Consider the following 56583-nt stretch of genomic DNA (forward strand, 5'->3'; position numbering starts at 1 on the left):
GGTCTCTTCATACAGCTGCGAGGCATCGGTAGCGGGGCGACGTTGCTCGGTTATGGCCAGAACTTTGACGGTTTTCTCGTCATTCCCCTGGCGTAATGTCAGCATCGCGTTTAGCTCAACGAGCTTACTCGGTTTGCTGCGTTGCCCGTTGTAATGCACCTTGCCGCCTTCAACCATTTCCCGGGCGATGGCTCGTGTTTTATAAAAACGCGCTGCCCACAGCCATTTGTCGAGACGCACACCTTCAGACGCTTTCTCTTTCATCACGACTTCTTAAACATCAACTTCGGGAGTAGATGGCGGTAGTCATTCAATGCCGGATGGCGGTGATAGATTTTGTCTTCCTGGCCGGAATCTGGATTGGTGACGCCCAGGCAATAACGAATGCCAAACTTCGCAGCAGAATCAAGAATCGGTTCGCTATCATCTATAAATAGCGTTCTGGCAGGTTCCAGCCCAGTATGCTCGGCAACACCTTGCCACAACCGCTGATCTTCTTTCGGATAACCAAATGTGTGGGTGGAAAGTAATAAATCAAGGTGCTGGGCTAAACCGGTGTGCTCCAGTTTGACCGCCAGATTATGTGGATGCGCGTTCGTGAGTAATATCCGCCGCTTACCGCAGGCTTTCAGGGCATCCAGGAACGGGACGGTGTCTTCACGTAGCACCGCGTTTGCCCCAACCGCTGTGGTCATCGCACAAATATCCAAACCCAGACGCTCACTCCAGTAATCCAGACAGTACCAGTTTAGCGTATGTTGCACGGCGTGATATTCGTGGGCGATCAGCTGGTGCGCCTCATCCAGTGGAATATTTCTTCGCTCACTGACTGTTTGCGGCACCAGTTTTTGCCAGAAGTGATTATCGAACGCGAGATCCAACAACGTGCCGTCCATATCGAGCAATACGGTATCGACATCTTGCCAGGCAATATCAATATGCATAGGTTCGGGCCTGATTAGAGGAAACTGCGCGACAGGTTAGCACAACCTGCCGCGTGAAGTTTAGAACAGCGGGCGGACGGCGGAGATCGTCGTTAACGAGGGATTCATGCAGTTGTCGTAGTACTGCTGGATTTGCGCCAGGCGGCTGCGGCTGCGGCGGAAGCGGCGAATCGCCAGCACTCCATTGATCAACAGGCAAGCAATCATACAGATGAGCAGCAATGTAGTGCTGATGTAGCGCCACAGACTGCTGCTGTCCGGGATTTTGTGCAGCGTGATATGTTGTGTGCCGTTCGCATCTTGTTTAATACCGGTAATAATTCCTTCGGCGCTAAATGGCGTTTTAAGTAGCATTTCGGCCAGACGCTGGAACTCCCCCCATTGTTCTTGTGCCGGAATGTCATATAACGGAACCGGCGGGAGCGGCTGGTCTACCATGTCGCTGCCTTCATCGTTGATAATTACGTACCCGGCAGGGGCGGGGCTGTTCAACGCTTGTGCCGCGCGAGCCGTTTCACGGATAAAGAAGGGAGCCGTAGACGTGGTGACCAGGTTATCAAGCGACTCAGCACTGACCGGGCGCAGCAAGACATTCACGCCAGTGAGTTTTCCTGAATCAGCCTTTTTGGTGAGTGCATCCCAATCTTTAGTATTCCCAAGGTTTACCAGCGCATTTTTCAGACGTACACATTCGTCTGCTGCGGTACACAGCGCCTGTGTTTTCAATACAATCCCGGCAAAATCATCCAGTAACACCATGCCTGATTTCTGAATGGCATCGCGTAATTGTGGGTTCACCTTTGAATCTTCACTGGTCTGCGGGTGAATTTGCCCACTGACGGCCTGAGTCAGCGCGGTGGCTTTATCCATGATATCCGATTCAGGCACCGGCAAAGACTGCGCGGTGTTCCAGATAATTTGCGAGCAATCGAACGGCGTAAATGGGTAAGTTTGCCGCGTGATGTAGTTGCCTGGAGTATGAATGTTGCACATGCCAGTGCCGTTAACTTTCAGCGTGTCGCCAACCCGCAGCGCCGTTTTGTTGAGGTCTGCGACAGTGGTGGCTTCAATGGTTTGTGCGCCTTTCAACCAGGAGATGCTCAGTTTTAACGGCATTTCCAGCGGCACCCAAATAGTCAGCATCAGCAGAACGATTAAGCTTCCGCCTGCAATCACCAGGTTGCGTACCCAATGTTGGATAGGGAAGTTGCGCACTTCGTCATGCAGCGATAAGAAGCGCCCCTGGCGGAGTACATGCCGATCAAGATAAATGTCGATATCCGTTTTCTGCCCGAGATCCTGAGCCACATACGGCTGCCAGTGAGCAGGGTAAATCAGGTCAATTATCCCTAATGAAATATTGTTGATTTGATCCTGATTCGACTCGCCAAACAGCCCCCAGCGCTTAGGCGTGCCGCGTAAGCAGTGGACTTCACGCAACGTATTTTTGGCAGGTGGAGCAAACAGCCCCCAAAGACTTGCTGCCAGCAGCATAAATGCGCCGCCCACCAACCAGGGCAAAACGACAGGAGGCGTCACCAGACACAAAAACAGCATGATGAAAGCCACACAAATCAGAATCGCTTCACGTAAGCCATCGGGGCGGCTTAATGCATACTCTTCTGGTGTCTCCTGGCGGATATTCAGTAGCTCTATTTGTTCGCTTTCTTCACCGCGAATCGAAGCCTGACTATGTGGGTCTTGTTCCAGGGCGAAGCCACGGTTTTCACTGCTGTATTCAATAAGCGTGTGCCCGTTCAGGGAGATAACCAGGGGCATGGTTTCAGTACGAATTAACTCAACGTAGTTATCGTTGGTAATGTACTGCTCCCAGAATGGCGGAAGGTGAACCTCTATAGAATCAAGGTAATAGCGCCACTTGTTGGGGTCATCTGTGGATAAACCATAACGGGTAATAGAGCGAGTAAGAGAAAGTGCCGTGTTACTGAGGGAGTTAAGAACCAGCTTTGCGGGTGCCGCACTGGCGCCAGAAGGCCCCACGATGTTTTGCGTGCGAGCTAAGGATTCAATATAGTTTTCAACTGCGGCGCGTTCATCCGCGGTCAACTTACGAGAAGTTGCACCACTAAACGATTGGGCTTGTGATAAACGAGCGCGTAAGCGCAGGCTGCGCCATACGAGCCACCCCGCAATTAAGATGCAGGCCAGCATAGCAGCTAAAAGAAGTAATAAGGTGCTCATGCCTTCCCCATCAAACACTCGTTTTCTTATTAAAACGCAGCAAGTTGCACCCCTTACAGCATACGGGCGTAAAAATCATTATCGGCAGACCTGACCTCAAACTTGAGGCATTTTTATGTATATAGGCTGCTGTAACATAATGTTAGCAAAGCGACTTTGCGAGAAATATCAGCAAATTCCTATTTCATTTGCTGGCTATTGACATGTAACAGAGGTCTTGAAAAATCACTTAAAGTTGCAGGAATGTAAATAATAACCAATGTCCGTTGCGTGAGATATGTGGCATAACGCACAATGGTGCACCTGCATTTACTGTTAGCCCCTTTCACGATGAGCAAACCATTACAAAAACCGACCATTTTACATGTTGAAACCGTGGCCCGTTCTCGGCTGTTTAATGTCGAAACGGTGGACCTGGAATTCAGCAACGGTGTGCGCCGTGTCTACGAGCGCATGCGCCCGTCCGCGCGCGAAGCTGTAATGATAGTCCCTATCGTTGATAATCATTTGATTTTGATTCGCGAATACGCGGTTGGAACGGAATCTTATGAACTCGGTTTTTCTAAAGGATTAATCGATCCGGGCGAGACTGTTTTTGAAGCGGCAAATCGAGAGCTGAAAGAAGAGGTGGGCTTTGGAGCTAATCAGTTAACGTTCCTGAAAAAGCTGACCATGGCGCCGTCTTATTTCTCAAGCAAAATGAATATCGTGATTGCGGAAGATCTCTATCCGGAATCTCTGGAAGGCGATGAGCCAGAAGAGTTGCCGCAAGTGCGTTGGCCGCTGGAGTCACTGCTCGATTTGCTGAATGAAGAAGATTTTAGCGAGGCGCGAAATGTCAGTGCGCTCTTCCTGGTGCGGGAATGGCTGAAAGAGCAGGGGCGTTTGTAAAACCTTTTTAACTCACCCGCCTCAAAATGAGGCGGGTGACGTCTCGTTCTAGAACAACTCGTGGCTTTCGCCGTTATCAATTATCGTGGTTCCCACTTCATGCACCGCCTGCTGCGTCGGTTGGGTGCCCTCAATAAAGAACTCAGGACGGCTACTTCCACCATTCGCCAACTGGCCGGTATAACGGTCAATATTTACCGTGACGATACCTGGCGGTGGGGTTAAGGGTTCTTCTGGTACGCCTTCCAGAGCCGCTTTCATGAAATCATCCCACGCCGGTTGAGCACTCTTCGCGCCACCTTCGTAACCTGAGATCTGATCTTTGATTGCACCTGATGCGGAGGTTCGTCCAAGGTCACGGCGATGATCGTCAAAGCCAATCCATACCGACGTCACAACACCAGGCCCATAGCCTGAGAACCAGGCATCTTTCGAGCTGTTGGTGGTACCGGTTTTACCACCGATATCATTACGCTTCAGGTCACGGCCAGCACGCCAGCCGGTACCTTGCCAACCTGGCTCGCCGTAGATATTCGAGTTAAGCGCGCTTTTAATCAGGAACGCCAGCGGCGTGTTGATGACATGTGGTGCATACTCCGGCGGGCTGCTTTGGGCAACCAGCTCGCTGTTAGCTTGTTCAAGCTTCGGCATTGGAACGCTGGCATTCTGTGTTTCCTGAGACTGCGCGACGTCTTCAACATCCTTATTTTCCAAAACGTTAGACTTCTGCGTTTCGCCGTAAATCACTGGAATATCACAATCTGCGCAGGCGACTTTCGGTTTCGCTTCGAAGATGGTGCCACCAATTTCATTCTCAATTTTTGAGATGTAATAAGGGTCAACCAGGAAACCGCCGTTAGCCATGACCGAGTATCCGCGCGCGACCTGCATCGGTGTGAATGATGCTGAACCTAAGGCAAGGGACTCGGTATGCACGATGTTTTGCGCAGGGAAACCAAAGCGTTGCAGGTATTCCGCCGCGTAATCAACGCCCATAGCACGCATCGCGCGCACCATCACAACGTTTTTCGACTGACCAAGACCCTGGCGTAATCTGATTGGGCCTGCATACTCCGGTGGCGAGTTTTTCGGACGCCAGTCGGAACCGGCACCGGCATCCCAGCGGGAAATCGGCACATCATTGAGCACGCTCGCCAGCGTCAAACCTTTGTCCATGGCTGCGGTATACAGGAACGGTTTAATGTTGGAGCCAACCTGGCGCAATGCTTGTGTAGCGCGGTTAAACTTGCTCTGGTTGAAATCAAAACCGCCCACCAGCGCCACAACGGCACCGTCATGCGGGTTAATAGAAACCAGGGCGGAGTTCACGTCCGGGACTTGTCCAAGCCACCAGCTTTCGTCAACTTTGCGCACCCACACTTGCTGACCGGCTTGCACCACGTCGGTCACTTTGCGTGGCGTTGGGCCTTGCGCGGTATCAGAGCGGTACGGTCGTGCCCAGCGCATACCTTCCATATTCAGGGCAACAGCGCTGCCATCGGCCAGCAATGCCGTGGCTTCAGTTGGCGAAGTCTGGGTAATCACGGCCGGGAATAAAGGACCATAAACCGGCAGGTTCTTTAATGAATCGACAATTTTGGTTTTATCCCACGCCGTTTCGCCCACCTTCCACAACACATTTGACGGGCCGCGATAACCGTGGCGCATGTCATAAGCCATAACGTTGTTACGAACAGCTTGTTGTGCGGCTTGCTGCGTCCTACGGGTGATGGTGGTGTAAACCTTGTAGCCATCTTCGTAAGCCTTCTCTCCGTATTTGGCGACCATATCCTGGCGCACTAATTCAGAAAGATACGGCGCAGAAAACGCGATTTCCGGGGCGTGATAATTCGCATCGATTGGCTGATTACGCGCTTCGTCATATTGCGCCTGGGTAATGTAGTTTTCGCTCAACATGCGCGAGAGCACCACATTACGGCGGGAAGTCGCTCTATCCATCGAGTAAAGCGGGTTAAATGTTGACGGCGCTTTTGGCAAGCCGGCAATCACCGCCATTTCACTGAGTGTCAGTTGATCAACGGACTTACCAAAATAGACTTGTGCTGCGGCACCCACGCCATAAGCGCGATAACCGAGATAAATCTTGTTGAGGTACAACTCGAGGATTTCGTCTTTGGTCAGTAGCTGTTCAATACGAATCGCAAGGAACACTTCCTTAATCTTACGCATCAGCGTGCGTTCAGGGCTTAAGAAGAAGTTACGAGCCAGCTGTTGCGTGATGGTACTTGCACCCTGCGAGGCATGGCCTGAAAACAGAGCCACACTGGCGGCGCGGAAAATCCCGACCGGATCAACGCCATGGTGTTCGTAGAAACGGCTGTCTTCGGTCGCAATGAACGCTTTCACCATCACAGGTGGAATTTGTTCGAGCGTTACCGGAATACGACGTTTCTCACCGTATTGAGCGATTAGCTCGCCATCAGCGCTATAAACCTGCATTGGAATCTGGAGTCGCACATCTTTAAGCGTGGCGACATCAGGCAATTGCGGCTCAATAAATTTGTAGAGCCCGAAGATCGAGCCTGCTCCCAGCAGAATGCAACATACTGCAAGGATTAATAAATACTTTACGAACTTCACCTTAAATTTCCCATTACGTTTCCATTGGGCAGTTTATAAACAACCGCGCGGTAGTATAAAGGCAAGCCAGTGGCATTGGTATGGCATTTTCCGTAACCGGCGATAAGGAGATCGTAAACATGGTGTTCACAACCTGGCAAATTGGCCTGGATATTCAACATGAAAGTATTCGTGCTGTGGCGGTACAGCGTCAACGGCAAGGATGGCAGCTTCGGCACTGGTGGCAATTTTCACTGCCCGAAGGCACCTTTCGTGATGGTTTGTTAATTAATACTGAAGCGCTGACTAACGTCTTGTCAGCGTGGCGAAAAGAATTACCGTTGCGTCATCAATTACGCGTCTCTTTTCCTACCCAGCGAACGTTGCAACGCCCGGTTCCAATCCCCGATAAACGCCTTAGCGAACCGGCAAGCGAAGCGTATATCGCCTCAGCAACTGCCCGCCAGTTACAAATGTCGCCAGCCCAATTGTGTTGGGATTATTTAGCGTCACAAGATGTTGCAGACGCGCATGTGATTGTTGCTGCTCGGCAGACAGATGCCGCGTTATTGCTAAAGAGCTTAGCGCAGTTACGGCTCTTCCCCGCAACATTAACCCCAGGAGCCAGTGCATTGCCGGCGCTCATTACGCCGTGCCATCTGGAGAAATGCCAATATCTTGTCCATCGTGAGCACAACCACTGGCTGTGGGCCTCGACAGAGGTGATGCCGCGTTGGGGGTGGGCCGATACGGATGCCGTCCCGACGATTTTAGATTTGTGTCAGCAACTCAACACCGAGCCACAGTTTGTCGCTTTGAGTCATTCTCAGCCTGAGCCACTCCCGCCTGGAGCAATGATTATGGATGCGTGGCAAGCGTTGTCACGTTTACAGCCTCCATTACCGCGCCATGGAGGGGCATTTACGGTAGCCATTGGGCTTGCCATCGGCGGGTTGTGCAGATGACGCCGCTCATTAACTTACTCCCCTGGCGTCAGAAGCAGCGTCAACAACGCGCTCAACGCTGGGGCGCATGGCTGGCGCTGATTTTAATCATTGTCCCGCTACTCGTCGCTTGCGTGAGGCAATTTTCAACCTGGGAAATTAGCCAACAGCAGGTGAATAAAGAGTATCTGGGCAACATGTTGCCCGCATTAAAAAACATCTACCAGAAGCGGTTGTTAGCGCAGGCAAAAAATCAAAAACTGCTGCAATTACAGCAAACCCGCGCGCAGCAACAGCGGGCCATTCAGGTCTGGGATGGACGATTAATACAGTTGGCTGGCCTTTTACCTCCCGGCGTGTGGTTGTCTGCTTTAACGCTGCAAAAAAATCAGTTCGTTATCAAAGGGCATGCAGGTTTTCTGGACGACGTGCAGGCACTGGAAAAGGAGCTGGCTCAGCTTGGGGGTGTAGCCACAGTCCGTACCGGAGCAGTTCAGTATGAAGCGCAGGGCGGGATGAATTTTGTTTTCACTTTAACGTTGTCCGAGGTGGCGAATGCTCTGGCTAATTGAACGCTGGTTTCGCGGGGGCGTATGGCTGCGCATCGCTTCACTTCTTGCGATAGGCGCGCTAGCCGCACTCGTGGCGTGGTTATGCCTCATCCGTCCGCAATATTCTTTGTTGGAGCAATTGCAAAAGGGCAATGAGCTAACGAGCCAGCAACTGGCAGATGTGCGCCACAAAATAGGCAAACTGACACCGCTCAGTACACCGCTTGAGCCGTCAAATGCTCCCTTTTTTTCTGTGGCGGAGTTTGTTGGGCAAGCTCAGGGGAAACTATTGAAATGGCAGCCAGACGAGAAGCAGGGAACTCTTGAGATGCTGTTGCCATGGGAAAAATTGCCAGAGTCATTTTCCCGCCTCGCTGAGTATCGCGTCGTGGCCGGTCACTCATTCACCATCACGGCACAAGGGGAATTACTCAAACTTGTTCTGGCCATGGAGTTTGCTGATGAACCGTAGCGTGTGGTTGGGGTTATTCATGGTGATGTCTTGCGCACATGGGATGCCTGCAAACCCTTTTCTGCCACGGGTTTCTCCTTGTGAAAAATTAAGCGCACAGCTTGCAGGCTGGGTTTTGCAAGGCGTGATTGGTTCATCAGCAGCAAACACGGCGCTGATGCTGAGCCCTCAAGGAGTCTGGCGTCGAATCAAGGTCGATAACGAGCTCGCGCCTGGTGTGCGAATTGAAAGTGTGAATGAAGCGGGGGTGTCGGCAAAAATTGACCTGACCTGCCAGCCCGCAACTTATCGTTGGGAAATAAAAGGAAAAAATCATGCCATGGATACGAGTACTGCTGCTGGCGCTGCTACTGCCCTTCACAAGCCGGGCCGATAAAGGTGTTTCTCTGATACTGGACAACGCGCCGGTCGCGCAAGTTTTACAGGCGTTGGCTGAGAACCAAAATATCAATCTCCTCATTGCGCCGGGTGTTGAAGGGATGTTGTCGCTTAACTTGATCAACGTGCCCTGGAAGCAGGCATTTCAACTTGTGTTGAATACTGCGGAATTGAGCCAGCAGAGAGACGGGAATGTCATTCAGGTGATGCCAAAGGCCCGGCAACGCGAGCAGCAAGCGCAGGCTTTAGAATTACGCAAGCAACAAGTGCTTGAGCAGCCTATGCTCTATCAGGTCTTTGCTCCCCATCATGCAGATGCTGAGGAGCTCTCGGCGGCATTAAAATCATCGGGGAATAAGATCCTGAGTCCGCAGGGTAACATGACGGTTGATAAGCGAACGAACCGTCTTATTGTCAGAGACAATAAGACGGTACTGAAGCAGGTCGCAGACTGGATGAGCGAAATGGACTTACCGATAGGGCAAGTCGAAATCGAAGCCCATATCGTCACTATTAATCAGGACAAGCTTCGTGAACTGGGCGTGAAGTGGTCTGCAGCAGAGCAAGCGGGTGACAGCAAGCTCTACCAGCCGACGGGAATTTCGGCGGATCTTTCTGTGAGCAATGCATCTACAAAAGTTGGGTTTAATATTGCCCGCATTGACGGGCGTTTGCTGGAACTTGAGTTATCGGCTCTGGAGCAGCAACAGCAATTAGAAATCATCGCCAGTCCGCGTTTGATGGCGGCTCATCAACAACCCGCAAGCATCAAACAAGGCACTGAAATTCCCTATCAGGTTTCCAGCGGAGAAAGCGGGGCGACGTCCATCGAGTTTAAAGAAGCTGTTCTGGGGATGGAAGTGACCCCCACGATTCAGCCCCATGGAAACATTCGCTTAAAATTGCGCATCAGCCAAAACATGCCGGGGAGAAGTATTCAGCAAGCGGATGGCGAAGTGCTGGCGATAGATAAACAGGAGATAGAAACGGTGGTCGCGGTGAAAAATGGTGAAACCCTCGCACTGGGTGGGATTTTCCAGCAACATAACAAAGACAGTAGTGATAGTGTTCCCATTCTCGGCTCAATACCGTTGGTGGGTAGCCTGTTTCGCCACGACGCAAAAAATCACCAGCGTCGCGAATTAGTTGTCTTTATTACGCCCAGACTTATCCCTATTCCGTAGCGTTTTCGTTCATCAGCGCTGAGTTTTTCTTTGAAACGATGCCCAGGTGTTTGACGGCAGAGAGGAATTAGCTTACAAGGTGTACCGTTTCGAGAGGCTAGACGCTCAAGTTTGTGACAGATAATCCTGATTTATGCATTTTCTCCTTCACGAGAACGCTGGGGAATATAATCGGTTGCCAAACCACCTTGAGTATTGAGATAATTTTCAGTCTGACTCTCGCACTATCGCTTATGAGGTTTCAGTTCATGTCCCGCTGCACCTGGTTTTAACAGGGCGGGTTTATCATCAACGAATTGTCTTAGTAGTACCGAAAAAATGGCAGAGAAACGCAATATCTTTCTGGTTGGGCCTATGGGTGCCGGCAAAAGCACTATTGGGCGTCAGTTAGCTCAGCAACTCAATATGGAATTTTTCGATTCTGATCAAGAGATTGAGAAACGTACCGGAGCTGATGTGGGCTGGGTATTCGACGTTGAAGGCGAAGACGGCTTCCGCGATCGCGAAGAAAAAATCATCAACGAACTCACTGAAAAACAGGGCATTGTGCTGGCAACTGGCGGCGGCTCTGTGAAGTCTCGTGAGACCCGTAACCGTCTCTCCGCCCGTGGAGTTGTGGTGTATCTTGAAACCACAATTGAAAAACAGCTTGCCCGTACTCAGCGTGATAAAAAGCGCCCATTACTGCAAGTTGAGACTCCACCGCGTGAAGTTCTTGAAGCCTTAGCTCAAGAACGCAATCCTCTTTATGAAGAGATTGCTGATGTGACGATTCGCACTGACGACCAAAGTGCCAAAGTGGTTGCTAACCAGATTATTAATATGTTGGAAAGCAACTGATTCTGGCTTAATCGATAAAAACGCCTGCGGGCTAAGCAACATCAAGGTGGACTTCGCGTTATGGAGAGGTTAACAGTCACTCTCGGGGAACGTAGTTACCCTATCACCATTGCTGCTGGGTTATTTAGTGACTCGGCATCTTTTGGGCCGCTGAAAGCTGGCGACCAAACGATGCTGGTGACCAATGAAACCCTGGCGCCGCTCTACCTGGATAAGGTGCGTGGCGTGCTTGAGCAGGCGGGCGTTAAAGTCGATTCCGTCATCCTTCCGGATGGCGAACAATTTAAAAGCCTCGCCGTATTAGACACGGTCTTTACTGCGTTGCTTGAAAAGCCACATGGTCGTGATACGACACTTATCGCCCTTGGTGGCGGTGTCGTTGGAGACCTGACTGGCTTTGCTGCGGCGAGCTATCAACGCGGCGTGCGTTTTATTCAAGTTCCAACCACATTGCTTTCGCAAGTGGATTCTTCTGTCGGCGGAAAAACAGCCGTTAACCACCCTCTTGGTAAAAATATGATTGGCGCGTTCTATCAACCGGCTTCGGTGGTGGTGGATCTCGACTGTCTGAATACGTTACCGGCGCGGGAGTTAGCATCTGGCCTGGCAGAGGTGATTAAGTACGGAATTATTCTCGACGGTGAATTCTTCAACTGGCTTGAGGAAAACCTGGATGCCTTGCTGGCGCTTGATGGTGAAGCTATGGCCTGGTGTATCCGCCGTTGTTGTGAGCTTAAAGCGGAAGTTGTTGCCGCCGACGAGCGCGAAAGCGGCTTACGTGCTTTACTGAATTTGGGCCACACCTTTGGTCACGCTATAGAAGCTGAAATGGGCTATGGCAATTGGCTGCATGGTGAAGCTGTTGCCGCAGGTATGGTAATGGCAGCACGAACAGCTCAGCGTCTTGGAAACTTCAGCGAAGCCGATGTACAGCGAATCATTAAGTTGTTGCAACGTGCTGGGCTGCCAGTCACCGGGCCGAAAGAAATGTCAGCCGACGCGTATATGCCCCACATGATGCGTGACAAGAAAGTTTTGGCTGGTGAGCTGCGCTTAGTGCTGCCACTGGCAATCGGGAAGAGTGAAATGCGTGGCGGAGTGCCACACGATGTCGTTTTGTCCGCCATTGCTGATTGTCAGCAGGCTTAATTATTAGAAATTTCGGTCGCTGCTGTCAGGCGATTTTTAACTTCGGGTGATGTGCTGAGTTTGAATCGCTGGCATAAGCCTTTGAGTGGGGTGTTAAATGGATGAGTTTAAACCGGAAGACGAACTGAAACCCGATCCAAGCGATCGCCGTTCAGGTCGTACCCGTAGAGCTGATGAGCGTGAAAGTGAACCGCAAATCAATGTCGATGATGTTGAGTTAGATGCCGACGAACCTCGTCCAGCGCGTTCCCGCCGTACTCGTGATGAAGAAGAGTATGAGAGCGATGATAACCTGCAAGTTGACGCAGAAGAACGTCGCCCGGCGCGCGCCCGTAAGAAATCCGCTAAGCCTAAAGTTCCAGTATCCCGCCAGCATCTGATGATGGGCATTGGCATTCTTGTGCTATTGCTGTTGATCATTGGAATTGGTTCGGCGCTTAAAGCCCCATCTACCGACACCGAAACTGTAAATCAGCAGCCGGGTGCGGAGAAAAACATCGATTTATCTGGCTCCAGTGGCAGCCCAGCCGATCAAGCTAACGGTGCACAGCCACAACCAGGTAATACCGCTGCGACTAATCAGACAGAAAATGCAAGTAACCCACAAGAAGTGACGCTTCCAGCCATTTCTTCAACACCCACTGAAGCACAGACTCAGCCTGCACCTCAGGGCCAGCAGCGTGTGGAAGTCCCGGGCGACTTGAATAATGCACTGACGCAACAATCTGGTCAGATTGATAACGCAGTGAACAGCTCGACATTACCAACGGCCCCAGCGACCGTTGCAGCAGTAGCTGGCAGCAATGGTGCGACTCCAGCGCCGCGTCCTGTTGCGAAATCAGAGCCGGTGAAGCAAGCCGCACCTCGTCAGGAACGTAAAACTGCAGTCATTGAGCCACAACACAAAGCTCAGCCTGCTAAACAGCCTGCCGTGAAAGCAGAACCAAAACCGGTTGCGACAGCTAAACGTAGCGAGCCTGTTGCTGCTCCAGCACCAACAGCGACCGCACCAGCGAAAGCTCCGGTTACTGCAACTGCAACTGCGCCGAAAGCAACCGAAACCGCAGCCGCACCTGCACCGAAAGCCGCTGCCGCTGCACCAGTAACAGCAGCAACAGGTGCCGTAGCCGGTGATGCTGGCGCAATCAAAGGCGCGCCGGGTAGTCATTACACTTTGCAGCTTAGCTCTTCTTCAAACTCAGCAAATTTGAATGCCTGGGCGAAGAAAGAGAATCTGCAACACTATATGGTTTACCAGACGGTGCGAAATGGCCAGCCGTGGTATGTTTTGGTTAGCGGTATCTATGCCAACAAAGATGAGGCAAAACGTGCCGTTGCAACATTGCCAGCTGATGTTCAGGCCAAGAACCCATGGGCAAAACCTATCCATCAGGTGCAGTCTGATCTGAAGTGATGAACAAGCGCAGCCGCTGTTGGAACCTTTCCACAGCAGGAAAAGGTGTAAATAGTTAGGCAGCATGAAAAAAAATCGCGCTTTTCTGAAATGGGCGGGGGGGAAATACCCCCTGCTCGAAGACATTAAAAAGTATCTGCCGAAAGGTGATTGTCTGATTGAGCCGTTCGTCGGTGCCGGCTCAGTCTTTCTGAATACTGATTACTCCCGCTATATCCTCGCAGATATCAATAGCGATCTGATTAACCTCTATAACATCGTCAAAACCCGCACAGATGAGTACGTTCAGGAGTCCCGAAAACTTTTTACTGCTGAACAAAACGACGAGCAGTCGTTTTATCTCAATCGTGCCGAGTTTAACCAGTGCAAAGATGAATTTCGTCGTGCGCTGCTGTTTTTATATCTGAACCGCCATTGTTACAACGGCCTGTGTCGTTATAACCTACGTGGTGAATTCAATGTCCCGTTTGGCCGCTATATCAAACCCTACTTCCCTGAAGAAGAGTTGTATCATTTTGCCGAACGAGCACAAAACGCGACATTCCTGTGCCAGTCGTACGATGTCAGCATGTCGGATGTGAGTGCCGGGTCAGTTGTCTATTGCGACCCGCCGTATGCGCCTTTGTCTGCAACGGCTAATTTTACTGCATACCACACCGATAGCTTTAACATGGTGCAACAGCAACATCTGGCGCAGCTTGCGGAAAACCTGCGGGGAAATCGCATTCCCGTATTGATTTCCAATCACGATACTGAACTCACTCGGTTGTGGTATCACCAGGCAAAACTGCATGTTGTACAAGTGCGTCGCAGTATTAGCCGAAATGGTGGAGCACGAAACAAGGTGGACGAACTGCTGGCGCTGTATAAAGTCGGTGCCTGAGACGTTTCGTCCGCAGTCGTTTTTGATTTGCAATTGGAGAAGCGGATGAAACAGTTTTTGATTGCCCCCTCAATCCTCTCAGCCGATTTTGCCCGCCTGGGTGAAGATACGGCTGCGGTGCTGGCTGCTGGTGCGGATGTCGTCCATTTCGATGTTATGGATAACCATTATGTACCGAATCTCACCATCGGGCCGATGGTGTTAAAGTCGCTGCGTGATTACGGTATTACTGCTCCTGTTGATGTGCATCTGATGGTGAAACCCGTTGACCGTATCATTCCGGATTTCGCCGCCGCAGGTGCCAATATCATCACCTTCCACCCGGAAGCGTCAGAACACGTTGACCGTTCCCTGCAACTCATCAAAGAACACGGCTGTAAAGCCGGTCTGGTATTCAACCCGGCAACCTCTCTGAGTTGGCTTGATCATGTCATGGATAAACTGGATGTCATTTTGCTGATGTCTGTGAACCCAGGTTTTGGCGGCCAGTCATTTATTCCTCATACGCTGGAAAAACTGCGTCAGGTGCGTGAACGCATCGATGCTTCCGGCTATGACATTCGCCTGGAAGTTGACGGTGGCGTGAAGGTCGACAACATTGCTGAAATTGCCGCAGCAGGTGCAGACATGTTTGTTGCGGGTTCCGCAATCTTTAACCAGCCAAATTACAAAGCCGTTATTGACAGTATGCGCAGCGAGTTGGCAAAGGTAAGTCATGAATAAGTTAAATAAAATTCGCGGTATCGCCTTCGACTTAGACGGTACGCTGGTAGACACAGCACTGGGTCTGACGCAAGCAATGGACCAGGCGCTGTATGCGCTGGAATTGCCGACCGCCGGTGAAGATAAAGTTGAGAAGTGGATTGGTAATGGGGCTGATGTTCTGGTTCAGCGTGCGCTGACCTGGGCATTAAAAGGCGAAGAGCCTGAAGCCGACAAATGCCGTATCGCGCGTAAACTGTTTGATACCTTCTATGCTCAAACGGCGCAAGAGGGCAGTTTCCTGTTCCCAGAAGTGCTAAACACATTGGCGGCACTGAAGGAAAATGGCCTGCCGATGGGGCTGGTGACGAATAAGCCGACGCCATTTGTCTTACCGATGCTGGAAAAGTTAGGCATTGCGCATTACTTCAGCGTCATTATTGGCGGCGACGATGTGGAAAACAAAAAGCCACATCCAGAAGCACTGCATAAAGTGATGGAGCAGCTGAACCTCGGCGCAGATGAGCTGCTGTTTGTCGGTGATTCTCGCAACGATATTCTGGCGGCTCAAGCTGCCGGGTGCTGCTCAATTGGCCTGACTTACGGTTACAACTACGGTGAGTCTATCGAGCTGAGCAAACCGGATTACGTGTTTGACCACTTCAACGATTTACTGCCCGCATTAGGGCTATCTAGCAAAGAACATCAGGAATCAGAACATGAGTAAACCCATTGTCTTTAGTGGCGCACAGCCATCAGGTGAATTGACCATTGGTAACTACATGGGTGCGCTGCGTCAGTGGGTCCATATGCAAGATGATTACGACTGCATTTACTGCATCGTCGATCAGCATGCGATTACCGCGCGTCAGGATGCGACACAATTACGCAGCCGTACTCTCGATACGCTGGCGTTGTATCTGGCTTGCGGTATCGACCCGGCTAAAAGCACTATCTTTGTACAGTCCCACGTGCCAGAACATGCGCAATTGGGTTGGGTGCTTAACTGCTACACCTATTTCGGTGAACTGAGCCGTATGACTCAGTTTAAAGACAAGTCTTCCCGTTATGCGGAAAACATTAACGCCGGTCTTTTCGATTACCCGGTGCTGATGGCCGCAGATATTTTGCTGTACCAGACCAACCTGGTGCCGGTCGGCGAAGATCAGAAACAGCACCTGGAACTGAGTCGCGATATCGCTGCACGTTTCAACGCGCTGTACGGTGATGTGTTCAAAGTGCCTGAACCGTTTATTCCGAAATCCGGTGCTCGTGTGATGTCTCTGCTTGAGCCGACCAAGAAAATGTCTAAATCAGACGATAACCGTAATAACGTTATTGGCCTGCTGGAAGACCCGAAAGCCGTCGTGAAGAAAATCAAACGCGCAGTAACCGACTCCGACGAGCCGCCTGTTGTGCGCTACGATACTGCCAGCAAAGCGGGCGTCTCCAACATGTTGGATATTCTTTCCGGTGTGACGGGTAAATCCATTACTGAGCTTGAGCAGCACTTCGAAGGCAAAATGTATGGTCACCTGAAAGGTGAAGTTGCTGAGGCGGTTTCTGGCATGCTCACTGAATTGCAGGAGCGTTTCCACCGTTTCCGTAATGACGAAGCCTATTTGCAGCAAGTGATGAAAGATGGCTCCGCGAAAGCTCGTGCGCACGCCAGTGCCACGCTGAAAAAGGTCTATGAAGTTATTGGGTTTGTTGCACATCCATAATCGTTAAGATCTTCTAATCCCTCTTCTCCGGAAGAGGGATTGTCCAGTTTCTCCCGCTCCTCATTAATTCCCCCGCTAAATATCTTTTGTGACCCCATTCTCTTTTTGCATATTTCACGTTTGCCATTTATATTCATTTTAATGAAGATATAACCATTCAATAAAATGAAGATTAATTATGAGCCGTAGCTTTATCAAGAAAGAAGGTGTCGCCCAGGCGAGCCTGGCACGTTATTTACTGGGTGAGAAAAACGGTAATCGACTGAAAACTATCGACGAACTTGCAACAGAATGTCGATTCTCAGTCGGGCTGATTCAAGCCGCATTAAAAACTCTTGAGAAAGCGGGGGCGGTATCCGTTGAACGCCGTGGGCGAAATGGCAGCTATCTGGTGAGCATGGATAACAAAGCCTTATTGGCTTTTGCTGATATTGGCAATGTAGTGTGTGCCATGCCGTTGCCCTACACCCGGCTTTACGAAGGTTTAGCCAGCGGTTTGAAAGCGCAGTTTGATGGTATTCCGTTTTATTACGCGCATATGCGTGGCTCAGATGTCCGTGTCGAATGCTTGCTCAATGGCGTTTATGACCTGGCGGTCGTTTCCCGGCTGGCCGCGCAAAGTTATCTTGATAACACTGATGTTTGTATGGCGCTGGAGCTTGGCCCACACACCTACGTCGGAGAGCACAAGCTGATTCGCCGTGCAGGCGACCAAGAGATTAAGCGTGTTGGGTTGGACTCACGTTCTGCTGACCAGCGCATCATGACCGAGATTTATTTTTCTGGTCAGCCGGTTGAGATACTTGATGTGCCTTATCACGAGTGTATTAACCGCATCGCGAAAGGTGAAATTGATGCCGTTATCTGGAACGTGGGCGGCGAGCCCGATTTGGAATTGCTCGGTCTGGTGGCACAGCCGTTAAACGGCGACTCGCGTTACGTGCAGGCCTCCGAAGCCGTGGTATTGACGCGTGCAGAGGATGTCCCCATCCAGCAATTGCTGCGTACGGTGGTGAACAAAAGTGAGCTGCTTGCCCATCAACAAAGAGTGTTACAGGGCGAGCAGGAGCCAAGTTACTAAGTTTTATTAAGAGGTAAGGGCAGTGGAAGAGCGGCTAAATCTATTGTGTGATGCGGGGATTATCGACCGGGATATTTGCAACGGTATGCTCGGAGTGGTTGAGCAGCTAGAGAACGTATGGGCGATCCCGGTGCGAAATGAGCAAGGAGAAATGGCTATCACGCACATGGCGAACGCTTTGATGCGCAGCCGCCGTGGTGAGGAAATCGGCCCGCCTGATGACGAATTGCTTGAGGAAATTGTCATGTCGCAGGCTTATCCAGAACTTCTGCCGATTCATCGGGCAATGCTGGCACCGTTTGATGTCACGCTTCATCCCAATGAAGAGGGCTATCTGCTGGCCAACCTGTTTAGCCTGTGGATGGTCAGTAAAAGCTAAATCTTTTTTTATTCGTTCACTGCTTTGCTTTAAATATTCAAAAAAATGATTATTTAAAGTTTTTTGCATCATGGAGTCAAGAGGCAAGGGCATGTTTATTGAAGCACTCAAGGCACAAAATCCGGCGCTGATTGAGGCCGCAATAAGGTTATGGCGTCAGGGCGATATTCTGCCGGATACCTGCGTTATCGACGTTGACCAGGTTATGGAGAACGGTCGTCGTCTGCTGGAAATCGCCCAAAGCCACGGCATCACGCTGTATCTGATGACCAAACAAATCGGGCGTAATCCGAGGATGGCAAAACGACTGATCGAACTTGGTTTTCACGGCACCGTCGCAGTGGATTTTAAAGAAGCCCGGACGCTGCGCAATGCTGAAGTGCCCGTCTCGCACGTGGGCCATTTGGTGCAGACACCGACCAGCCTGGTCACAGAAAATGTCGCCGCTTCGACGGAAATGATCACCGTTTTTTCGCTGGAGAAGGCGCGTGAAATCTCAAATGCAGCGCAGCGCTTCGGGCTTATCCAACCCATTATGCTGAAAGTCTTCGATGAGAAAGACAAACTTTATCCGGGGCAGGAAGCAGGATTCCCGCTATCCGATCTTGAGAATATCGTCGTCGCCATCGGCAAAATGCCTGGTGTGAAAATCTCAGGGCTGACCCATTTCCCGTGCTTGCTGTGGGATGACGAATTACAGAAAACTTTGCCTACGCAGAATCTGCATACGCTTTTGCAGGCTCGCGACCAACTTCGTAGCCTGGGTATTGAAGTTGCTCAACTGAATGCGCCATCAGCGTCAAGTTGCAGCACGTTGCCGCTGCTCGCCGAGTATGGCGTAACACATGCTGAACCCGGCCACGCGCTAACCGGGACGATCCCCGCCAACCAGCGTGGCGACCAGCCAGAACGCATCGCTATGTTGTATCTCACTGAAGTATCACATCAATTTCAGGGGGATAGTTACTGCTTTGGCGGTGGCTACTATCGTCGGGGTCATGCTCAAAATGCGCTGGTTTACCCGGTATCGGGCGGCGTTCCTTTCCGCGCAAACGTATTGCCGATGGATGACAGCAGTATTGATTATCACATCGGGCTGGAAGGTAAATTCCCGGTCGGTGCACCGGTCGTGATGTGTTTTCGCACGCAGGTATTTGTAACGCGCAGCGATGTGGCTCTGGTTTCTGGAATCAGTCACGGAAACCCAGTGCTCGAAGCGTTGTATGACAGTCTCGGTAACCCCATTTGCGGAGGTCTACGTGAGTAAGTTTGTGGTGGTGGTGATAGACAGTTTTGGCGTGGGCGCTATGGATGACGTTCCGCAAGTCAGGCCAGAAGATATCGGTGCAAATACCTGTGGGCATATTTTGCGGCATTTCCCGCAATTGCGTTTGCCTGTGCTTGAAAAACTCGGCCTGATTAATGCGTTGGGTTTTACCGAAGGCGTCATGCGTCCTTCGTTAAACGCAGTTTACGGGACGGCAGCATTGCAACATGAAGGTGGCGATACTTTCATGGGACACCAGGAAATACTTGGAACCCGGCCTCAAGCCCCGCTGCGTATGCCTTTCTCAGAGGTTATTGATGAAGTTGAGCAAGCATTAAAAGCCGATTGTTGGCAGGTCGAACGGATGGGCGATGAGCTGCAATTTTTGTGGGTGAATCAGGCAGTTGCGATTGGCGATAATCTCGAGGCCGACCTTGGTCAAGTGTTTAACATCAGCGCTAATTTAAACGCCATCTCTTTCGACGAAGTACGCGCCATCGGTGAAATCGTGCGTCACTGTGTGCAAGTCGGGCGGGTGATTGCTTTTGGCGGACTACTGGAAAGCAGCCAGCAACTTCTTGATGCAGCCGAAGAAAAACAAGGCACTTATATCGGAATTAACGCGCCGCGATCGGGAGTTTATCAGCAGGGCTTCCAGGTTGTGCATATGGGTTTTGGCGTGAATGGTCGCGTGCAGGTGCCGCAAAAATTACATGACGCAGGCGTCAAAACGGTGTTAGTCGGTAAAGTCGCAGATATTGCTCTTAACCCGCACGGCATCAGTTATCAGAACCTCGTTGATACCCAACAGATCATGGATATCACGCTTGAGGAAGTACAAAAGCCGGGTGATGTTTTTATCTGCACCAATATTCAGGAAACTGATTTGGCCGGTCATGCCCAGGACGTTGCGCGTTATGCTGAGCGCCTCGAAGTGGTCGATAAAAATCTCGCGCGCCTGATGAATGCACTACAACCCGGCGATTGTCTGGTGGTTATGGCCGATCACGGCAACGACCCGACTATCGGCCATAGCAAGCACACCCGTGAAAATGTCCCGCTTCTGGTCTGGCAACCTGGAATAACCCATTCCTGTCTTGGTGCCAGAAAAACGCTGTCTGATGTTGGTGCGACGGTCTGTGAATTCTTCGCGGCAAGCGCACCACAAAACGGCACTTCATTCCTGTCACTTCTCAATACTTCCAATACCGGAGGCAATCATGGCTGAACCGCTGCGAATTGACGCGTCGGGTTATACCTATGCTCACGAGCATCTGCATATCGACTTGTCGTCATTCAAAAACAATATTGATTGCCGCCTGGATCAATACGACCTGATTTGCGCGGAAATGAAAACGCTTTACAGATTAGGCGTGCGCAACATCATTGAGATGACTAACCGCTACATGGGGCGTAACCCGCAGTTTATGCTCGATATTATGCGTGACACCGGCATGAACGTAGTCGCCTGCACCGGTTATTACCAGCATGACTTCTTCCCCGATCACGTTGCCAGTACCAGCGCAGAAAAACTGGCGCAGGAGATGATCGACGAAATCGAAATCGGCATTGAAGGCTCTGAGCTTAAAGCGGGAATCATTGCTGAAATCGGCTCGAGCGTGGACGTCATCACGCCGAATGAAGCAAAAGTGTTTTCTGCTGCGGCGATGGCACACCGTGAAACAGGGCGTCCAATTTCGACGCATACCTCCTTTAGCACCATGGGCCTGGAACAACTGGCGTTACTCAAAAGCTACGGCGTGGATCTCTCCCGCGTGGTTGTCGGCCATTGTGACCTGAAAGATAACCTCGACAACATTCTGCGCATGATTGGGCAGGGCGCGTATGTCCAGTTCGATACCATTGGCAAAAACAACTATTACCCGGATGCGAAGCGCGTAGCGATGCTGCAAGAAATCGCCAGCCGCGGCTTACTCGACCACGTCATGCTCTCTATGGATATTACCCGCCGCTCGCATTTAAAAGCCAACGGCGGCCTCGGTTTTGATTATTTGCTGACAACGTTTGTGCCTTTGTTGCTGGAGGCGGGTTTCTCTCAGGCCGACGTTGATTTGATGTTACGTGACAACCCCTCTGTCTTCTTTAAATAAGGATTTCCCATGAAAAAGATCGGTGTTGCTGGCTTACAGCGCGAACTTATTAAAAAAACTATCGAGACGTCCGCACCTGACTGCTTTGAAGTGTTTATTTACAACGATATGGAAGCGGCTATGAAAGTGAAATCAGGCCAGCTCGATTACTACATTGGTGCCTGTAATACCGGCGCTGGCGCGGCACTGTCGATTGCCATCGCCGTGATTGGCTACAACAAAAGCTGCACGATTGCGAAACCAGGTATTAAGGCGAAGGAAGAGCAGGTTGCCAAAATGGTTGCGGATGGGAAAGTCGCCTTTGGCCTGTCGGTGGAGCATATCGAACATGCCATCCCGATGCTTATTGCTCATTTAAAATAAAGGCAACGCTATGGATTTCTATATTCAGATAGTTGTGGTGGCTTGCCTGACCGGGATGACGGCGCTGCTGGCGCATAAGTCAGCGGCAGTGTTCCACGATGGTATTCGCCCCATCCTGCCTCAGCTTATCGAAGGCAATATGAATCGCCGCGAAGCAGGCAGTATCGCTTTCGGCCTGAGTATTGGTTTTGTGGCCTCGGTTGGGATTTCATTCACGCTCAAAACCGGTTTGCTGAACGCCTGGCTGTTATTCCTGCCGACCGATATTCTCGGGGTATTAGCGGCAAACAGCCTGTTGGCGTTTGGTATGGGAGCGGTCTGGGGTGTGTTGATCCTGACTTGCCTGATCCCGGTTAACCATCTGCTGACAGCCCTGCCGGTGGATGTGCTCGGGTCGCTTGGCGAGTTAAGCTCTCCGGTCGTTTCCGCGTTCGCTCTGTTCCCGCTGGTAGCCATTTTTTACCAGTTTGGCTGGAAGAACAGTCTGTTTGCGGCGTTTGTGGTGTTGATGACCCGTGTGCTGATTGTGCGTTTCTTCCCACATCTCAACCCTGAATCTATCGAAATTTTTGTCGGCATGGTGATGCTGCTGGGGATTGCGATTGCTCAGGATCATCGTACCCGTGATGAACGCGAGCACGATGACGGAGGGCTTTCTGTCTTTGAAGAGCGCACCTCGCGCATCATCAAAAACCTGCCGTTTATCGCGATTGTCGGCGGGTTGATTGCGGTGGTAGCCAGCATGAAGATCTTCGCCGGTTCTGAAGTGTCGATCTTTACGCTTGAGAAGGCCTATTCAGCCGGTATTACACCGGAACAATCGCAAACGCTGATCCATCAGGCGGCACTCGCCGAATTTATGCGCGGGCTTGGGTTTGTTCCGCTGATTGCCACTACGGCTCTGGCGACGGGTGTTTACGCGGTGGCAGGTTTTACGTTTGTCTATGCCGCAGGATATCTCATCTCCAACCCGCTATTAGCTTTTGTTGTGGGGGCGGTAGTGATTTCAGCCGAAGTGTTGCTGTTGCGTTCCATCGGCAAATGGCTGGGACGTTACCCGTCTGTGCGGAACGCATCGGACAACATTCGTAACGCGATGAATATGCTGATGGAAATGGCGCTGTTGGTTGGCTCTATTTTTGCGGCTATCAAAATGGCGGGTTACACCGGCTTTACCATCGCGGCGGCGCTCTATTTCCTGAACGAAGCTTTGGGTCGTCCGATTCAGAAAATGGCCTCTCCAGTCGTCGCGGTGCTGATCACCGGTATCGTGCTGAATATTCTCTATTATTGCGGCCTGTTTGTTCCGGTCTGATTTCTCTCTTTGCCCACGGCCCTAACGGGCGGTGGGTTTCACGGAGTGCATAAAGTGAAAACCTGGCCTTTGCAGAGCCTGACGATGGAACAGGCGCAGCGTAAGCAGTTCCAACTGGTGGATATTATTTGCCGCCATTTTCCCGGCAGTGATTTTCTTAGCGCCGGAGACCTGGGTTTAGTGCCTGGTCTCAATCAGCCGCAAATGACCCAGCGTGTGGAGTCGGTACTGGCAGATTTCTTTGGCGCACCCGCCGCGGCTATGGTGCAAGGTGCAGGCACGGGCGCCATTCGCAGCGGTTTAGCCGCTTTGTTGAAATCCGGTGGGAGTTTACTGATTCATGATGCGCCTCTTTATCCGACCACCGCTGTCATTGCGGAACAAATGGGCTTGCAGCTTATTCGTGCCGATTTTAATCAGCTTGAAGAGGTGAAAAGGGCGATAGAAGAGCACCGTCCGCAAGCGGCACTGATTCAACACACACGCCAGAGCATCAATGATTCGTATCATTTGCGGGAGGTTATCGCCTGTTTTAATCAATACAATTTGCCATCGCTCACGGATGATAATTATGCCGTGATGAAAGTGGAGAGGATTGGTTGTGAATGCGGCGCCACTCTTTCGACTTTCTCGTGTTTCAAACTTTTCGGCCCGACGGGCGTTGGCGTTGTGGTTGGGGCGGAAAATGCAGTGAATGCAGTGCGCCAGAGTATGTATTCAGGCGGTAGCCAGATTCAGGGTTTTCAGGCCATGGAAGCGTTACGCGGATTAGTGTTCGCACCAGTGATGCATGCGGTTCAGGCTCAGGTAAACGACAGCCTGGTTGCAGAGTTAAATGCTGGAGCGGTGCCGCAAGTTAAAGATGCGTTTATCGCTAACGCGCAATCTAAAGTTCTGCTGGTTGAGTTTCATCAGCCCATCGCTGAACAGGTTCTGGCGAAGGCACAGCAGCTTGGTGCATTGCCTTATCCGGTGGGCGCTGAATCGAAATATGAAATTCCGCCGCTATTTTACCGGGTATCTGGCACGTTTCGGCAGTCAGATCCCACGCTTGAGCGGCGTATGATTCGAATTAATCCAAACCGCAGTGGGGCGCAGACGGTGCTGAGAATATTGCGTGAGAGTTGCGAGGGGTTATAAAAATAACCTTACCCCAATTAAAAGGGTGAGGTTATTTAATCAATCTTATTTAACGGGTTGAGCAGTCGCAGGACCGCAGCCGCCAATGATTTTAGAGATAGAAATTGCTGGGTGTAAGAAATAGTCATAACCACAGCTTTTGTCTTTATTTTCAACGTGACCGGTACATGCAGTCAGAGAAGCTAAAATAACAAACACAGACGTAATCTTTACGAGCTTAATCATTGATATTCCCTATCATTAGTGGATTTTGAGTTATAAAAAAGGCTGCTCAGTATATGAGAAGCCTTAATTAATGCTAAGTCCGAATCCTGACAGGGATCAGGCGAGATTTATGTTGCTTATTAGTGGTTTGAAAACCAGTTTAATTTCTCACGTAACGCAACGACTCTGCCGACAATAATAAGTGCAGGGCTTTCAACCTGGGTTGATAATTCACCCAGGTCACTTAAAACACCACTCACAACCCGCTGTTTAACCGCAGTGCCATTTTCGACCAGCGCGACGGGCATTTGAGCCGACATTCCATGCTCAATAAGTTTTTCCTGAATGGCAGGCGCCTGGTTCAAGCCCATATAAAATACCAGCGTTTGTTTTTCAGCAGCCAGATTTTGCCAATCCAGTTCGCCGCCTGTTTTAAGGTGGCCCGTCACCAGACGCACGCTTTGCGCATAATCGCGGTGCGTTAGCGGAATGCCTGAATAAGCGGAACAGCCTGATGCCGCAGTAATTCCAGGTACGACGGAAAACGGAATGCCGCCTTCGCACAAGGTTTCTAACTCTTCGCCGCCACGACCAAAGATAAACGGATCGCCACCTTTCAAACGCACCACGCGTTTACCGCTTTGCGCTTCACGCAGCAGGATCTGGTTAATCTCTTCTTGCGGGACGCAGTGAAAACCCGCGCGCTTACCCACGAACACGCGGTCAGCATCACGGCGTACCAGGTTCATAATGTCATCTGATACCAGACGGTCATAGACCACTACGTCAGCCTGCTGGATTTGCTGTAATCCTTTGAGCGTCAACAACCCGGCATCCCCAGGACCTGCACCGACCAGCACCACTTCGCCACGATGATCGAGTGGTGTGGCGAACATGGATTCGGTTTCTTGGTCGATAGCTTGTTTGTCTTCGTTCGCTAAATACTGTGCAAGGCGATCGTTAGTGAAGAACTTTTCCCAGAAGCGACGGCGCTCGCCCATGGTTTTGAAATTGGCTTTTACCCGGCCACGTAGCGTACCGGCATAAGAGGCAATTTTCCCCAGATGCAGCGGCAGAATAGCTTCGAGTTTTTCGCGCAGCAGACGAGCAAGAACAGGGGAGGTGCCGCCGGAAGAAACGGCAACCATCAACGGTGAGCGGTCGATAATCGATGGCATGATGAAGCTTGCCTGTTTAGGCGCATCAACCACGTTACAGAAAATACGGCGGGATTCAGCAGCGTCGCTGACTTGCTGGTTTACTGCATCGTTGTCGGTTGCGGCGATGGCCAGCCAACAAACATCGAGCAGTGCGGGATTAAATTCACCCTGAGCCAAAGTTATCATGCCCTGTTCCGCCCACACATGGAATTGCGGGGAGAAGTCCAGGGCATTCACAGTGACCAGTGCACCTGCCTCCATCAACAAACGCGCTTTACGTTCTGCAACGTCGCCACCACCAACAAGCAAACAGGCACGACCTTGCAATTGACAAAATATAGGCAGGTGATCCACGGGTAATCCTCAAAAATTAATGACGTGCAGTCTCCGGCGTGGCGATTCGCTCAGGCTGTGGACGCTCGGATTTCGGAGTAGCATACCAATAACCCAGACCCATGAATACTACGCCAGAAAGGGTATTCCCAAGCGTTACCCACAGAAGGTTGTGACCGATACCAGCCATCGTGTATGCATCGCTGTGATGACCAAACCAGGACAGGGCAAACAGCGTCATGTTCGCGATGGAGTGCTCGTAACCTGAAGCGATAAACGCCAGCAGACACCACCAGATTGCGATGAATTTCGCCGCGCCTTCAGTACGAACAGCCATCCAGATTGCAAGACAAACCAACCAGTTACACAGTGCGCCTTTGAAGAACAACACCATTGCCGGAGCGGTAGTTTTTGCCAGCGCCGCGGTGTGAACCAGGCTGGTATCTAACGGCAGCAGGCTACCGCCACCCCATTTGTACAGCAGGGCCACAAACACCGAACCGACCAGGTTACCTAACCAGGTTTGCGGCAAAATACCCCACATCTGACCGTGAGAAATCGTGCCCGCTTTCACACCGAACGTCAGGAACATAGTGTGTCCGGTGAATAGTTCGGAGCCTGCGATGATGACCAGCGTCAGGGCAATACCGAAAGTCGCACCCATCACAAGTGGGCGATATGCAGGGTCAACCAGGTTCCCCAGTGTGAAAATCAGGATGATGCCAAGCCCTACATAAGCACCCGCCATTGCGGAGCTAATCCAGAAACCAAGCGGGTTATTTTTTGACAATCGGGCAATGCGAGCGGCATTCGCCGCACATTTATTAATGGTATCGGTGAACATTTTTGTTATCCCAACAAATTAAAAGAAAAAATAAATAACTGAAATTTCTCCCTCACCCCGACCCTCTCCCTGAGGGAGAGGGGGAAAACCGAGTTAATTCCCTCTCCCTCAGGGAGAGGGTTAGGGTGAGGGTTGTTTTAAGACTTAAGCTTTAATCTGAACCTGGCCGTCTTGTACGCGCGCTGGGTAGTGCGCGATTGAGCGGCTCTCGTCTTCCATGCACAGTCCGTCTCGCAGTCTGAAACGCTGCTTTTTCAACGGGCTGGCAACCCAAAGTTCATTCTGGTGCTCGGCAATCAGGCCACGCGACAGCACGCTCGCTTCAAAGAACGGGTCAATGTTGCTGATGGCAAACACCTGGTCGTCGTTGCACGGACGGAAAATCGCAATTTGCTTATTGCCCACTAGCGCACAAACTCCGGTAGCGGGCAGGATGTCGTTTAACTGGCAAACGGTAGTCCACTGGCTCATACATTTTCCTCCACTTCTTCTACCAGGGTGACCGGGATACGCTCGTATGGCGTTGCCGGGCGATGCTGCTCACGCTCAGGGACGATTTGTACATTCGGATCGCGCACCGGGCTGTTGATGAAGTGCTTGAAGCGAACCTGAGCTTCCGGGGTATTTACCGTTTCAGTCCACTCGCAAATCACTTTCTCGCGCAGACGTTCCAGCTCGGCTTCGAGTTGATCGTTCAGACCCAGTTTGTCTTCGATGATGACTTTTTTCAGATACTCGATGCCGCCTTCCAGGCTATCTAACCATGGAGCGGTACGCGTCAGTTTGTCGGCAGTACGGATGTAGAACATCATGAAACGGTCGAGATATTTGAGAAGCGTTTCGCGGTCTAAATCTGCGGCCAGTAAATCGGCGTGGCGAGGTTTCATGCCGCCGTTTCCGCACACATACAGGTTCCAGCCTTTTTCAGTCGCGATGATGCCGACGTCTTTACCCTGTGCTTCCGCACATTCACGGGTACAGCCCGACACACCAAACTTCATTTTGTGCGGGGTGCGAATGCCTTTGTAGCGGTTTTCCAGCTCAACACCGAAGCCAACGCTGTCGCCAACACCGTAACGACACCAGGTGCTGCCCACGCAGGTTTTCGCCATGCGCAGTGCTTTCGCATAGGCGTGGCCCGTTTCAAAACCGGCTTCAATCAGCTGGCGCCAGATTTCGGGTAAATCGTCTTTCTGCGCACCAAACAGGCCGATACGCTGGGAACCGGTGATTTTGGTGTAGAGATTGTATTCGCGAGCGATACGGCCGACTTCCATCAAACCTTCCGGTGTGATTTCTCCGCCTGCGGAACGTGGAATGACAGAGTAAGTCCCGTCTTTCTGAATGTTGCCGAGGAAGTTGTCGTTAGTGTCCTGAAGCGGCGTGTGCTGTGGCGCCAGCACATAGTCGTTCCAGCAAGAGGCCAGCAAAGAACCGACGGTCGGTTTACACACTTCACAGCCATAGCCTTTGCCGTATTTTTGCAGCAGCTCGTCGAAGGATTTAATGCCTTCCACACGAATCAGGTGATACAGCTCCTGGCGAGAGAACGCAAAGTGCTCGCACAGATTATGGTTAACTTCGATACCTTGCTTGCTCAGTTCGGCATTCAAAACTTGAGTAATCAAAGGAATACAGCCGCCACAGCCGGTGCCGGCTTTGGTTTCTGCTTTCAATGCAGCGACAGTATGGCAGCCGTTGTTGATGGCTTTAACCAGATGGCCTTTAGTGACATCAAAGCAGGAGCAGATTTGCGCGCTGTCCGGCAGCTTATCAACACCAATCGCTGGCTTACTGGAGCTGGCGTGCGCAGGCAGAATCAGCGCGTCCGGGTTTTCTGGCAGTTCGATATTATTCAGAACCAGTTGCAGAAGGTTGCCGTAATCGCTGGTATCGCCCACCAGAACTGCGCCGAGCAGGGTTTTGTTGTCTGCGCTAACAATCAGTCGCTTATAAACTTCTTTGCTTTCGTCGAGATAAACATAGCTGCGGCATTCTGGTGTGCGGCCATGCGCGTCACCAATCCCGCCCACATCCACGCCGAGCAGTTTCAGCTTGGCGCTCATATCAGCACCTTCGAAGGCGTTTTCTGTACCGAGCAGGTGGTCAGCCGTGACCTGGGCCATTTTGTAGCCAGGGGCGACCAGGCCGAATGTGCGATTGTTCCAGCTCGCGCATTCGCCGATAGCGTAGATGTCCGGATCAGAAGTCTGGCAGCTATCATTCACCGCGATACCGCCGCGTTGCCCTGTTGCCAGGCCGCATTGTGTCGCCAGCTTATCGCGCGGACGGATACCGGTGGAGAAAACGATGAAATCTACTTCCAGGTCTGTGCCGTCAGCGAAACGCATGGTCTTACGCGCTTGCGTACCTTCCTGCACGATTTCCAGCGTATTTTTGCTGGTATGTACGCGCACGCCCATGCTTTCGATTTTATTGCGCAGCTGCTCGCCGCCCATGCGGTCAAGCTGTTCGGCCATCAGCATTGGCGCGAATTCAATAACGTGAGTTTCGACGCCGAGGTTTTTCAATGCACCTGCAGCTTCAAGACCTAACAAACCACCACCGACCACGGCACCGCGTTTACTGCGGCGGGCACAAGCTTCGATGGCATTCAAATCTTCAATGGTGCGGTAGACGAAACAGTCTTGTGTTTCGGAGCCTTTAATCGGCGGGATCCACGGGTATGAACCGGTCGCCATGACCAGTTTGTCGTAATACACGGTACGGCCAGTATTCGAGTGAATGACTTTTTCCTGGCGGTTAATGGTGATGGCGCGTTCGCCAACCAGCACTTTTACACCGTGTTTCTCATAGAAACCGTCACGAACAAGGGATAATTCTTCAGCGGTATGATGGGAGAAATAGGAAGATAAATGCACGCGGTCGTAGGCTTTGCGTGGCTCTTCACAAAAAACGGTGATATCGAATTGGCCTGGCTGGGCTTTATCAAGTAAGTCTTCGATAAAGCGATGGCCGACCATGCCATTACCGATGATTGCGATTTTGACTTTGCTCATAATTGCCTCAATTTCTTTTCTATTACTGCCTACCTTAACGATTCAGCAATGGCGATTATTGATACAAATCAAATACACCTTTATATACCTCTTAATGGGTATATTGCTGATTTTAGTGGGTTTTTATAAGTGACGGAAATGTTTAGCTATTCGCTGGAAGACAATAAATGCTCTGATTTTGCCTGGTCGTGCTATGAAATAGGGGCAGCTAATCAACAAGGGGTGGGTATGAGCAAGTTGGCATTGGAGTTAATTCAGAATGTGCGTCTGGTCGGGCGTGAAGGCTTGTGGCAAATAGCCATCGAAAATGGGCGCATTAACGCCATAAAACCCATGGATGATACCCAACTGGAAAGCGAGCAGATTCTAAACGGGCGAGGCGGTCTGGCGATCCCGCCATTTATTGAGCCTCATATCCACCTTGATACAACGCAGACCGCGGGCCAACCGAACTGGAACCAGTCGGGCACTTTGTTTGAAGGCATTGAGCGCTGGGCTGAACGCAAAGCGCTACTGACGCACGAGGATGTGAAACAACGCGCCTGGCAGACGCTGAAATGGCAGATTGCGAACGGCATTCAATATGTTCGCACGCACGTAGATGTTTCAGACCCGACGCTGACCGCGCTAAAAGCGATGCTTGAGGTGAAACAAGAAGCCGCGCCATGGATTGAGGTGCAAATCGTGGCGTTTCCGCAAGAAGGTATTCTCTCTTACCCCAACGGTGAAGCCTTGCTTGAAGAGGCGTTGCGCCTCGGAGCCGACGTGGTGGGGGCGATCCCACATTTTGAGTTCACCCGCGAGTACGGTGTTGAATCGCTGCATATAGCTTTCGCACTGGCGAAAAAATACGACCGCCCGCTGGATATTCATTGTGATGAAATTGACGATGAGCAGTCGCGTTTTGTCGAAACCGTTGCCGCTCTTGCGCTGCGCGATGGCATTGGCGAACGTGTTACCGCCAGCCATACCACGGCGATGCATTCGTACAACGGCGCTTACACCTCGCGCTTGTTCCGCCTGTTAAAGCTTTCCGGAATTAACTTTGTCGCGAATCCGCTGGTGAATATTCATCTGCAAGGTCGGTTTGATAATTACCCGAAACGTCGGGGCGTCACGCGCGTCAAAGAGTTACTTGAAGCGGGCATTAACGTTTGTTTTGGTCATGACGATGTGTTCGACCCGTGGTACCCGCTGGGGACGGCCAATATGTTGCAAGTGCTGCATATGGGGCTGCACGTCTGCCAGATGATGGGGTATCAGCAGATTGACGAAGGTTTAAAGCTGATTACGGAAAATAGTGCGCGCACATTCGGGGTGAAAGAGTACGGGATTGCTGAGGGAAATGCGGCGAACCTGATTATTCTTCCGGCGCAAAGTGGTTTTGATGCGGTGCGTCGGCAGGTGCCAGTGCGCTGGTCAATACGCGCAGGGAAGGTGATTGCCACCACGCAATTGTCACAAACCTGGGTGATGTTGGATGAAGCAGAAGAGATAAAATTCGGCGGGTAAATAGACCCGCCGTTAGCTTTGCGGCTGCGGTTAGTTTACCGCTGCCACCGCGTTATGCTGGCGGTGCTTAGTCACCAGACCCAGAATCAGGCACATGATGAACACGACAGCATACAGCGCATTTGCGGTTTGTAACGCCGCATGCGGGCCGCTGTGTGCCACAATCGGGCCGGTGACCACGAAGGTCAGCATGGTGCCGATAGTGCCGCAGGTCAGAACGAAGTTAACCAGTTTTGGCGAAGCCACTTTGGTCTGCAATGAACCGAGCGTGATAACCGAGGTGTAGATTGCGCTGGAGAAGAAACCGAGCGCCAAAATAAACCACGCCAGATGGGCAGGTTCACTTTTGTTGAAGAAGTACATCAGAACGGTCGCGGCACCTGCCAGGACAGTCAGAATGCGTTGTAGATCGAAGAAACGCAAAATGAAGCTAAATGCCCACATGCCAAACATATAAGACATCCAGAAATCGCTGACTAACTGGCCTGCATCATTCAGGTTCATACCCAGGCTTTTTGCGTATTCAGGCACCCAAGAGATAAAGCCAAGCTGGCCTAAGATGTAGCACAGAGCTGCAATTGAAAGGAACAGAACACCCACGCCCCATTTTTCTTTTTCAGCAACGTGTTCAGTTTTCGGTGCGTGTTTGCCCAGTGCCGGGAAATCACAACCGATAGTCAGAATGAAAATCGCGACATAGACCAGGCCGATGCAGACGTAAACCCAATACCAGTTGATGCTACGCGCCAGCAAAATTGCCGCCACCATTGGGAAAATCATCCCCGCCATACTGAAGAAGGAGTCGGTAAACAGCAGACGTGAACCACGCTGGCGGCCTTCGTACATGTGGGTGATCAGGAAGGTACCAATCGACATGGTGATACCGCTGACCAGCCCGAGCACAAACATCGCGACGGAGAAGATGGTCAGGTTATCGCCGAAGACAAGCCCGGCCACCGCCAGAATCATCAATATAAATCCGAAGCGCAGCTGGGTTTTGAGCGGCACGATTTCCATCAACCAGGCGTTCAGGAAGATAGAAATCAGAATGCCTGCGTTCAGGAAGGTAAAGGTATTACTCATGCTGGAAACGGGAACGTGGAAGTATTCGGCAATATTGCCCATCACCATCCCGGTGACAATTACCAACGCGCCAGTGAGGGCGTAGGAGAAGAAGCTGATCCATGTGAGCTTAATGCGGTTGCTGTTAGTCATGACGAGCCTGTGAATAGAAATGTAAAGTGCTTTGACAGCACTCGAGAAGAATGGATTTTAGTCAAAAACGTGATTCATTCATACAATTTATAATTCATTTGCAGCAACAGACTGGTTATAGAGTGATTTTGATCACAATAAAGATCGCCATCCATTAATTCATTCATTTAACTTATTGATTTGTGTGAAAGTAAAAAACCGTAAATGGCTGGCGCAGAGTTGAGCACGTCTTTACAATCTAGCAACTTGCTTCATTCACTGCATTCGTAAGGAATTATTCATGCTCAAATCGACTTTGGCGGCTGTAGCAACTGTGTTTGCTCTTTCCGCTCTCTCTCCTGCGGCACTTGCTGCTAAAGGTGACCCACACGTCCTGTTGACGACTTCAGCAGGTGAAATTGAGCTTGAGTTAAATAGCCAGAAAGCCCCAGTTTCTGTGAAAAACTTTGTGGATTACGTTAACAGCGGCTTCTACAACAACACCATTTTCCATCGCGTGATCCCGGGCTTTATGCTCCAGGGCGGCGGCTTCACGGCAGATATGAATCAGAAGCAGCCAAACCCACCAATTAAAAACGAAGCCGATAACGGCTTGCGTAATACTCGCGGTACCATTTCCATGGCACGTACTGCCGATAAAGACAGCGCGACCAGCCAGTTCTTCCTCAATGTGGCAGATAACGCTTTCCTCGATCATGGCCAGCGCGACTTTGGTTACGCGGTATTTGGTAAAGTTGTGAAAGGGATGGACGTTGCCGATAAAATCTCTCAGGTACAAACTCATGACGTTGGCCCATACCAAAATGTGCCGTCAAAACCTGTAGTTATCCTCTCCGCGAAAGTCCTGCCGTAAAAAATTCCTGCGCGGGTTTCCTCCACCCGCGCATTGACTTCCTTCCTGCACTTCCCCCGATTGCTGCTTATACTTGTGGCAAGTATGGGTCGTCACGTTAGGGAGGCATCATGGCAAAGAAACTGACCGATAAACAAAAGTCCCGCCTTTGGCAGCAATTGCGCAGCCGTTCGTTTCAGGCCAGTTCCCGGCTGGATATCCTTGAGCCTCATGCGCAAGATGAGATTATCGCGCAGCGTGTAGAAACGATTGAACTTGGCCCGTTGCATCGCGGATTACCCTGGCTGTGTGCCATCCATCAGCAGCTTTTTCAGGATGTTTTCGACTGGGCAGGCGAGCTACGAGATGTTGATATTTCCAAAGGGGAGATACAGTTCTGCCATTTCGAGTACATCGAAAATGAAGGCAACGATCTGATGCAAGAAATGGAGGACGAGCATTATCTGGTCGGACTTTCCAGAACTGAGTTTGTTCAGCGACTGTCGCATTACTATTGTGAAATTAACGTACTTCATCCGTTTTTTGTTGGCAGTGGTCGGGCGCAGCGCGTGTTCTTCGAGCAGTTAGCGATTCATGCCGGTTACATCCTCGATTGGAAAGACGTCTCGCCTGAAGCTTGGGCAACGGCCAATCAGACCGGGGCGCTGGGTGATTTGACGCTGCTCAACGAGATTTTCACTAAAGTGGTGAGTGAAGCGCGCGAAAGCGAATAGAATAGCGCGGTTCTTTTTTACCCTGGAGCCGCGATGCTACTGCTTATCGACAACTACGACTCATTCACCTGGAACCTTTATCAGTACTTTTGCGAATTAGGTGCAGAAGTGGTGGTGAAACGTAACGATGAGCTGACCCTTTCTGATATCAGCGCGTTAGCCCCAGAAAAGTTGGTTATCTCGCCAGGTCCCTGCACCCCCACCGAAGCAGGGATTTCTCTGGCGGCGATTACGCATTTTGCCGGACAGTTGCCGATTCTTGGGGTTTGTCTTGGTCATCAGGCGATTGCCCAGGCGTTTGGTGCGACGATTGTGCGTGCTGAAAAAGTGATGCATGGCAAAACCTCCGCTATTACGCATAACAATTCTGGCGTGTTCCACGGCCTGAACAATCCCCTTACCGTCACGCGCTATCACTCTTTGGTTATCGATCCTGCAACATTACCCGACTGCTTTGACGTGACCGCCTGGACGGATAAGCAAGAGATTATGGGGATCCGTCACCGCGAGCTTGAGCTGGAAGGGGTGCAATTCCACCCGGAAAGTATTCTCAGTGAGCAGGGGCACCAGCTGTTAGCCAATTTCCTTAATCGTTGATTTTTTATTGCCAGATAATGATTTTTTATGCATATTTCATGATTATATTTTCATGTCTGTTCTTGCGTAAAAATGGGATGGCAATTAATGGCAACCGAACAATCAGCAATTACCCGCGCTACTTTTGATGAAGTGATTTTGCCGATTTATGCACCGGCGGAGTTTATCCCGGTTAAAGGCAAAGGCAGTCGTGTTTGGGATCAACAAGGTAAAGAGTACGTTGATTTCGCCGGCGGGATTGCCGTCACGGCGTTAGGCCACTGCCACCCAGCGTTAGTGGAAGCGTTAAAAAGTCAGGGCGAAACGCTATGGCATACCAGCAACGTTTTCACCAATGAACCCGCGTTGCGCCTGGGCCGTAAGCTGATTGATGCTACTTTTGCTGAACGCGTACTGTTTATGAATTCTGGTACCGAAGCTAACGAAACCGCCTTTAAACTGGCACGTTACTACGCTTCTACGCACCATAGTCCGTATAAAACCAAAATTATTGCCTTCCATAATGCCTTCCACGGCCGTTCGCTTTTTACCGTTTCCGTTGGCGGCCAGCCGAAGTATTCTGACGGCTTTGGCCCGAAGCCTGCCGATATTATTCATGTGCCGTTTAACGACTTGCATGCAGTGAAAGCGGTGATGGATGACCATACTTGTGCGGTCGTGGTCGAGCCGATTCAGGGCGAGGGCGGTGTAACGGCGGCAACCCCAGAATTCCTGCAAGGCTTGCGCGAGTTGTGCGATGAGCATAAAGCGTTGCTGGTATTCGATGAAGTGCAGTGCGGGATGGGGCGTATCGGCGAGTTGTTTGCGTACATGCATTACGGCGTGACGCCAGACATTCTGACCAGCGCGAAGGCACTCGGCGGTGGCTTCCCGGTCAGCGTCATGCTGACTACTCAGGAAATTGCTTCTGCGTTCCATGTTGGCACTCATGGTTCAACCTACGGCGGAAACCCGCTGGCATGTGCCGTTGCGGGTGCGGCGTTTGACATCATCAATACGCCTGAGGTTTTGAAAGGTGTTGCGACGAAGCGCCAGCAATTCGTTAAGCATTTGCAGCAAATCGACGAGCAATACGACGTGTTCAGCGACATTCGCGGCATGGGCCTATTGATTGGCGCTGAGTTGAAACCTCGCTACAAAGGCCGTGCTCGGGAGTTCCTGTATGCGGCGGCAGAAGCGGGCGTGATGGTCTTGAACGCGGGGCCAGACGTCATGCGTTTTGCCCCGGCGTTAATTGTTGAAGATGCTGATATCGAAGACGGTATGTCGCGCTTTGCCAAAGCGGTCGCAAAAGTCGTTAACGCTTAATCGCCCGTCAATTTGAGCGCCGTAAGCGGTTCAGCCAGATACCGTGATGTGGCCGCTGGCGCCATGCAACCGATGAAATGGTATGCATGGTGCTGAGGTGGCCCAACACCCGCTGTAAATGTTGCTCCATGGTACTTAGCGGCCCGCTCGGAAGCCCTTCAAGCGGGTCGAGAATATTCGCATCATTGGTTTCCCCTGGCCCATCATATTGAAGCCGCTGCTGGCATCGTTGCAGCGCAATTTCACACGATTGCAAATAACGCTGGGCGAGATCCGGCGTAAGCATGTTGTGCTCGCGGGCGAGCGTGGTCATCGCATTGATGTGTTCGACGATAAACTGGCTGTGCGTCACCCACAGTTTCATATCGGCAAGATAGTGCGAGTTAAATCCAGGTTCCTGCATCGCCTGGTTGAGCGAGTTGAATAAGGCATTGTGCGCCTGGTTGACCCTCATTCGCGAATACGCCAGCGGCGTGGGTTCCGGGTCACTGCTCAGAATCAGGCGAATCGCATCTTGATCGCGCTCCAGAGCATCGTGGGCGTTCTGGCGCAGCAAACCACTTTGCCACTGTGGCCACAGCCATACCATGCCACCAAAGGCAATCAGGCAGCCGAGCAACGTATCTATTAAGCGCGGGACGATGTACTGCTCGGCGCTGAGGGTGATCAGTTGCAGGGTGTAAACCGCCGTGACGGTAAAGCCAATTGTCGCCCAGCCGTAACTCTTACGAATGAACAAATAGCTGACCAGCGTAATGACCAACATCGCGGCCAGCGCGATATCTTGCGGAAAGTGGAAGTGCAGTGCGATGCCCGCTATCGCCAAACCTGCAATCGTGCCTGCCGACCGGTGAAGAATTCTCACCCGGGTCGCGCCATAGCCGTTTTGCGTCACAAACATTACCGTCATCAAAATCCAGTAAGGTTTGGGCAGATGTAAAAACCCCCCCAAAATACTGGCGATGGTCAGCATTACACCTAATCTGGCGGCGTTACGCAGCGCGGCGGATTTCAAAGACAAATAGCTTTTCAGTGCTGCCCAAAGTGGCAAACGACGCTGCCGGTCTTCCATCAAATCACGGATATATAACGGGCGCTGGGTGCGTAAAACACGGCCAATCCGACTGAAGTGGTAATGACAAAATTGCCCAACCGGGTTATCCGGATTTTGACGTGCGATTTTCTCGAGGGCATCAATCTGTTTATCCATCGTGAAACGCTGTGGGAACCGATGATAAAGAATGTCATCAGCCAGCACACGTAAACGCGCCGCAATGGTCTGCGCGTTCCAGCGAATCACGGCTTCAGCGTGGCTTTTCTCAACCAGTTTTTGCACTTCGGCAGGTTGGTGAAGGCTGACGGAAATGTGTTCTTGTAAATCCAGAGCGACCTGAAACGCACGTAACAAGCGTTTGTAGCCATTTTGCTGGTTCGCCGCCAGCATGTGCAATTGCTGGTAGCAGACCGTGATCAGGTCAACGGCTTTTTGCTGCCGCTCCAGGAGCGGAGGCAGCGCTTTTTCAGGATCGGTATGCTGCGTGAGCATCCCGTATTTGGCTTCGCAGTACTCTGCCAGTTGGCGATAGAGCAGGCTTAATGATTCACGCAGTGGCTGCTCGCGCCACATCCAGAACCAAAACCAGTTAAACACGCCGTACCAAATTGTACCGCTGACATACAGCAGCATGGGCTTCCAGATGGGCATATTCCCGGCCATGCTGAGTGTAAAGATGGCGGCAATGAGTGAGGCGGGAAGCAGACGAGCGTGCAGGGAGCTGATTTCGGCTGTGACGCCCAGCAATAGCGCCATCACGGCCAATATCACCGGCAACGGCACGGAGGTATAAAGCAACAAAAGCTGCATGATCAAACTGCTGACGGCAAACAGACTACCGCCGACGATCAGGCGTTTGAAGAAGCGTTTATGGGGGGTATCAAGCCCTGCAATGTTGCAGCAGGCAGGGACTAAAGAGAAAAGCAGGCCGGACTGGAGATTGCCAAAGAGCAAACCTACTGCCACCGGAAGGCACAGCACCAGCGTTTGCCGCAGTGCGTAGTTAACTTCAGGATGGTAGATAAGCCGACGCCACATAAGTCTTATTTAATCCCTTTTTACCGCAGGGGTTAGATTTTAGAGACAAAAAAGGCGTGTTATGAAGCAACACGCCATTTTTGAGACGGAGATTAACGAGTGCCGTAAACGACGATCGTTTTACCGTGAGCAGAGATCAGATTTTGATCTTCCAGCATTTTCAAGATACGACCAACGGTTTCGCGAGAGCAACCCACGATCTGACCGATTTCCTGACGGGTAATTTTAATCTGCATACCGTCCGGGTGGGTCATTGCATCAGGCTGTTTAGCCAGGTTCAGCAGTGTCTGCGCGATACGACCAGTCACATCAAGGAATGCCAGGTTACCGACTTTCTCAGATGTCACTTGCAGACGGCGAGCCATCTGGGAAGACAGGCGCATCAAAATGTCTGGATTGACCTGAATGAGCTGGCGGAATTTTTTATATGAAATTTCAGCCACTTCGCAGGCACTTTTAGCACGAACCCAGGCACTACGTTCCTGACCTTCTTCGAACAGCCCTAACTCGCCAATGAAATCGCCCTGATTCAGATAGGAGAGGATCATTTCCTTGCCCTCTTCATCTTTGATCAGAACAGCCACAGAACCCTTGACGATGTAATACAGCGTCTCAGCCTTTTCACCCTGGTGAATCAGTGTGCTCTTCGATGGATACTTATGAATGTGGCAATGGGACAAGAACCATTCGAGAGTCGGGTCTGTTTGCGGTTTGCCAAGCACCATGCGCGGTTATCCTCTGTTTTATAACTGGCTACCAACGACAGGACGCTAAACATCCTGTCTGGCGTTGCAAGTATTAGAATATTCCCCACCTTGGGGAGATGGCATGCAAGTCATTCTTGCTGCCTGTAATTAGTGATGTCCTCTGCATACATGCATAACGTCAATGTATCGATGTAGCATCTGGATTGTTTTAGCATAGCTTTTGACAAGTGTCTCCTATTGTCTCGTTTCAGCTTGACGCAGGTCGCCTTCCATTGCCAGATTTGCTGAATCTGCGTACTCTGAAAGACAATTTTTTCAACGGGAGAAGTAACATGCAAGCACGAGTGAAGTGGGTTGAAGGGTTAACCTTCCTTGGGGAGTCCGCTTCTGGACACCAGATTCTGATGGACGGTAATTCTGGCGATAAAGCACCCAGTCCGATGGAAATGGTTCTGATGTCCGCTGGTGGTTGTAGCGCAATCGACGTGGTTTCTATTTTGCAAAAAGGCCGCTACAACGTGACGGATTGTGAAGTGAAACTGACCTCTGAGCGCCGCGAAGAAGCCCCGCGTCTGTTCACACATATCAATCTGCATTTCATCGTGACAGGCAAAGAGTTGAAAGATAATGCGGTTTCACGCGCTGTAGACTTGTCTGCTGAGAAGTACTGCTCTGTTGCGTTGATGCTGGAAAAAGCCGTAAACATCACCCATAGCTACGAAGTGATTGAAGGCTAGAGTGAAGTAAAAGGGCGGTGTTTAGCCGCCCTAATTATTGATATTCCGACCTTCCGCCAGGCGCTTAACTAACGGCGTCATGATCAACTCCATTGCCAGTCCCATCTTGCCGCCCGGCACCACCAATGTATTGATGTGGGAAATAAATGAGCCTTGCAGCATGGCGAGCAAATACGGGAAATCGATATCATCCAGACCGCGAAAATGAATCACGACAAAGCTTTCATCTAAAGATGGAATACCGCGTGCGGCAAACGGGTTAGAGGTATCTACCGTCGGTACACGCTGGAAGTTGATATGCGTGCGGGAAAATTGCGGTGTGATGTAATTGATGTAATCGTCCATCGAACGCACGACGGAATCCATTACCGCTTCACGGGAATGACCGCGCTCGCTGGTGTCGCGCACCAGTTTTTGAATCCACTCCAGGTTGACAATCGGTACTACGCCAACCAGTAAATCGACGGCATTGGCGACGTCGTGCTGCGGGGTAACGACACCGCCATGCAAGCCTTCATAAAACAAAACATCAGTCGGTTCTGGTAACGGTTGCCATGGAGTAAACGTGCCGGGAATCTGATTCCAGGGTACGGCTTCGTCATAGGTATGAAGATATTTACGTGATTTACCTTGCCCGGTTTTGCCGTATTCAATAAACGTTTGTTCAAGTAAGCCGAAGTCGTTGGCTTCCGGCCCGAAGTAGCTGATATGGCGGCCAAGGTCACGCGCTTTACGAATCGCCATATCCATTTCAGGACGGGTGAAACGATGGAAACTGTCGCCTTCAACTTCAGCTGCACGTAGGTTTAATTGCTGGAAGATTTTACGAAAGGCGATGCTGGTGGTGGTCGTTCCCGCGCCGCTGGAACCTGTTACGGCAATAACCGGATGTTTGGCTGACATAAGGCAACAACTCCATGGGTAGTAGCAAGTTTGGTTGGGTGAAGGCAGTTGTATTATGCAGTATAGGCAGGCTTAGCCGCGAAATTGCCCGCGAGCCATGATATTCACCGTTTCATGAAGTTCTGACCATACCAGTACCGCTTCACCACTTTGCAGTTGGCGCTTAACATCAGCCACCTTTTGCTCAAGTGAGCGCTCTTGTTCACCATAATCTGTGCCTTCGCGTAATACAAAGGATTCAATCAGATTATCAAGCGTTTCGGGAGGCAGGTCTTGCCAGGGAATCATCATATTACTGGTCCAAAAATTGAGACAGCCATTGCGGGATGCGTTGCTCAAGCCACATTTCAGGGCGGCGTAACGTGCCCCCCACAAACCCAACATGCCCACCGTAGCGCGTAAGTTGGTATTCGATATTAGCAGGCAATATGGCTTTATCCGGGATCACATGATGATCCATAAACGGGTCATCTTTGGCGTGGATGATGAGCGTCCGGGTTTTGATTTGTGGCAGTAATGGCATCGCGCTGCATTGACGGTAGTAGTCGATAGCATCAGCAAAGCCGTGAATCTTTGACGTAATCAAATCATCAAACTCGCGCAGACGGCGCATTCCTTTAAGCTGACGCATATCAACAGGGAGAGTCCCCGGATAGCTTCTGAGCTTACGTGCGGCATTTTTCTTCAGCAGATTCAAAAGATAGTGCTGATAAACGCGGGAGAAGCCTTTTTCGATATGCGCGCTGCAATGTTCCAGCATCAGAGGTGCTGACACTATGACACCGGCCTGTAGCGTGCAGTCAGCACCTTGTTTAGCCATTAAACAAGCGAGCATATTCCCGCCGAGGGAAAACCCCACTGCCGCCGTCGGCACTTTGCCATAACGGGTACTGAGCCAGTCCAGGAAGTAGCTACCGTCTTCAGTTTCGCCCGAGTGGTAAATGCGCTTCATGCGATTTGGCACACCGCTACATCCACGGAAATGCATGACTACGCCCAGCCAGCCTTGCTTGCTGGCGGCCTCAATTAAGCCGTGAGCGTATGGGCTGTGCAGGCTGCCTTCGAGACCATGAAAAACAACTAACCGTGGTTTATGCAATGCCTGGCGTGGGTCTTCGCTCCAGGCAAGATCGACAAAATCCCCATCCGGCATGTCCAGACGTTGCCAATGAGGTTTGAAATTGAGGCGACGGCGAATCAAACGCGGAAGCATGGTTTGCAGGTGCGGATTACTGACACCCTTCAACGGACGAAATTGATCATCTTCTTCGTGATTAAAATTCAATACTGCGGGACTTGTCGTAGCCATATCACACTGTTAGTTTCATTTAGTTTGCTAATTAACTTTACCGGGTGTGGAGCACCCATTTCATGGAAACGCTTTTCTTCTCAATGCTTGGTTTTCTTTGGGTCGCGGCTATTACACCCGGCCCGAACAATATGTTACTGACTTCTTCCGGCGCCAATTACGGCTTTATGCGCACCATTCCGTTGATGATTGGCATCATGCTTGGGATGCAATGCATCCTGTTGCTGGTGGCCTTTGGCGTCGGTAGCTTAATCCTTTTGTATCCTGCTTTGCACCTTATCCTGAAGATTGCCGGGAGTGCTTACCTATTATGGCTGGCATGGAAAATCGGCACCGCGACCTATGAAAAACTGGAAACGGATGCGGCGCCTCCGGCTCCTATTCCATTCTGGCAGGGCGGTTTACTACAGGTTATCAACCCTAAAGCCTGGTTGATGGCACTGGGTGCAGTGGCAAGTTTTAGCCTTGCCGGTGCTCAGTACCTGCATTCCGTGGCGTTAATCAGTATCGGAATTGCGCTGGTTAACATTGTTGCAGGTATTATCTGGATTGCGTTTGGCAGCATGATCGGCAAACTGTTGCGCAGTCGCCGCTCCTGGACAATTTTCAATGTCTTTATGGGATTGCTGACCGCAGCATGTGCCCTGTTGATTTGGCATTAAGTTCGCGGGCCTCATCCTTACTTTTCGAGAAGGGTGAGGCCAAACGGTTACTCGGCCTGCATCATCTGCTCTAACTGGTCGTGCGCGTCCAGCCATTCCATCTCGCACTCTTCCAGTGCTGACTTCACTTTCACCTGAGTTTGCAGACATTCAGTCATTTCTGCTTTACGACTTTGGTCGTAAATAGCGCTGTCAGCCAGTTTTTCTTCCACTTGCGCAAGCTGGGCATTCAGCTTTTCCATCTGCTTTTCAAGCGTGGTGATTTGCTTGCGCAGCGGCTGAGTTTGCGTGCGCAATTCTGCTTCACGGCGTTTTTGATCTTTACGGGACTGTGCGCTGTTGGCGTTATCTTTTGCAGAATCGAGCGGCTGGTTTTCCTGCTTTTGCAGATCGACAAGCCACTGCTGATAATCTTCCAGATCGCCATCAAAGGCTTCGACTTTGCCGTCGTGGACCAGATACAAATCATCAGTAGTTGAACGCAATAAGTGACGGTCGTGCGAAACCACTACCAGCGCGCCTTCAAAATCAATCAACGCTTCGGTCAGTGCCTGACGCATGTCGAGATCAAGGTGGTTGGTGGGTTCATCAAGCAGCAGCAGGTTAGGGCGCTGCCAGACCACTAACGCCAGGACCAGACGTGCTTTTTCACCACCGGAGAAACGCGCGGTTTGTTCGGTGACTTTGTCGCCACGGAAACCAAATCCGCCCAGATAATCACGCAATTGCTGTTCCAGCTCTTTCGGTGCGATACGCGCCAGATGCTGCAATGGCGATTCGTCAGCGCGTAAGTACTCGAGCTGATGCTGTGCGAAGTAACCGAGCTTAATACCTTTCGCCAGCCCGATATCGCCCTTCAACGGTTCGATTTCTTCCGCCAGCAATTTAATCAGCGTTGATTTACCGGCACCGTTGCGGCCAAGCAGGCCGATGCGTGAGCCAGGAACCAGATTCAGTTTGATGGAATCCAGAATCACGCGTTCGCCATAACCGGCGCTGACTTTTTCCATACGCAGCAGCGGGTTTGGCAGGCTTTCCGGAGCACGGAAGCTGAAATGGAATGGGTTATCAACGTGCGCTGGGGCAATCAGCTCCATGCGTTCGAGCATCTTCACGCGGCTTTGTGCTTGTTTTGCTTTGCTGGCTTTTGCTTTAAAACGGTCGATAAAACCTTGCAGATGCGCGACACGCTCCTGCTGGCTTTCATACATCGACTGCTGTTGCGCCAGGCGAGTGGCACGTTGGCCTTCAAACGACGAGTAGTTGCCGGTGTACTCAAACATCTGCTCTTGTTCAATGTGAATAATTTTACTGACCACCGGGTCGAGGAAGTCTCGGTCGTGGGAAATCAGAATTAACGTGCCCTGATAACTTTTCAACCAGCGTTCGAGCCAGATAACCGCATCTAAGTCCAGGTGGTTAGTCGGTTCATCGAGCAGCAGTAAATCGGAACGGCAAATCAGAGCTTGTGCGAGGTTCAGACGCATACGCCAGCCACCGGAGAAATCACTCACCGGGCGCTCGAGTTGCTCATTACTGAAGCCTAAACCGTGCAGTAAACTTGAAGCGCGGGAGCGAATCGTCCAGGCATCTACTGCATCAAGCTTACCGTGAATCAGCGCAATAGCGTGGCCATCGTTGCGCTCATTGGCTTTTGCCAGTTCTGCTTCAAGCTGGCGGAATTCGCGGTCGCCATCAATAACATATTCAATGGCAGGCATTGCCAGAGCTGGCGTTTCCTGGTTTACCCAAGCCAGCGCCCAGTTTCCCGGATAGGTCATGCTGCCACCATCGGCGCTGATCTCGTTCTTCAGAAGCGCCAGCAGCGTGGATTTACCGCAGCCGTTTTTACCCACCAGACCCACTTTTTGGCCTGGATTGATGGTAGCGGTGGCGTTATCCAGCAGAACGCGTGTGCCGCGACGAATTTGTAACGAGGAGAAAACAATCATAAAGCGCCGTATGTTCAGAGTATGTTAAATTGTCATTATATTAAGGTAACGTGATGCTTACGGCACCGCGTCGGGCTGCATGGTAGCCCAATTTAAAGACTATGACGACGCCCTGGAGGGTAATGATGTCGCAGCCGCCGAAAGTTTTGCTGCTATATGCCCATCCGGAGTCACAAGATTCGGTCGCAAACCGCGTCTTACTCCAGCCTGCGCAGAAGCTTGCTAATGTCACTGTGCATGACCTTTATGCGCACTATCCTGACTTTTTTATTGATATCTATCGCGAGCAGGCATTGCTGCAAGAGCACGATGTCATCGTCTTTCAGCACCCTCTTTATACTTATAGCTGCCCGGCGTTACTCAAAGAGTGGCTGGATCGTGTGCTCAGCCGTGGCTTTGCCAGTGGTGTCGGAGGTACAGCTCTCGCGGGAAAGTACTGGCGTAGTGTGATAACCACCGGGGAACCAGAAGGTGCCTATCGCCACGATGGTTTTAATCGCTTTCCACTGACCGATATTTTACGGCCCTTTGAACTGACTGCCGCGATGTGCCGTATGCACTGGATGAATCCAATGATTGTTTATTGGGCGCGTCGTCAGTCTCCCCAAGAGCTTGCCAGCCACGCGAAGGCGTATGGCGAGTGGTTGGCTTCACCAACCCTGCCAGGAGGCCGCTGATGGAAGGTTCGGACGTATTGCTGGCGGGAGTGCTGTTTTTGTTTGCAGCAGTGGTTGCCGTCCCTATTGCTGCCCGGTTGGGGATTGGCGCGGTGCTCGGCTATTTGCTGGCGGGAATCGCCATTGGGCCGTGGGGTTTAGGGTTTATCAGTGACGTAGATGAAATCCTGCACTTTTCGGAGCTGGGTGTTGTGTTCCTGATGTTTATCATTGGGTTGGAACTGAACCCTTCAAAGTTATGGCAGCTCCGGCGTTCTATTTTTGGTGTCGGTGCCGCGCAGGTATTGCTCAGTGCGGTGATACTGGCCGGGTTGTTGATGCTGACGCAGTTTTCCTGGCAAGCGGCAGTCATTGGCGGAATAGGGCTGGCGATGTCCTCGACCGCGATGGCATTGCAATTAATGCGCGATAAAGGCATGAACCGCAATGAATCCGGCCAGCTCGGATTCTCTGTGTTGCTGTTCCAGGATTTAGCTGTCATTCCGGCGATTGCTTTGGTTCCGTTGCTCGCCGGAAATGGTGACGACAGCCCTGACTGGATAAAAATTGGCTTCAAGGTGTTGGCGTTTGCGGGCATGTTGATTGGCGGGCGTTACCTTTTAAAGCCTCTGTTCCGCTTTATTGCAGGCTCCGGCGTGCGGGAAGTCTTCACCGCTGCGGCACTGTTATTGGTGTTGGGTTCAGCGTTATTTATGGATGCGTTGGGCTTTTCAATGGCGCTCGGTACGTTCATCGCAGGTGTATTGCTGGCTGAAAGCGAATATCGCCACGAACTGGAAATCGCTATCGATCCTTTTAAGGGATTGTTGCTCGGACTGTTCTTTATCTCCGTCGGCATGGCACTAAACCTTGGCGTGCTTTACACCCATATTTTCTGGGTTGTCCTGGGCGTCGTGGTGCTGGTGGCGGTGAAAGCCGGTGTGCTGTATGGCCTGTCGTGGTTTTTCGGTTTGCGCAGCTCCGAGCGTTTGCAGTTCTCCGGCGTACTCAGCCAGGGCGGAGAGTTTGCTTTCGTACTGTTCTCAACCGCTTCATCACAAAAGCTGTTCAGCGGTGATCAGATGCCGCTGCTGCTTGTGACCGTTACGTTATCGATGATGACCACGCCGCTACTGATGAAAGGTGTCGATGCCATTCTTGCGCGGCGGTTTAATATTGTTGATGACGAAAACGATGAAAAGCCCTACGTGGAGGACGATCAGCCGCAGGTGATTATTGTCGGCTTCGGACGTTTCGGGCAGGTGATTGGGCGCTTACTGATGGCGAACAAAATGCGCATTACGGTGCTGGAGCGTGATATCAGTTCCGTGAGCCTGATGCGTAAATATGGCTACAAAGTTTATTATGGTGATGCCACCGAACTTGAGTTGTTACGTTCGGCAGGTGCCGAGACGGCAAAGTCGATTGTGATTACCTGTAATGAACCGGAAGACACAATGAAAGTCGTTCATTTGTGTCAACAACACTTTCCACATCTGGCGATACTGGCGCGTGCCAGGGGGCGTGTGGAGGCGCATGAATTATTGCAGGCTGGCGTCACGCAATTCTCCCGCGAGACGTTTTCCAGCGCGCTGGAACTGGGGCGTAAGGCGCTGATGACGTTGGGAATGCATCCCCATCAGGCACATCGTGCGCAGCTTCATTTCCGACGCCTGGATATGAGTATGCTGCGTGAATTAATGCCGATTCATACCGATAACGCACAAATTTCCAGGGTTCGGGAAGCACGTCGTGAGTTGGAAGAGATCTTCGAACGCGAGATGCAGCAAGAGCGTCGGCAGTTTGACGGTTGGGACGATTTTGAATAATTAAGGTGAAGCCAATGCCGGTGCGTAAACGTTTTATTGCCGGGGCTGTTTGCCCTGAATGCCAGACGCGGGATTCCCTCGCGATGTGGCGTGAGAATAATGTCGATATTGTTGAGTGTGTTAAGTGCGGTCATCAAATGCGTGAAGAGGATAAGCAACCTCGGGACCGTGCTCGCGAACAAGAGCAAGTGATCGGGATTTTTCATCCGGACTAGCGAGATGCGCCAGCTTTTTTTAAGCTTAGGGGTACACCGGCGCTAAATTCCGCTACAATCGGCGCCAGTTTTTTTCTCACGCTCGCTCAGGAGATATCATGAAAGTAGCAAAAGACCTGGTGGTCAGCCTGGCTTATCAGGTACGTACAGAAGACGGTGTGTTGGTTGATGAGTCTCCGGTGAGTGCGCCGCTGGACTATCTGCATGGTCACGGCTCCCTGATTTCTGGTCTGGAAACCGCTCTGGAAGGTCACGTTGTTGGTGATCGTTTCGACGTGAACGTTGGCGCAAATGACGCTTATGGCCAATACGACGAAAACCTCGTTCAGCGTGTACCGAAAGACGTCTTCATGGGCGTTGATGAGCTGGAAGTGGGTATGCGCTTCATGGCTGATACCGACCAGGGTCCAGTACCTGTTGAAATTACCGCAGTTGAAGATGAGCACGTTGTTGTCGATGGCAACCACATGCTGGCAGGTCAGAACCTGAGCTTCAACGTAGAAGTTATCGCTATTCGTGAAGCGACTGCTGAAGAACTGGCTCATGGTCACGTTCACGGCGAACACGATCATCACCACGACCATGGTGAAGATGGCTGCTGCGGTGGTCATGGCCACGATCACGGCGACCATGAACATGGTAAAGGTGGTTGCGGCGGTAATGGTGGCTGCGGTTGCCATTAATCCGTTAAGGATGCCGTTAGGAATAAAAAAGGCGTGTCTGTGACACGCCTTTTCTTTTTGTGAAATTAGTAATGCGGGGGCGGAGTTTCTTCGGCTTCTGAAGCTACCATCGAAGGTTGGCTCGCTTTTAGTTTTTCAACCAACAAACGGAAATGCTCGCGCAATTTGACCATCTCCAATTCGTGAGCCGTTACCGTCTGATTTAACTCTTCTATTGTAATCTCCTGGAAAGCGAGACGACTCTCAAGTTCTTCCAGCCGTTGTTCGGTCGATTTTTGTTGCATGGCTAATGACTCCTGGCCTGCGGATGGACAATTCCTGGCGATTCTACTGAAAAATCTCTCTCGATACAGTGTCGTTTTGCGCTGGACGAAACTTCTTTAAACAAAAAGAGTCTGAATTTGTCTCGATAAGACGCGGAGAGATTGTGTAGATTTCTTCCACGACGTTATAGTACGTCTCTTAGTTGATAATAACCTTGGGGTTAGAGGCCCCGGCCCTGGAGAAATGGATGAAATCACTGTTTAAAGTAACGCTACTGGCGACCACGATGGCCGTTGCCCTGAGCGCTCCGGCGTTCGCTGCCCCGGCTGCTGCCGCTAAAGATGCTGCAGCTCCTGCTGCTGCCAGCAACGCGGCATTCAAAAATGACGACCAGAAATCTGCGTACGCATTAGGTGCTTCGCTGGGCCGTTATATGGAAAACTCTCTGAAAGAACAAGAAAAGCTGGGTATCACTCTTGATAAAACTCAGCTTATCGCTGGTGTTCAGGATGCATTTGCTGACAAGAGCAAATTATCCGACCAAGAAATCGAGCAGACTCTGCAAGCTTTTGAAGCTCGCGTGAAGTCTTCTGCTCAAGCGAAAATGGAAAAAGACGCTAAAGAAAACGCGGATAAGGGCAAAGCCTTCCGTGATACTTTCGCAAAAGAGAAAGGTGTTAAAACCTCTTCTACTGGCCTGATGTATAAAATCGACAAAGCCGGTACGGGTGAAGCACCAACGGATAGCGACACTGTTGTTGTGAATTACAAAGGTACGCTGATTGACGGTAAAGAGTTTGATAACTCTTACACCCGTGGCGAGCCACTGTCTTTCCGTCTTGACGGTGTTATCCCAGGCTGGACTGAAGGTCTGAAAAACCTGAAGAAAGGCGGGAAAATCAAACTGGTTATTCCACCAGAATTAGCATACGGAAAAACTGGCGTTCCAGGGATCCCTGCTAACTCCACGCTGGTGTTTGACGTTGAGCTGCTGGATATCAAACCAGCGCCTAAAGCAGACGCTAAACCAGATGCCGCTCCTGCTCCAGAAGCTGAAGCAGCTAAGAGCAAGTAAGGTATGATTAACCGCCGCCCACAGGGGCGGCGGTTTTTTATTTGAGGCAGGGTATAATAAAAGCTGGAAAGCGCATCTTACGCTGTATTACCTTAGCAGACTGCGCAACAACGAGTATGAGTCTGCCCTGACACCATTTAAGCGCGACAGGCTCTCTGTAGAGGGTGGTATCTTTAAATGTCCAATTCGCTTTTAACCAATGAAACCAGTGAGCTTGACTTACTGGACCAGCGTCCTTTTGAACAAACCGACTTTGAAATATTAAAATCCTACGAAGCGGTAGTGGACGGGTTAGCGATGCTGATTGGTTCTCATTGTGAAATTGTGTTGCACTCGCTGCAAGATTTAAAATGTTCCGCCATCCGTATCGCGAATGGTGAACATACCGGGCGCAAAATTGGCTCGCCAATTACCGATCTCGCATTACGAATGCTGCATGATATGACCGGTGCGGACAGTAGCGTTTCTAAATGCTATTTCACACGTGCTAAAAGTGGCGTACTGATGAAGTCAGAAACTATCGCCATTCGGAATCGTGATGAGCGCGTCATCGGACTGCTGTGCATCAACATCAACCTTGATGTGCCGTTCTCGCAAATTATGTCGACGTTTATTCCGCCGGAAACGCCAGAAGTGGCTTCTTCCGTAAACTTTGCTTCCTCAGTAGAAGATTTGGTTATGCAGGCGCTGGAATTCACGATTGAAGAAGTGAATGCCGATCGTAATGTGTCCAACAACGCCAAGAATCGACAGATTGTCCTCAATCTTTACGAGAAAGGCATCTTTGATATCAAAGATGCTATTAACCAGGTTGCCGACCGTTTGAATATTTCTAAACACACGGTGTATCTCTACATCCGTCAATTCAAAAACGGTGATTTCCAGGGGCAGGATAAGTAATGCGTTTTGCCATCCTGGTGACAGGGCCGGCTTATGGCACGCAGCAGGCGAGTAGTGCGTTGCAGTTTTCACAGGCTGTTATCGCCCAGGGACATACGTTGGAAAGCGTCTTCTTCTACCGTGAAGGTGTTTATAACGCGAATCAGCTGACCTCTCCTGCAAGCGATGAATTTGATTTAGTGCGCGCCTGGCAACATCTGCATCAACTGCATGGAGTCGAGCTGCATATTTGCGTGGCTGCCGCGTTACGCCGCGGCGTGACAGACGAAGAACAAGCGATTCAACTTGGTTTACCGTGCCATAACTTGCAGCCTGGTTTCACGCTAAGTGGACTGGGTGCTTTGGCACAAGCCTCTCTGACCTGTGATAGAACGGTGCAATTCTGATGAAGCGCGTGGCATTTATATTTAAAACACCGCCTCATGGAAGCGCTGCTGGCCGGGAAGGGTTGGATGCTTTGCTGGCAACATCAGCGCTAAGCGAAGACATCGGTGTGTTTTTCATTGGTGATGGCGTATTGCAATTGATTCCGGGCCAACAGCCGGGACTTGTCCTCGCAAGAGATTACATCGCAACTTTTCGCGTGCTGCCGCTGTACGACATTGAACAGTGTTATATCTGTGCAGCGTCTATTCGCGAGAGAGGATTGTCTCCAGAAAGTGCCTGGGTGCTTGATGTAAAACCTCTTGAACCAGATGCGCTGAGTGAAATGCTGCATCAGTTTGATGTAGTACTGACTTTCTGAGGCGACATGCTGCATATTTTACAACACTCACCTTTTCAAACAGATCTTGAATCGTTGCTGCGCTGTGTGAAGCCTGGCGACGATCTTTTATTGATACAAAATGCGGTCATCGCGGCGTTATCAGGGACCAAAGCCCTTGATTTACTGCTCTGCGCCCCCATTTCTATTTACGCGCTGCACGAAGATATCGAGGCTCGTGGCTTAACTGCTCAAATTTCGAACGGCATAGGCAAGGTCAGCTATACTGATTTCGTCGGATTGACAGTTAAACACGAACAGCAGATTACCTGGTAAAATCCAGGATTGTTGTATATTTCTTGACACCTTTTCGGCTCAGCCCTAAAATTCTGCGTCCTCATATTATATGAGGCCGTTTTATTACGTGTTTACGAAGCAAAAGCTAAAACCAGGAGCTATTTAATGGCAACAGTTAATCAGCTGGTTCGCAAACCACGCGCTCGCAAAGTTGCAAAAAGCAACGTGCCTGCGCTGGAAGCCTGCCCGCAGAAACGTGGCGTATGTACTCGTGTATATACTACCACTCCTAAGAAACCAAACTCCGCACTGCGTAAAGTATGCCGTGTGCGTTTGACTAACGGTTTTGAAGTTACCTCCTACATCGGCGGTGAAGGTCACAACCTGCAGGAACACTCCGTGATCCTGATCCGTGGTGGTCGTGTAAAAGACTTGCCAGGTGTTCGTTACCACACCGTTCGTGGTGCACTTGACTGCTCCGGCGTTAAAGACCGTAAGCAATCTCGTTCCAAGTATGGCGTGAAACGTCCTAAGGCTTAATGGTTTCCGTTAAGTAAGGCCAAACGTTTTAAATAAATGTCAAACTCAATAGAGTTTTGGACAACCCTGAATTAACAACGGAGTATTCCCATGCCACGTCGTCGCGTCATTGGTCAACGTAAAATTCTTCCAGATCCTAAGTTCGGATCAGAGTTGCTGGCCAAATTTGTAAACATTCTGATGGTAGATGGTAAGAAATCTACTGCTGAATCTATCGTGTATACCGCGCTGGAGACCCTGGCTCAGCGTTCTGGTAAACAAGCTCTGGAAGCTTTCGAAGTCGCTCTGGACAACGTTCGTCCGACTGTCGAAGTTAAGTCCCGCCGTGTTGGTGGTTCTACTTATCAGGTTCCAGTAGAAGTACGTCCGGTTCGTCGCAATGCTCTGGCAATGCGTTGGATCGTAGAAGCTGCTCGTAAACGCGGTGATAAATCCATGGCTCTTCGCCTGGCGAACGAACTTTCTGATGCTGCAGAAAATAAAGGCACTGCAGTTAAGAAACGTGAAGACGTTCACCGTATGGCTGAAGCCAACAAGGCGTTCGCTCACTACCGTTGGTAATCCCTTCGGAGTGTTAGTCACCAAGCGGGCGCTTCATGTGAGCTGCCCGCTTTGGGTTACTTAAATGAACGTCCTAGGATATAGAGGAATCAAATGGCTCGTAAAACACCCATTGAGCGCTATCGTAACATCGGTATCAGTGCTCACATCGACGCCGGTAAGACTACTACTACCGAACGTGTTCTGTTCTACACCGGTGTAAACCACAAAATCGGTGAAGTTCATGATGGCGCAGCCACCATGGACTGGATGGAGCAGGAGCAGGAACGTGGTATTACCATCACGTCTGCTGCGACCACCTGTTTCTGGTCTGGTATGGCCAAACAGTTCGAACCACACCACATCAACATCATCGACACCCCAGGGCACGTTGACTTCACCATCGAAGTTGAACGTTCCATGCGTGTTCTTGATGGGGCGGTAATGGTTTACTGTGCTGTTGGTGGTGTTCAGCCACAGTCTGAGACCGTATGGCGTCAGGCAAACAAATATAAAGTTCCACGTATCGCGTTCGTTAACAAAATGGACCGTATGGGTGCTAACTTCCTGAAAGTTGTTGATCAGATTGAAAAACGTCTGGGCGCAACTCCGGTGCCTCTGCAATTGGCAATCGGCGCGGAAGAGAAATTCACCGGTGTTGTTGACCTGGTGAAAATGAAAGCCATCAACTGGAACGAAGCCGATCAGGGCGTGACCTTCGAATACGAAGAGATCCCAGCTGATATGCAGGAACTGGCCGAAGAATGGCGCCAGAAACTGGTTGAAGCCGCTGCTGAAGGTTCTGACGAACTGATGGAGAAATTCTTTGGTGGCGAAGAGCTGACTGAAGAAGAGATCAAAACTTCTCTGCGTAAGCGCGTACTGAACAACGAAATTATCTTGGTTACCTGTGGTTCTGCATTTAAGAACAAAGGTGTTCAGGCGATGCTGGATGCGGTTGTTGAATACCTGCCAGCTCCAACTGACGTTACTGCGATTAACGGTATGCTGGACGACGGTAAAGACACTCCGGCTGTTCGTCACTCTGACGACAACGAGCCGTTTGCTGCTCTGGCGTTCAAAATCGCAACTGACCCGTTTGTTGGTAACCTGACCTTCTTCCGCGTTTACTCTGGCGTGGTTAACTCTGGTGATACCGTGTTCAACCCGGTGAAATCAGCACGTGAGCGTCTGGGCCGTATCGTACAGATGCACGCCAACAAACGTGAAGAGATCAAAGAAGTTCGCGCTGGCGACATCGCTGCAGCTATTGGTCTGAAAGAAGTGACTACTGGTGATACCCTGTGTGACCAGGACAACGTGATCATTCTGGAGCGCATGGAATTCCCTGAGCCAGTAATTTCGATCGCTGTTGAACCAAAAACCAAAGCTGACCAGGAAAAAATGGGTCTGGCTCTGGGTCGTCTGGCTAAAGAAGATCCATCATTCCGCGTATGGACTGATGAAGAAACCAACCAGACTATCATCGCTGGTATGGGTGAGCTTCACCTCGACATCATCGTTGACCGTATGAAACGTGAATTCAACGTTGAAGCTAACGTTGGTAAACCTCAGGTTGCTTACCGTGAAGCGATTCGCGCGAAAGTTACCGATGTTGAAGGTAAACACGCTAAGCAGTCTGGTGGTCGTGGTCAGTACGGTCATGTTGTTATCGACATGTACCCACTGGAGCCGGGTTCGAATCCGAAAGGTTACGAGTTCGTCAACGACATCAAAGGTGGTGTGATCCCAACGGAATACATCCCTGCTGTTGATAAAGGCATCCAGGAGCAGCTGAAGTCTGGTCCTCTGGCGGGTTACCCAGTAGTAGATCTCGGCGTGCGTCTGCACTTCGGTTCTTACCACGACGTTGACTCCTCCGAACTGGCGTTTAAACTGGCCGCTTCTATCGCCTTCAAAGATGGCTTTAAGAAAGCAAAACCAGTTCTGCTTGAGCCTATCATGAAGGTTGAAGTTGAAACTCCGGAAGAGAACACCGGTGACGTTATCGGTGACCTTAGCCGTCGTCGTGGTCAGCTGAAAGGTCAAGAATCTAACGCTACTGGCGTTCAGATTCACGCTGAAGTTCCGTTGTCTGAAATGTTCGGTTACGCAACTCAATTGCGTTCTCTGACCAAAGGTCGTGCATCTTACTCCATGGAATTCCTGAAGTATGATGACGCGCCAAACAACGTTGCTCAGGCCGTAATCGAAGCTCGCGGTAAATAAGCCCCGAGTTTAAAAAACATTGATCCCGTGCTCTCTCCTTGAGGGGAGAGCGCAACAGTAAGGAATATAGCCGTGTCTAAAGAAAAATTTGAACGTACAAAACCGCACGTCAACGTCGGTACTATCGGCCACGTTGACCATGGTAAAACCACTCTGACTGCAGCAATCACTACCGTTCTGGCTAAAACCTACGGCGGTTCTGCTCGTGCATTCGACCAGATCGATAACGCACCAGAAGAAAAAGCTCGTGGTATCACCATCAACACTTCCCACGTTGAATATGACACCCCGACTCGCCACTACGCGCACGTTGACTGCCCAGGGCACGCCGACTACGTCAAAAACATGATCACCGGTGCTGCTCAGATGGACGGTGCTATCCTGGTTGTTGCTGCGACTGATGGCCCAATGCCACAGACCCGCGAGCACATCCTGCTGGGTCGCCAGGTTGGCGTTCCATTCATGATCGTGTTCATGAACAAATGTGACATGGTTGATGACGAAGAGCTGCTGGAACTGGTAGAAATGGAAGTTCGTGAACTTCTGTCTGCTTATGACTTCCCGGGCGACGATATCCCAGTTGTACGTGGTTCAGCGCTGAAAGCGCTGGAAGGCGAAGCAGAGTGGGAAGCTAAAATCATCGAGCTGGCTGGCCACCTGGATAACTACATCCCAGAACCAGAGCGTGCTATCGACAAGCCATTCCTGCTGCCAATCGAAGACGTATTCTCCATCTCCGGCCGTGGTACTGTTGTTACCGGTCGTGTAGAGCGTGGTATCGTTAAAGTGGGCGAAGAAGTAGAAATCGTTGGTATCAAAGATACCGTGAAATCTACCTGTACTGGCGTTGAAATGTTCCGCAAACTGCTGGACGAAGGCCGTGCTGGTGAGAACGTTGGTGTTCTGCTGCGTGGTATTAAGCGTGAAGATATCGAACGTGGTCAGGTTCTGGCTAAGCCAGGCTCTATCAAGCCGCACACTCAGTTCGAGTCAGAAGTTTATATCCTGTCCAAAGATGAAGGCGGTCGTCATACTCCGTTCTTCAAAGGCTACCGTCCACAGTTCTACTTCCGTACAACTGACGTGACTGGTACCATCGAACTGCCAGAAGGCGTTGAGATGGTCATGCCGGGCGACAACATTCAGATGGTTGTTACCCTGATCCACCCAATCGCAATGGACGACGGCCTGCGTTTCGCAATCCGTGAAGGCGGCCGTACTGTAGGCGCTGGTGTTGTTGCTAAAGTTATCGCTTAATCGCTGATACCTTTATATGAAAAAAGAGCGCTTAGGCGCTCTTTTTTTTTGCCTATTTTGCCGCTTCTCACCTGTATCAAACATCCGTGTGCTATTGTAATCATAACTATTCTCATTTACACTTTGCGCGTAATTTGAACGGGAGTGCTTATGTACGTTTGTTTGTGTAATGGTGTAAGTGATAAAAAAATTCGGCAGGCTGTACGCCAGTTTCATCCACAATCTTTCCAGCAGCTTCGCAAGTTTGTGCCTGTGGGAAACCAATGTGGCAAGTGCATTCGCGCAGCAAGAGAAATCATGCAAGAAGAGTTATTGCAGATCCCAGAATTTAAAGAGATCGCCTAAGCCAGTCACTTTTTTTTGACTTACTCCGTGCTACATCTACGCTTCATGTAGTGGAAGCGGAGGGAGTAAAAAATGAAAGGTGATATTAAGATAATAAATTATCTCAATAAATTATTGGGAAACGAGCTTGTCGCGATCAATCAGTATTTTCTCCATGCGAGAATGTTCAAAAACTGGGGCTTAATGCGCCTCAACGAAGTTGAATACCACGAATCCATCGATGAAATGAAACACGCCGATAAATATATCGAGCGGATTTTGTTCCTCGAAGGTATTCCTAACCTACAAGACTTAGGCAAACTTCACATCGGAGAGGATGTCGAAGAAATGCTTCAGTCCGATCTCAACTTAGAAATGGATGGCGCTAAAGATTTACGCGAAGCCATTGCGTACGCAGATACCATTCATGACTACG

60 protein-coding genes (2 of these 60 running past the window's edge) are annotated in these 56583 nt (G+C 50.8%); 43 read left to right on the top strand and 17 right to left on the bottom strand.

The features are described from left to right. The 3 genes in view from hslR to DY231_RS01610 are tightly spaced (at most 60 nt apart) and all read right to left on the bottom strand, a layout consistent with a single transcriptional unit that may run on beyond the window. Positions 1 to 264: the 5' portion of a ribosome-associated heat shock protein Hsp15 gene (hslR, locus tag DY231_RS01600; protein ID WP_115627060.1), read on the bottom strand. Its footprint begins 138 nt before the window's first position; only the first 264 of its 402 coding nucleotides appear in the window; it begins with the start codon at positions 262 to 264; its stop codon lies off the left edge, out of view. Next, entirely contained in the window at positions 264 to 944 is a 681-nt protein-coding gene (yrfG, locus tag DY231_RS01605; protein ID WP_115627061.1) for a GMP/IMP nucleotidase, read from the bottom strand. The genes hslR and yrfG overlap by 1 nt, the downstream gene beginning before the upstream one ends. A 60-nt stretch (positions 945 to 1004) precedes the next feature. Next, a complete protein-coding gene (locus DY231_RS01610) occupies positions 1005 to 3146 on the bottom strand; it encodes an intracellular growth attenuator family protein (RefSeq protein ID WP_115627062.1) in 2142 nt (713 codons plus the stop codon). Between the two features lie 330 nt (positions 3147 to 3476). Here DY231_RS01610 and nudE point away from each other — a divergent pair, with 330 nt between their 5' ends. Beyond that, positions 3477 to 4037, top strand: a complete 561-nt coding sequence (nudE, locus tag DY231_RS01615; RefSeq protein WP_034499176.1) for an ADP compounds hydrolase NudE — start codon at positions 3477 to 3479, stop codon at positions 4035 to 4037. 48 nt (positions 4038 to 4085) lie between these two features. Here the strand turns inward: nudE and mrcA are convergent, their stop codons facing one another. Further along, entirely contained in the window at positions 4086 to 6638 is a 2553-nt protein-coding gene (mrcA, locus tag DY231_RS01620) for a peptidoglycan glycosyltransferase/peptidoglycan DD-transpeptidase MrcA (protein WP_115627064.1), read from the bottom strand. A 119-nt stretch (positions 6639 to 6757) separates the two neighbouring features. Here mrcA and pilM point away from each other — a divergent pair, with 119 nt between their 5' ends. The 20 genes from pilM to DY231_RS01725 all read left to right on the top strand — a co-directional run bounded on the left by pilM (position 6758) and on the right by DY231_RS01725 (position 24514). Beyond that, a complete protein-coding gene (gene pilM / locus DY231_RS01625) occupies positions 6758 to 7582 on the top strand; it encodes a pilus assembly protein PilM (protein ID WP_115627065.1) in 825 nt (274 codons plus the stop codon). Further along, complete coding sequence (locus tag DY231_RS01630; RefSeq protein WP_115627066.1) at positions 7579 to 8133, top strand: PilN domain-containing protein; 555 nt, start codon at positions 7579 to 7581, stop codon at positions 8131 to 8133. Before pilM ends, DY231_RS01630 begins: the two co-directional genes overlap by 4 nt. Further along, complete coding sequence (locus DY231_RS01635; protein ID WP_115627067.1) at positions 8117 to 8584, top strand: HofO family protein; 468 nt, start codon at positions 8117 to 8119, stop codon at positions 8582 to 8584. The genes DY231_RS01630 and DY231_RS01635 overlap by 17 nt, the downstream gene beginning before the upstream one ends. Beyond that, a complete protein-coding gene (locus tag DY231_RS01640; protein ID WP_115627068.1) occupies positions 8574 to 8960 on the top strand; it encodes a HofP DNA utilization family protein in 387 nt (128 codons plus the stop codon). Before DY231_RS01635 ends, DY231_RS01640 begins: the two co-directional genes overlap by 11 nt. Continuing rightward, entirely contained in the window at positions 8899 to 10146 is a 1248-nt protein-coding gene (gene pilQ / locus DY231_RS01645) for a type IV pilus secretin PilQ (protein WP_172588648.1), read from the top strand. The genes DY231_RS01640 and pilQ overlap by 62 nt, the downstream gene beginning before the upstream one ends. 318 nt (positions 10147 to 10464) lie before the next feature. Then, the gene (gene aroK, locus DY231_RS01655) at positions 10465 to 10986 is read left to right on the top strand and encodes a shikimate kinase AroK (protein ID WP_034460280.1); all 522 of its coding nucleotides are present in this window, start codon (positions 10465 to 10467) and stop codon (positions 10984 to 10986) included. 60 nt (positions 10987 to 11046) lie between these two features. Further along, positions 11047 to 12135 (top strand): 3-dehydroquinate synthase, encoded by a 1089-nt coding sequence (gene aroB, locus DY231_RS01660; protein WP_115627069.1) that lies wholly within the window; start codon positions 11047 to 11049, stop codon positions 12133 to 12135. 97 nt (positions 12136 to 12232) lie between these two features. Beyond that, on the top strand, positions 12233 to 13549 hold the full coding sequence (gene damX, locus DY231_RS01665) for a cell division protein DamX (RefSeq protein ID WP_115627070.1): 1317 nt from the start codon (positions 12233 to 12235) through the stop codon (positions 13547 to 13549). Positions 13550 to 13613: 64 nt separating this feature from the next. Then, complete coding sequence (dam, locus tag DY231_RS01670) at positions 13614 to 14432, top strand: adenine-specific DNA-methyltransferase (RefSeq protein WP_115627071.1); 819 nt, start codon at positions 13614 to 13616, stop codon at positions 14430 to 14432. Positions 14433 to 14477: 45 nt separating this feature from the next. Beyond that, positions 14478 to 15155 (top strand): ribulose-phosphate 3-epimerase, encoded by a 678-nt coding sequence (gene rpe, locus DY231_RS01675; protein ID WP_034499126.1) that lies wholly within the window; start codon positions 14478 to 14480, stop codon positions 15153 to 15155. Continuing rightward, positions 15148 to 15861 (top strand): phosphoglycolate phosphatase, encoded by a 714-nt coding sequence (locus DY231_RS01680; RefSeq protein WP_115627072.1) that lies wholly within the window; start codon positions 15148 to 15150, stop codon positions 15859 to 15861. The genes rpe and DY231_RS01680 overlap by 8 nt, the downstream gene beginning before the upstream one ends. Further along, positions 15854 to 16858: a tryptophan--tRNA ligase gene (gene trpS / locus DY231_RS01685; protein WP_115627073.1), complete on the top strand. Its 1005-nt coding sequence runs from the start codon at positions 15854 to 15856 to the stop codon at positions 16856 to 16858. The genes DY231_RS01680 and trpS overlap by 8 nt, the downstream gene beginning before the upstream one ends. Before the next feature lie 178 nt (positions 16859 to 17036). Then, a complete protein-coding gene (yhfZ, locus tag DY231_RS01690; protein ID WP_115627074.1) occupies positions 17037 to 17939 on the top strand; it encodes a GntR family transcriptional regulator YhfZ in 903 nt (300 codons plus the stop codon). Between the two features lie 22 nt (positions 17940 to 17961). Then, positions 17962 to 18318, top strand: a complete 357-nt coding sequence (locus tag DY231_RS01695) for a PRD domain-containing protein (protein ID WP_115627075.1) — start codon at positions 17962 to 17964, stop codon at positions 18316 to 18318. A gap of 91 nt (positions 18319 to 18409) precedes the next feature. Continuing rightward, positions 18410 to 19585: a YhfX family PLP-dependent enzyme gene (locus DY231_RS01700; protein WP_115627076.1), complete on the top strand. Its 1176-nt coding sequence runs from the start codon at positions 18410 to 18412 to the stop codon at positions 19583 to 19585. Then, positions 19578 to 20813, top strand: a complete 1236-nt coding sequence (locus DY231_RS01705; protein WP_115627077.1) for a phosphopentomutase — start codon at positions 19578 to 19580, stop codon at positions 20811 to 20813. The genes DY231_RS01700 and DY231_RS01705 overlap by 8 nt, the downstream gene beginning before the upstream one ends. Further along, positions 20806 to 21696, top strand: coding sequence for a phosphotriesterase-related protein (locus DY231_RS01710; protein WP_370511267.1), 891 nt, complete (start codon positions 20806 to 20808; stop codon positions 21694 to 21696). The genes DY231_RS01705 and DY231_RS01710 overlap by 8 nt, the downstream gene beginning before the upstream one ends. Before the next feature lie 9 nt (positions 21697 to 21705). Then, complete coding sequence (locus DY231_RS01715; protein ID WP_034499110.1) at positions 21706 to 22059, top strand: DUF2620 domain-containing protein; 354 nt, start codon at positions 21706 to 21708, stop codon at positions 22057 to 22059. Positions 22060 to 22069: 10 nt separating this feature from the next. Beyond that, positions 22070 to 23374 (top strand): YhfT family protein, encoded by a 1305-nt coding sequence (locus DY231_RS01720; protein WP_115627078.1) that lies wholly within the window; start codon positions 22070 to 22072, stop codon positions 23372 to 23374. 54 nt (positions 23375 to 23428) lie between these two features. After that, complete coding sequence (locus DY231_RS01725) at positions 23429 to 24514, top strand: aminotransferase class I/II-fold pyridoxal phosphate-dependent enzyme (RefSeq protein WP_115627079.1); 1086 nt, start codon at positions 23429 to 23431, stop codon at positions 24512 to 24514. A 45-nt stretch (positions 24515 to 24559) separates the two neighbouring features. Here the strand turns inward: DY231_RS01725 and DY231_RS01730 are convergent, their stop codons facing one another. From DY231_RS01730 to nirB, 5 genes are all read right to left on the bottom strand, one after another. After that, positions 24560 to 24739, bottom strand: a complete 180-nt coding sequence (locus DY231_RS01730) for a DUF4223 family protein (RefSeq protein WP_115627080.1) — start codon at positions 24737 to 24739, stop codon at positions 24560 to 24562. 119 nt (positions 24740 to 24858) lie between these two features. After that, complete coding sequence (gene cysG, locus DY231_RS01735; protein ID WP_115627081.1) at positions 24859 to 26232, bottom strand: siroheme synthase CysG; 1374 nt, start codon at positions 26230 to 26232, stop codon at positions 24859 to 24861. Positions 26233 to 26248: 16 nt separating this feature from the next. After that, the gene (gene nirC, locus DY231_RS01740) at positions 26249 to 27055 is read right to left on the bottom strand and encodes a nitrite transporter NirC (protein WP_115627082.1); all 807 of its coding nucleotides are present in this window, start codon (positions 27053 to 27055) and stop codon (positions 26249 to 26251) included. A gap of 144 nt (positions 27056 to 27199) precedes the next feature. After that, positions 27200 to 27526, bottom strand: coding sequence for a nitrite reductase small subunit NirD (nirD, locus tag DY231_RS01745; RefSeq protein ID WP_115627083.1), 327 nt, complete (start codon positions 27524 to 27526; stop codon positions 27200 to 27202). Beyond that, positions 27523 to 30075: a nitrite reductase large subunit NirB gene (gene nirB / locus DY231_RS01750; RefSeq protein WP_115627084.1), complete on the bottom strand. Its 2553-nt coding sequence runs from the start codon at positions 30073 to 30075 to the stop codon at positions 27523 to 27525. Before nirB ends, nirD begins: the two co-directional genes overlap by 4 nt. Before the next feature lie 228 nt (positions 30076 to 30303). On the opposite strand from nirB, the gene DY231_RS01755 reads away from it, so the two are divergent. After that, positions 30304 to 31587 carry a cytosine deaminase gene (locus DY231_RS01755; protein WP_115627085.1) on the top strand — a complete coding sequence of 428 codons (1284 nt, stop codon included), beginning with the start codon at positions 30304 to 30306 and terminating at the stop codon, positions 31585 to 31587. 30 nt (positions 31588 to 31617) lie between these two features. Here DY231_RS01755 and tsgA read toward each other — a convergent pair whose 3' ends face one another. Next, on the bottom strand, positions 31618 to 32802 hold the full coding sequence (tsgA, locus tag DY231_RS01760; protein WP_115627086.1) for an MFS transporter TsgA: 1185 nt from the start codon (positions 32800 to 32802) through the stop codon (positions 31618 to 31620). 280 nt (positions 32803 to 33082) lie between these two features. Here tsgA and ppiA point away from each other — a divergent pair, with 280 nt between their 5' ends. From ppiA to argD, 4 genes are all read left to right on the top strand, one after another. Further along, positions 33083 to 33655 (top strand): peptidylprolyl isomerase A, encoded by a 573-nt coding sequence (gene ppiA / locus DY231_RS01765; protein WP_034499086.1) that lies wholly within the window; start codon positions 33083 to 33085, stop codon positions 33653 to 33655. Between the two features lie 110 nt (positions 33656 to 33765). Beyond that, complete coding sequence (locus tag DY231_RS01770; protein ID WP_115627087.1) at positions 33766 to 34368, top strand: putative adenosine monophosphate-protein transferase Fic; 603 nt, start codon at positions 33766 to 33768, stop codon at positions 34366 to 34368. Between the two features lie 33 nt (positions 34369 to 34401). After that, positions 34402 to 34965 (top strand): aminodeoxychorismate synthase component 2, encoded by a 564-nt coding sequence (gene pabA / locus DY231_RS01775; protein ID WP_115627088.1) that lies wholly within the window; start codon positions 34402 to 34404, stop codon positions 34963 to 34965. Positions 34966 to 35052: 87 nt separating this feature from the next. Next, entirely contained in the window at positions 35053 to 36273 is a 1221-nt protein-coding gene (gene argD / locus DY231_RS01780) for a bifunctional acetylornithine/succinyldiaminopimelate transaminase (protein WP_115627089.1), read from the top strand. Positions 36274 to 36280: 7 nt separating this feature from the next. On the opposite strand, the gene DY231_RS01785 is transcribed toward argD, so the two are convergent. Both DY231_RS01785 and crp read right to left on the bottom strand, forming a co-directional pair. After that, complete coding sequence (locus tag DY231_RS01785) at positions 36281 to 38365, bottom strand: YccS/YhfK family putative transporter (RefSeq protein WP_115627090.1); 2085 nt, start codon at positions 38363 to 38365, stop codon at positions 36281 to 36283. Positions 38366 to 38457: 92 nt separating this feature from the next. Continuing rightward, positions 38458 to 39090: a cAMP-activated global transcriptional regulator CRP gene (crp, locus tag DY231_RS01790; protein ID WP_003852956.1), complete on the bottom strand. Its 633-nt coding sequence runs from the start codon at positions 39088 to 39090 to the stop codon at positions 38458 to 38460. Positions 39091 to 39404: 314 nt separating this feature from the next. Here crp and DY231_RS01800 point away from each other — a divergent pair, with 314 nt between their 5' ends. After that, positions 39405 to 39809 carry an OsmC family protein gene (locus tag DY231_RS01800; RefSeq protein WP_034499068.1) on the top strand — a complete coding sequence of 135 codons (405 nt, stop codon included), beginning with the start codon at positions 39405 to 39407 and terminating at the stop codon, positions 39807 to 39809. Between the two features lie 30 nt (positions 39810 to 39839). Here DY231_RS01800 and DY231_RS01805 read toward each other — a convergent pair whose 3' ends face one another. The 3 genes from DY231_RS01805 to DY231_RS01815 all read right to left on the bottom strand — a co-directional run bounded on the left by DY231_RS01805 (position 39840) and on the right by DY231_RS01815 (position 42021). Further along, the gene (locus DY231_RS01805) at positions 39840 to 40712 is read right to left on the bottom strand and encodes a phosphoribulokinase (RefSeq protein ID WP_034499065.1); all 873 of its coding nucleotides are present in this window, start codon (positions 40710 to 40712) and stop codon (positions 39840 to 39842) included. Positions 40713 to 40784: 72 nt separating this feature from the next. Beyond that, positions 40785 to 41003, bottom strand: coding sequence for a YheU family protein (locus DY231_RS01810; protein ID WP_034460225.1), 219 nt, complete (start codon positions 41001 to 41003; stop codon positions 40785 to 40787). Position 41004: 1 nt separating this feature from the next. Beyond that, the gene (locus DY231_RS01815; RefSeq protein ID WP_115627092.1) at positions 41005 to 42021 is read right to left on the bottom strand and encodes a hydrolase; all 1017 of its coding nucleotides are present in this window, start codon (positions 42019 to 42021) and stop codon (positions 41005 to 41007) included. A gap of 62 nt (positions 42022 to 42083) precedes the next feature. Here DY231_RS01815 and DY231_RS01820 point away from each other — a divergent pair, with 62 nt between their 5' ends. Beyond that, the gene (locus DY231_RS01820; RefSeq protein ID WP_115627093.1) at positions 42084 to 42683 is read left to right on the top strand and encodes a LysE family translocator; all 600 of its coding nucleotides are present in this window, start codon (positions 42084 to 42086) and stop codon (positions 42681 to 42683) included. Between the two features lie 47 nt (positions 42684 to 42730). On the opposite strand, the gene DY231_RS01825 is transcribed toward DY231_RS01820, so the two are convergent. Continuing rightward, complete coding sequence (locus tag DY231_RS01825; RefSeq protein ID WP_115627094.1) at positions 42731 to 44635, bottom strand: ABC transporter ATP-binding protein; 1905 nt, start codon at positions 44633 to 44635, stop codon at positions 42731 to 42733. 125 nt (positions 44636 to 44760) lie between these two features. Here DY231_RS01825 and kefG point away from each other — a divergent pair, with 125 nt between their 5' ends. The 4 genes from kefG to slyD all read left to right on the top strand — a co-directional run bounded on the left by kefG (position 44761) and on the right by slyD (position 48018). Then, complete coding sequence (kefG, locus tag DY231_RS01835) at positions 44761 to 45312, top strand: glutathione-regulated potassium-efflux system ancillary protein KefG (protein ID WP_034499057.1); 552 nt, start codon at positions 44761 to 44763, stop codon at positions 45310 to 45312. Beyond that, the gene (kefB, locus tag DY231_RS01840) at positions 45312 to 47120 is read left to right on the top strand and encodes a glutathione-regulated potassium-efflux system protein KefB (protein WP_115627096.1); all 1809 of its coding nucleotides are present in this window, start codon (positions 45312 to 45314) and stop codon (positions 47118 to 47120) included. Before kefG ends, kefB begins: the two co-directional genes overlap by 1 nt. Before the next feature lie 14 nt (positions 47121 to 47134). After that, positions 47135 to 47335: a YheV family putative zinc ribbon protein gene (locus tag DY231_RS01845; protein ID WP_034499052.1), complete on the top strand. Its 201-nt coding sequence runs from the start codon at positions 47135 to 47137 to the stop codon at positions 47333 to 47335. A 98-nt stretch (positions 47336 to 47433) separates the two neighbouring features. After that, the gene (gene slyD, locus DY231_RS01850) at positions 47434 to 48018 is read left to right on the top strand and encodes a peptidylprolyl isomerase (protein ID WP_034499051.1); all 585 of its coding nucleotides are present in this window, start codon (positions 47434 to 47436) and stop codon (positions 48016 to 48018) included. A 65-nt stretch (positions 48019 to 48083) separates the two neighbouring features. Here slyD and DY231_RS01855 read toward each other — a convergent pair whose 3' ends face one another. After that, positions 48084 to 48302: a protein SlyX gene (locus DY231_RS01855; RefSeq protein WP_034460204.1), complete on the bottom strand. Its 219-nt coding sequence runs from the start codon at positions 48300 to 48302 to the stop codon at positions 48084 to 48086. A gap of 227 nt (positions 48303 to 48529) precedes the next feature. Here DY231_RS01855 and fkpA point away from each other — a divergent pair, with 227 nt between their 5' ends. The 11 genes from fkpA to bfr form a co-directional block, all read left to right on the top strand. Beyond that, entirely contained in the window at positions 48530 to 49357 is an 828-nt protein-coding gene (fkpA, locus tag DY231_RS01860; RefSeq protein ID WP_115627097.1) for an FKBP-type peptidyl-prolyl cis-trans isomerase, read from the top strand. A 177-nt stretch (positions 49358 to 49534) separates the two neighbouring features. Beyond that, positions 49535 to 50257 (top strand): helix-turn-helix transcriptional regulator, encoded by a 723-nt coding sequence (locus tag DY231_RS01865; protein ID WP_034460202.1) that lies wholly within the window; start codon positions 49535 to 49537, stop codon positions 50255 to 50257. Further along, positions 50257 to 50643: a sulfurtransferase complex subunit TusD gene (gene tusD / locus DY231_RS01870; RefSeq protein WP_115627098.1), complete on the top strand. Its 387-nt coding sequence runs from the start codon at positions 50257 to 50259 to the stop codon at positions 50641 to 50643. The genes DY231_RS01865 and tusD overlap by 1 nt, the downstream gene beginning before the upstream one ends. Then, positions 50643 to 51002, top strand: a complete 360-nt coding sequence (gene tusC / locus DY231_RS01875) for a sulfurtransferase complex subunit TusC (RefSeq protein WP_115627099.1) — start codon at positions 50643 to 50645, stop codon at positions 51000 to 51002. The genes tusD and tusC overlap by 1 nt, the downstream gene beginning before the upstream one ends. Before the next feature lie 6 nt (positions 51003 to 51008). Continuing rightward, positions 51009 to 51296: a sulfurtransferase complex subunit TusB gene (gene tusB, locus DY231_RS01880; RefSeq protein ID WP_115627100.1), complete on the top strand. Its 288-nt coding sequence runs from the start codon at positions 51009 to 51011 to the stop codon at positions 51294 to 51296. A gap of 126 nt (positions 51297 to 51422) precedes the next feature. Beyond that, a complete protein-coding gene (gene rpsL, locus DY231_RS01885) occupies positions 51423 to 51797 on the top strand; it encodes a 30S ribosomal protein S12 (protein WP_003023654.1) in 375 nt (124 codons plus the stop codon). 90 nt (positions 51798 to 51887) lie between these two features. Beyond that, positions 51888 to 52358 carry a 30S ribosomal protein S7 gene (gene rpsG, locus DY231_RS01890; protein WP_034499040.1) on the top strand — a complete coding sequence of 157 codons (471 nt, stop codon included), beginning with the start codon at positions 51888 to 51890 and terminating at the stop codon, positions 52356 to 52358. Positions 52359 to 52451: 93 nt separating this feature from the next. Beyond that, positions 52452 to 54566, top strand: a complete 2115-nt coding sequence (gene fusA, locus DY231_RS01895; RefSeq protein ID WP_034499038.1) for an elongation factor G — start codon at positions 52452 to 52454, stop codon at positions 54564 to 54566. A gap of 72 nt (positions 54567 to 54638) precedes the next feature. Next, the gene (gene tuf, locus DY231_RS01900) at positions 54639 to 55823 is read left to right on the top strand and encodes an elongation factor Tu (RefSeq protein ID WP_115627101.1); all 1185 of its coding nucleotides are present in this window, start codon (positions 54639 to 54641) and stop codon (positions 55821 to 55823) included. A 150-nt stretch (positions 55824 to 55973) separates the two neighbouring features. After that, positions 55974 to 56168, top strand: a complete 195-nt coding sequence (gene bfd, locus DY231_RS01910; RefSeq protein WP_034461786.1) for a bacterioferritin-associated ferredoxin — start codon at positions 55974 to 55976, stop codon at positions 56166 to 56168. 72 nt (positions 56169 to 56240) lie between these two features. Beyond that, positions 56241 to 56583, top strand: partial view of a bacterioferritin gene (gene bfr, locus DY231_RS01915; protein WP_034499033.1) — the 5' portion only. The gene runs 134 nt beyond the window's last position; 343 of the gene's 477 nt are visible here — the first part of the coding sequence; the start codon lies at positions 56241 to 56243; its stop codon lies beyond the right edge, outside the window.

The organism is Buttiauxella agrestis (genome assembly GCF_900446255.1).
In the GTDB taxonomy this organism is placed as follows: domain Bacteria; phylum Pseudomonadota; class Gammaproteobacteria; order Enterobacterales; family Enterobacteriaceae; genus Buttiauxella; species Buttiauxella agrestis.

Excerpts from the sequence above, each read along its gene's own strand:
- kefB (WP_115627096.1), top strand. The coding sequence starts at position 45,312 with ATGGAAGGTTCGGACGTATTGCTGGCGGGAGTGCTGTTTTTGTTTGCA.
- fkpA (WP_115627097.1), top strand. The coding sequence starts at position 48,530 with ATGAAATCACTGTTTAAAGTAACGCTACTGGCGACCACGATGGCCGTT.
- argD (WP_115627089.1), top strand. The coding sequence starts at position 35,053 with ATGGCAACCGAACAATCAGCAATTACCCGCGCTACTTTTGATGAAGTG.
- crp (WP_003852956.1), bottom strand. The coding sequence starts at position 39,090 with ATGGTGCTTGGCAAACCGCAAACAGACCCGACTCTCGAATGGTTCTTG.
- DY231_RS01770 (WP_115627087.1), top strand. The coding sequence starts at position 33,766 with ATGGCAAAGAAACTGACCGATAAACAAAAGTCCCGCCTTTGGCAGCAA.
- nirC (WP_115627082.1), bottom strand. The coding sequence starts at position 27,055 with ATGTTCACCGATACCATTAATAAATGTGCGGCGAATGCCGCTCGCATT.
- tusB (WP_115627100.1), top strand. The coding sequence starts at position 51,009 with ATGCTGCATATTTTACAACACTCACCTTTTCAAACAGATCTTGAATCG.
- DY231_RS01845 (WP_034499052.1), top strand. The coding sequence starts at position 47,135 with ATGCCGGTGCGTAAACGTTTTATTGCCGGGGCTGTTTGCCCTGAATGC.
- DY231_RS01755 (WP_115627085.1), top strand. The coding sequence starts at position 30,304 with ATGAGCAAGTTGGCATTGGAGTTAATTCAGAATGTGCGTCTGGTCGGG.
- DY231_RS01865 (WP_034460202.1), top strand. The coding sequence starts at position 49,535 with ATGTCCAATTCGCTTTTAACCAATGAAACCAGTGAGCTTGACTTACTG.
- DY231_RS01825 (WP_115627094.1), bottom strand. The coding sequence starts at position 44,635 with ATGATTGTTTTCTCCTCGTTACAAATTCGTCGCGGCACACGCGTTCTG.
- DY231_RS01800 (WP_034499068.1), top strand. The coding sequence starts at position 39,405 with ATGCAAGCACGAGTGAAGTGGGTTGAAGGGTTAACCTTCCTTGGGGAG.
- DY231_RS01710 (WP_370511267.1), top strand. The coding sequence starts at position 20,806 with ATGGCTGAACCGCTGCGAATTGACGCGTCGGGTTATACCTATGCTCAC.
- DY231_RS01785 (WP_115627090.1), bottom strand. The coding sequence starts at position 38,365 with ATGTGGCGTCGGCTTATCTACCATCCTGAAGTTAACTACGCACTGCGG.
- rpsL (WP_003023654.1), top strand. The coding sequence starts at position 51,423 with ATGGCAACAGTTAATCAGCTGGTTCGCAAACCACGCGCTCGCAAAGTT.
- aroK (WP_034460280.1), top strand. The coding sequence starts at position 10,465 with ATGGCAGAGAAACGCAATATCTTTCTGGTTGGGCCTATGGGTGCCGGC.
- DY231_RS01720 (WP_115627078.1), top strand. The coding sequence starts at position 22,070 with ATGGATTTCTATATTCAGATAGTTGTGGTGGCTTGCCTGACCGGGATG.
- DY231_RS01640 (WP_115627068.1), top strand. The coding sequence starts at position 8,574 with ATGAACCGTAGCGTGTGGTTGGGGTTATTCATGGTGATGTCTTGCGCA.
- dam (WP_115627071.1), top strand. The coding sequence starts at position 13,614 with ATGAAAAAAAATCGCGCTTTTCTGAAATGGGCGGGGGGGAAATACCCC.
- slyD (WP_034499051.1), top strand. The coding sequence starts at position 47,434 with ATGAAAGTAGCAAAAGACCTGGTGGTCAGCCTGGCTTATCAGGTACGT.
- tsgA (WP_115627086.1), bottom strand. The coding sequence starts at position 32,802 with ATGACTAACAGCAACCGCATTAAGCTCACATGGATCAGCTTCTTCTCC.
- DY231_RS01810 (WP_034460225.1), bottom strand. The coding sequence starts at position 41,003 with ATGATGATTCCCTGGCAAGACCTGCCTCCCGAAACGCTTGATAATCTG.
- trpS (WP_115627073.1), top strand. The coding sequence starts at position 15,854 with ATGAGTAAACCCATTGTCTTTAGTGGCGCACAGCCATCAGGTGAATTG.
- nudE (WP_034499176.1), top strand. The coding sequence starts at position 3,477 with ATGAGCAAACCATTACAAAAACCGACCATTTTACATGTTGAAACCGTG.
- pabA (WP_115627088.1), top strand. The coding sequence starts at position 34,402 with ATGCTACTGCTTATCGACAACTACGACTCATTCACCTGGAACCTTTAT.
- DY231_RS01805 (WP_034499065.1), bottom strand. The coding sequence starts at position 40,712 with ATGTCAGCCAAACATCCGGTTATTGCCGTAACAGGTTCCAGCGGCGCG.
- nirB (WP_115627084.1), bottom strand. The coding sequence starts at position 30,075 with ATGAGCAAAGTCAAAATCGCAATCATCGGTAATGGCATGGTCGGCCAT.
- DY231_RS01715 (WP_034499110.1), top strand. The coding sequence starts at position 21,706 with ATGAAAAAGATCGGTGTTGCTGGCTTACAGCGCGAACTTATTAAAAAA.
- damX (WP_115627070.1), top strand. The coding sequence starts at position 12,233 with ATGGATGAGTTTAAACCGGAAGACGAACTGAAACCCGATCCAAGCGAT.
- DY231_RS01855 (WP_034460204.1), bottom strand. The coding sequence starts at position 48,302 with ATGCAACAAAAATCGACCGAACAACGGCTGGAAGAACTTGAGAGTCGT.
- DY231_RS01630 (WP_115627066.1), top strand. The coding sequence starts at position 7,579 with ATGACGCCGCTCATTAACTTACTCCCCTGGCGTCAGAAGCAGCGTCAA.
- DY231_RS01610 (WP_115627062.1), bottom strand. The coding sequence starts at position 3,146 with ATGAGCACCTTATTACTTCTTTTAGCTGCTATGCTGGCCTGCATCTTA.
- rpe (WP_034499126.1), top strand. The coding sequence starts at position 14,478 with ATGAAACAGTTTTTGATTGCCCCCTCAATCCTCTCAGCCGATTTTGCC.
- aroB (WP_115627069.1), top strand. The coding sequence starts at position 11,047 with ATGGAGAGGTTAACAGTCACTCTCGGGGAACGTAGTTACCCTATCACC.
- pilQ (WP_172588648.1), top strand. The coding sequence starts at position 8,899 with ATGCCATGGATACGAGTACTGCTGCTGGCGCTGCTACTGCCCTTCACA.
- tusD (WP_115627098.1), top strand. The coding sequence starts at position 50,257 with ATGCGTTTTGCCATCCTGGTGACAGGGCCGGCTTATGGCACGCAGCAG.
- pilM (WP_115627065.1), top strand. The coding sequence starts at position 6,758 with ATGGTGTTCACAACCTGGCAAATTGGCCTGGATATTCAACATGAAAGT.
- nirD (WP_115627083.1), bottom strand. The coding sequence starts at position 27,526 with ATGAGCCAGTGGACTACCGTTTGCCAGTTAAACGACATCCTGCCCGCT.
- DY231_RS01635 (WP_115627067.1), top strand. The coding sequence starts at position 8,117 with ATGCTCTGGCTAATTGAACGCTGGTTTCGCGGGGGCGTATGGCTGCGC.
- rpsG (WP_034499040.1), top strand. The coding sequence starts at position 51,888 with ATGCCACGTCGTCGCGTCATTGGTCAACGTAAAATTCTTCCAGATCCT.
- yhfZ (WP_115627074.1), top strand. The coding sequence starts at position 17,037 with ATGAGCCGTAGCTTTATCAAGAAAGAAGGTGTCGCCCAGGCGAGCCTG.
- yrfG (WP_115627061.1), bottom strand. The coding sequence starts at position 944 with ATGCATATTGATATTGCCTGGCAAGATGTCGATACCGTATTGCTCGAT.
- DY231_RS01680 (WP_115627072.1), top strand. The coding sequence starts at position 15,148 with ATGAATAAGTTAAATAAAATTCGCGGTATCGCCTTCGACTTAGACGGT.
- ppiA (WP_034499086.1), top strand. The coding sequence starts at position 33,083 with ATGCTCAAATCGACTTTGGCGGCTGTAGCAACTGTGTTTGCTCTTTCC.
- DY231_RS01700 (WP_115627076.1), top strand. The coding sequence starts at position 18,410 with ATGTTTATTGAAGCACTCAAGGCACAAAATCCGGCGCTGATTGAGGCC.
- DY231_RS01815 (WP_115627092.1), bottom strand. The coding sequence starts at position 42,021 with ATGGCTACGACAAGTCCCGCAGTATTGAATTTTAATCACGAAGAAGAT.
- tusC (WP_115627099.1), top strand. The coding sequence starts at position 50,643 with ATGAAGCGCGTGGCATTTATATTTAAAACACCGCCTCATGGAAGCGCT.
- DY231_RS01730 (WP_115627080.1), bottom strand. The coding sequence starts at position 24,739 with ATGATTAAGCTCGTAAAGATTACGTCTGTGTTTGTTATTTTAGCTTCT.
- bfd (WP_034461786.1), top strand. The coding sequence starts at position 55,974 with ATGTACGTTTGTTTGTGTAATGGTGTAAGTGATAAAAAAATTCGGCAG.
- fusA (WP_034499038.1), top strand. The coding sequence starts at position 52,452 with ATGGCTCGTAAAACACCCATTGAGCGCTATCGTAACATCGGTATCAGT.
- DY231_RS01820 (WP_115627093.1), top strand. The coding sequence starts at position 42,084 with ATGGAAACGCTTTTCTTCTCAATGCTTGGTTTTCTTTGGGTCGCGGCT.
- kefG (WP_034499057.1), top strand. The coding sequence starts at position 44,761 with ATGTCGCAGCCGCCGAAAGTTTTGCTGCTATATGCCCATCCGGAGTCA.